The organism is Streptomyces sp. NPDC038280 (assembly GCF_055600045.1).
The window spans coordinates 1-57,671 of record NZ_JBVJYZ010000012.1 but is presented as its reverse complement, the minus strand read 5'-3'; the positions used below and the strand labels follow the sequence as shown (position 1 = coordinate 57,671).

The 57,671-nt window shown below is 70.0% G+C and carries 46 protein-coding genes; 17 read left to right on the top strand and 29 right to left on the bottom strand.

Features of this window, described 5'->3' with window-relative positions; genetic code table 11:
• Positions 1 to 221: 221 nt before the first annotated feature.
• Both ACZ7J0_RS23055 and ACZ7J0_RS23050 read right to left on the bottom strand, forming a co-directional pair.
• Positions 222 to 1,163, bottom strand: a complete 942-nt coding sequence (locus ACZ7J0_RS23055) for a sigma-70 family RNA polymerase sigma factor (protein WP_470890195.1) — start codon at positions 1,161 to 1,163, stop codon at positions 222 to 224.
• 10 nt (positions 1,164 to 1,173) lie between these two features.
• Positions 1,174 to 2,364 (bottom strand): NAD(P)/FAD-dependent oxidoreductase, encoded by a 1,191-nt coding sequence (locus ACZ7J0_RS23050; RefSeq protein ID WP_470890193.1) that lies wholly within the window; start codon positions 2,362 to 2,364, stop codon positions 1,174 to 1,176.
• 388 nt (positions 2,365 to 2,752) lie between these two features.
• On the opposite strand from ACZ7J0_RS23050, the gene ACZ7J0_RS23045 reads away from it, so the two are divergent.
• Positions 2,753 to 3,805 (top strand): aldo/keto reductase, encoded by a 1,053-nt coding sequence (locus ACZ7J0_RS23045; RefSeq protein WP_470890191.1) that lies wholly within the window; start codon positions 2,753 to 2,755, stop codon positions 3,803 to 3,805.
• A 275-nt stretch (positions 3,806 to 4,080) separates the two neighbouring features.
• On the opposite strand, the gene ACZ7J0_RS23040 is transcribed toward ACZ7J0_RS23045, so the two are convergent.
• The gene (locus ACZ7J0_RS23040) at positions 4,081 to 4,734 is read right to left on the bottom strand and encodes a TOPRIM nucleotidyl transferase/hydrolase domain-containing protein (RefSeq protein WP_470890452.1); all 654 of its coding nucleotides are present in this window, start codon (positions 4,732 to 4,734) and stop codon (positions 4,081 to 4,083) included.
• A 216-nt stretch (positions 4,735 to 4,950) separates the two neighbouring features.
• On the bottom strand, positions 4,951 to 5,445 hold the full coding sequence (locus tag ACZ7J0_RS23035) for a hypothetical protein (protein ID WP_470890189.1): 495 nt from the start codon (positions 5,443 to 5,445) through the stop codon (positions 4,951 to 4,953).
• Positions 5,446 to 5,630: 185 nt separating this feature from the next.
• Between ACZ7J0_RS23035 and ACZ7J0_RS23030 the strand changes: the two genes are divergently transcribed.
• The 3 genes from ACZ7J0_RS23030 to ACZ7J0_RS23020 all read left to right on the top strand — a co-directional run bounded on the left by ACZ7J0_RS23030 (position 5,631) and on the right by ACZ7J0_RS23020 (position 11,569).
• Positions 5,631 to 8,018, top strand: a complete 2,388-nt coding sequence (locus ACZ7J0_RS23030) for an LPXTG cell wall anchor domain-containing protein (protein ID WP_470890187.1) — start codon at positions 5,631 to 5,633, stop codon at positions 8,016 to 8,018.
• Positions 8,019 to 9,404: 1,386 nt separating this feature from the next.
• A complete protein-coding gene (locus tag ACZ7J0_RS23025) occupies positions 9,405 to 11,090 on the top strand; it encodes a sigma-70 family RNA polymerase sigma factor (protein ID WP_470890185.1) in 1,686 nt (561 codons plus the stop codon).
• A gap of 176 nt (positions 11,091 to 11,266) precedes the next feature.
• Positions 11,267 to 11,569 carry a putative quinol monooxygenase gene (locus tag ACZ7J0_RS23020; RefSeq protein WP_470890184.1) on the top strand — a complete coding sequence of 101 codons (303 nt, stop codon included), beginning with the start codon at positions 11,267 to 11,269 and terminating at the stop codon, positions 11,567 to 11,569.
• A 195-nt stretch (positions 11,570 to 11,764) separates the two neighbouring features.
• On the opposite strand, the gene ACZ7J0_RS23015 is transcribed toward ACZ7J0_RS23020, so the two are convergent.
• The 3 genes from ACZ7J0_RS23015 to ACZ7J0_RS23005 form a co-directional block, all read right to left on the bottom strand.
• Positions 11,765 to 11,932 carry a DUF2625 family protein gene (locus tag ACZ7J0_RS23015; protein WP_470890183.1) on the bottom strand — a complete coding sequence of 56 codons (168 nt, stop codon included), beginning with the start codon at positions 11,930 to 11,932 and terminating at the stop codon, positions 11,765 to 11,767.
• Positions 11,933 to 12,071: 139 nt separating this feature from the next.
• Positions 12,072 to 12,392, bottom strand: coding sequence for a DMT family transporter (locus ACZ7J0_RS23010; protein ID WP_470890182.1), 321 nt, complete (start codon positions 12,390 to 12,392; stop codon positions 12,072 to 12,074).
• 2 nt (positions 12,393 to 12,394) lie between these two features.
• A complete protein-coding gene (locus ACZ7J0_RS23005) occupies positions 12,395 to 13,063 on the bottom strand; it encodes an FMN-dependent NADH-azoreductase (protein ID WP_470890181.1) in 669 nt (222 codons plus the stop codon).
• Between the two features lie 143 nt (positions 13,064 to 13,206).
• Here ACZ7J0_RS23005 and ACZ7J0_RS23000 point away from each other — a divergent pair, with 143 nt between their 5' ends.
• Positions 13,207 to 13,857, top strand: a complete 651-nt coding sequence (locus tag ACZ7J0_RS23000) for a TetR/AcrR family transcriptional regulator (RefSeq protein WP_470890180.1) — start codon at positions 13,207 to 13,209, stop codon at positions 13,855 to 13,857.
• 131 nt (positions 13,858 to 13,988) lie between these two features.
• Here ACZ7J0_RS23000 and ACZ7J0_RS22995 read toward each other — a convergent pair whose 3' ends face one another.
• From ACZ7J0_RS22995 to ACZ7J0_RS22985, 3 genes are all read right to left on the bottom strand, one after another.
• A complete protein-coding gene (locus tag ACZ7J0_RS22995; protein WP_470890179.1) occupies positions 13,989 to 14,573 on the bottom strand; it encodes a hypothetical protein in 585 nt (194 codons plus the stop codon).
• A 150-nt stretch (positions 14,574 to 14,723) separates the two neighbouring features.
• Positions 14,724 to 15,968 (bottom strand): serine hydrolase domain-containing protein, encoded by a 1,245-nt coding sequence (locus tag ACZ7J0_RS22990; protein WP_470890178.1) that lies wholly within the window; start codon positions 15,966 to 15,968, stop codon positions 14,724 to 14,726.
• A 133-nt stretch (positions 15,969 to 16,101) separates the two neighbouring features.
• On the bottom strand, positions 16,102 to 16,998 hold the full coding sequence (locus tag ACZ7J0_RS22985) for an alpha/beta hydrolase (protein ID WP_470890177.1): 897 nt from the start codon (positions 16,996 to 16,998) through the stop codon (positions 16,102 to 16,104).
• A gap of 108 nt (positions 16,999 to 17,106) precedes the next feature.
• Here ACZ7J0_RS22985 and ACZ7J0_RS22980 point away from each other — a divergent pair, with 108 nt between their 5' ends.
• The 3 genes from ACZ7J0_RS22980 (at position 17,107) to ACZ7J0_RS22970 (ending at position 19,778) form a co-directional block, all read left to right on the top strand.
• Entirely contained in the window at positions 17,107 to 18,141 is a 1,035-nt protein-coding gene (locus ACZ7J0_RS22980) for a PucR family transcriptional regulator (protein ID WP_470890175.1), read from the top strand.
• Between the two features lie 542 nt (positions 18,142 to 18,683).
• Positions 18,684 to 19,289, top strand: a complete 606-nt coding sequence (locus ACZ7J0_RS22975) for a hypothetical protein (protein WP_470890173.1) — start codon at positions 18,684 to 18,686, stop codon at positions 19,287 to 19,289.
• 216 nt (positions 19,290 to 19,505) lie between these two features.
• The gene (locus tag ACZ7J0_RS22970) at positions 19,506 to 19,778 is read left to right on the top strand and encodes a hypothetical protein (protein ID WP_468711675.1); all 273 of its coding nucleotides are present in this window, start codon (positions 19,506 to 19,508) and stop codon (positions 19,776 to 19,778) included.
• Between the two features lie 83 nt (positions 19,779 to 19,861).
• Here the strand turns inward: ACZ7J0_RS22970 and ACZ7J0_RS22965 are convergent, their stop codons facing one another.
• From ACZ7J0_RS22965 to ACZ7J0_RS22955, 3 genes are all read right to left on the bottom strand, one after another.
• Positions 19,862 to 20,446 (bottom strand): hypothetical protein, encoded by a 585-nt coding sequence (locus ACZ7J0_RS22965; protein ID WP_470890171.1) that lies wholly within the window; start codon positions 20,444 to 20,446, stop codon positions 19,862 to 19,864.
• Positions 20,447 to 21,106: 660 nt separating this feature from the next.
• The gene (locus ACZ7J0_RS22960; protein WP_470890169.1) at positions 21,107 to 22,516 is read right to left on the bottom strand and encodes an FAD-dependent oxidoreductase; all 1,410 of its coding nucleotides are present in this window, start codon (positions 22,514 to 22,516) and stop codon (positions 21,107 to 21,109) included.
• A 31-nt stretch (positions 22,517 to 22,547) separates the two neighbouring features.
• Complete coding sequence (locus ACZ7J0_RS22955; RefSeq protein WP_470890167.1) at positions 22,548 to 23,714, bottom strand: polysaccharide pyruvyl transferase family protein; 1,167 nt, start codon at positions 23,712 to 23,714, stop codon at positions 22,548 to 22,550.
• Between the two features lie 705 nt (positions 23,715 to 24,419).
• Here ACZ7J0_RS22955 and ACZ7J0_RS22950 point away from each other — a divergent pair.
• Both ACZ7J0_RS22950 and ACZ7J0_RS22945 read left to right on the top strand, forming a co-directional pair.
• Positions 24,420 to 25,595: an FAD-dependent monooxygenase gene (locus ACZ7J0_RS22950; RefSeq protein WP_470890166.1), complete on the top strand. Its 1,176-nt coding sequence runs from the start codon at positions 24,420 to 24,422 to the stop codon at positions 25,593 to 25,595.
• Positions 25,595 to 27,139 (top strand): hypothetical protein, encoded by a 1,545-nt coding sequence (locus ACZ7J0_RS22945; RefSeq protein ID WP_470890164.1) that lies wholly within the window; start codon positions 25,595 to 25,597, stop codon positions 27,137 to 27,139. Before ACZ7J0_RS22950 ends, ACZ7J0_RS22945 begins: the two co-directional genes overlap by 1 nt.
• A 25-nt stretch (positions 27,140 to 27,164) precedes the next feature.
• Here the strand turns inward: ACZ7J0_RS22945 and ACZ7J0_RS22940 are convergent, their stop codons facing one another.
• From ACZ7J0_RS22940 to ACZ7J0_RS22930, 3 genes are all read right to left on the bottom strand, one after another.
• Positions 27,165 to 27,998 (bottom strand): SDR family NAD(P)-dependent oxidoreductase, encoded by an 834-nt coding sequence (locus tag ACZ7J0_RS22940; protein WP_470890162.1) that lies wholly within the window; start codon positions 27,996 to 27,998, stop codon positions 27,165 to 27,167.
• Between the two features lie 318 nt (positions 27,999 to 28,316).
• Positions 28,317 to 28,862 (bottom strand): DUF6882 domain-containing protein, encoded by a 546-nt coding sequence (locus ACZ7J0_RS22935; RefSeq protein WP_470890160.1) that lies wholly within the window; start codon positions 28,860 to 28,862, stop codon positions 28,317 to 28,319.
• A 110-nt stretch (positions 28,863 to 28,972) separates the two neighbouring features.
• Positions 28,973 to 29,149 carry a hypothetical protein gene (locus tag ACZ7J0_RS22930; protein ID WP_470890158.1) on the bottom strand — a complete coding sequence of 59 codons (177 nt, stop codon included), beginning with the start codon at positions 29,147 to 29,149 and terminating at the stop codon, positions 28,973 to 28,975.
• A 574-nt stretch (positions 29,150 to 29,723) separates the two neighbouring features.
• Between ACZ7J0_RS22930 and helR the strand changes: the two genes are divergently transcribed.
• On the top strand, positions 29,724 to 31,871 hold the full coding sequence (gene helR / locus ACZ7J0_RS22925) for an RNA polymerase recycling motor ATPase HelR (RefSeq protein ID WP_470890156.1): 2,148 nt from the start codon (positions 29,724 to 29,726) through the stop codon (positions 31,869 to 31,871).
• A 185-nt stretch (positions 31,872 to 32,056) separates the two neighbouring features.
• Here helR and ACZ7J0_RS22920 read toward each other — a convergent pair whose 3' ends face one another.
• Entirely contained in the window at positions 32,057 to 32,989 is a 933-nt protein-coding gene (locus ACZ7J0_RS22920) for an anti-sigma factor RsbA family regulatory protein (protein ID WP_470890154.1), read from the bottom strand.
• Positions 32,986 to 33,345 carry an STAS domain-containing protein gene (locus ACZ7J0_RS22915; RefSeq protein WP_470890152.1) on the bottom strand — a complete coding sequence of 120 codons (360 nt, stop codon included), beginning with the start codon at positions 33,343 to 33,345 and terminating at the stop codon, positions 32,986 to 32,988. Before ACZ7J0_RS22915 ends, ACZ7J0_RS22920 begins: the two co-directional genes overlap by 4 nt.
• A gap of 245 nt (positions 33,346 to 33,590) precedes the next feature.
• Between ACZ7J0_RS22915 and ACZ7J0_RS22910 the strand changes: the two genes are divergently transcribed.
• On the top strand, positions 33,591 to 34,280 hold the full coding sequence (locus ACZ7J0_RS22910) for a DUF6882 domain-containing protein (RefSeq protein WP_470890150.1): 690 nt from the start codon (positions 33,591 to 33,593) through the stop codon (positions 34,278 to 34,280).
• Between the two features lie 139 nt (positions 34,281 to 34,419).
• On the opposite strand, the gene ACZ7J0_RS22905 is transcribed toward ACZ7J0_RS22910, so the two are convergent.
• Positions 34,420 to 34,788, bottom strand: coding sequence for a VOC family protein (locus ACZ7J0_RS22905; RefSeq protein ID WP_470890148.1), 369 nt, complete (start codon positions 34,786 to 34,788; stop codon positions 34,420 to 34,422).
• A gap of 224 nt (positions 34,789 to 35,012) precedes the next feature.
• On the opposite strand from ACZ7J0_RS22905, the gene ACZ7J0_RS22900 reads away from it, so the two are divergent.
• Positions 35,013 to 35,672 carry a lysophospholipid acyltransferase family protein gene (locus ACZ7J0_RS22900; RefSeq protein ID WP_470890146.1) on the top strand — a complete coding sequence of 220 codons (660 nt, stop codon included), beginning with the start codon at positions 35,013 to 35,015 and terminating at the stop codon, positions 35,670 to 35,672.
• 178 nt (positions 35,673 to 35,850) lie between these two features.
• A complete protein-coding gene (locus ACZ7J0_RS22895; protein WP_470890144.1) occupies positions 35,851 to 36,054 on the top strand; it encodes a hypothetical protein in 204 nt (67 codons plus the stop codon).
• A gap of 131 nt (positions 36,055 to 36,185) precedes the next feature.
• On the opposite strand, the gene ACZ7J0_RS22890 is transcribed toward ACZ7J0_RS22895, so the two are convergent.
• Complete coding sequence (locus ACZ7J0_RS22890) at positions 36,186 to 37,394, bottom strand: cytochrome P450 (RefSeq protein ID WP_470890142.1); 1,209 nt, start codon at positions 37,392 to 37,394, stop codon at positions 36,186 to 36,188.
• Entirely contained in the window at positions 37,384 to 38,133 is a 750-nt protein-coding gene (locus ACZ7J0_RS22885) for a cyclodityrosine synthase (protein WP_470890140.1), read from the bottom strand. Before ACZ7J0_RS22885 ends, ACZ7J0_RS22890 begins: the two co-directional genes overlap by 11 nt.
• Before the next feature lie 546 nt (positions 38,134 to 38,679).
• On the opposite strand from ACZ7J0_RS22885, the gene ACZ7J0_RS22880 reads away from it, so the two are divergent.
• Entirely contained in the window at positions 38,680 to 41,400 is a 2,721-nt protein-coding gene (locus ACZ7J0_RS22880) for a glycoside hydrolase family 2 protein (protein WP_470890138.1), read from the top strand.
• A 64-nt stretch (positions 41,401 to 41,464) separates the two neighbouring features.
• Here ACZ7J0_RS22880 and ACZ7J0_RS22875 read toward each other — a convergent pair whose 3' ends face one another.
• From ACZ7J0_RS22875 to ACZ7J0_RS22855, 5 genes are all read right to left on the bottom strand, one after another.
• A complete protein-coding gene (locus ACZ7J0_RS22875; protein ID WP_470890136.1) occupies positions 41,465 to 42,697 on the bottom strand; it encodes a serine hydrolase domain-containing protein in 1,233 nt (410 codons plus the stop codon).
• A 148-nt stretch (positions 42,698 to 42,845) separates the two neighbouring features.
• On the bottom strand, positions 42,846 to 44,993 hold the full coding sequence (locus ACZ7J0_RS22870; protein ID WP_470890134.1) for an FG-GAP repeat domain-containing protein: 2,148 nt from the start codon (positions 44,991 to 44,993) through the stop codon (positions 42,846 to 42,848).
• Positions 44,994 to 45,445: 452 nt separating this feature from the next.
• On the bottom strand, positions 45,446 to 46,486 hold the full coding sequence (locus tag ACZ7J0_RS22865; protein ID WP_470890132.1) for a ParB/RepB/Spo0J family partition protein: 1,041 nt from the start codon (positions 46,484 to 46,486) through the stop codon (positions 45,446 to 45,448).
• Between the two features lie 57 nt (positions 46,487 to 46,543).
• On the bottom strand, positions 46,544 to 46,762 hold the full coding sequence (locus ACZ7J0_RS22860; protein WP_470890130.1) for a hypothetical protein: 219 nt from the start codon (positions 46,760 to 46,762) through the stop codon (positions 46,544 to 46,546).
• Between the two features lie 164 nt (positions 46,763 to 46,926).
• On the bottom strand, positions 46,927 to 47,229 hold the full coding sequence (locus ACZ7J0_RS22855; protein ID WP_470890129.1) for a hypothetical protein: 303 nt from the start codon (positions 47,227 to 47,229) through the stop codon (positions 46,927 to 46,929).
• A 623-nt stretch (positions 47,230 to 47,852) separates the two neighbouring features.
• Between ACZ7J0_RS22855 and ACZ7J0_RS22850 the strand changes: the two genes are divergently transcribed.
• Together ACZ7J0_RS22850 and ACZ7J0_RS22845 are read left to right on the top strand one after the other, a co-directional pair.
• Positions 47,853 to 48,851: a helix-turn-helix domain-containing protein gene (locus ACZ7J0_RS22850; RefSeq protein WP_470890127.1), complete on the top strand. Its 999-nt coding sequence runs from the start codon at positions 47,853 to 47,855 to the stop codon at positions 48,849 to 48,851.
• Between the two features lie 416 nt (positions 48,852 to 49,267).
• A complete protein-coding gene (locus ACZ7J0_RS22845; RefSeq protein ID WP_470890125.1) occupies positions 49,268 to 50,305 on the top strand; it encodes a threonine ammonia-lyase in 1,038 nt (345 codons plus the stop codon).
• 103 nt (positions 50,306 to 50,408) lie between these two features.
• On the opposite strand, the gene ACZ7J0_RS22840 is transcribed toward ACZ7J0_RS22845, so the two are convergent.
• The 3 genes from ACZ7J0_RS22840 to ACZ7J0_RS22830 all read right to left on the bottom strand — a co-directional run.
• A complete protein-coding gene (locus tag ACZ7J0_RS22840; protein ID WP_468711639.1) occupies positions 50,409 to 50,621 on the bottom strand; it encodes an MbtH family protein in 213 nt (70 codons plus the stop codon).
• A 360-nt stretch (positions 50,622 to 50,981) separates the two neighbouring features.
• Positions 50,982 to 52,739 carry an ABC transporter ATP-binding protein gene (locus ACZ7J0_RS22835; RefSeq protein ID WP_470890123.1) on the bottom strand — a complete coding sequence of 586 codons (1,758 nt, stop codon included), beginning with the start codon at positions 52,737 to 52,739 and terminating at the stop codon, positions 50,982 to 50,984.
• A 741-nt stretch (positions 52,740 to 53,480) separates the two neighbouring features.
• A partial coding sequence (locus tag ACZ7J0_RS22830) for a non-ribosomal peptide synthetase (protein WP_470890121.1) occupies positions 53,481 to 57,671 on the bottom strand: 4,191 nt, incomplete at its 5' end.

Below are 57,671 nucleotides of genomic sequence, written 5' to 3'. Positions count from 1 at the left end.
GCCGGAACAGCACAGCAGCCACACATAGTGGCGCACAGTATGCCCAGTTGCTACCGAGGGGGCGACGGTTCCGCCTTCGCATACGGATTTGCTACTCAACGGCCGGCCGCCCCGCTGGCTGTCCAGGGAGCCGGCCGTAGCCATCTACGAGAGGTCTGTGACCGCTTCGCGGCCGTCGGGAATTGACCGACGAACGTGGGATTGAGTGTCGGGACGGCCGGTTACCACGATTCGATCAGCGGGACAGCATGCTCCTGCCGCTGCCATTCCTCGGTGAGGCGACCGAGTCGGCCCGGGGCGGCGATACCGCGTACGCCTGCGATCCCGCCGTCACGCATCTCCAGGATCATGACGCCCACGACCCGGTCGTCGAGCGTGGCGAGCATGGCCGGGCAGGTGTTGACCACGACGGCATGGATCGAGGGTGAGCCACCGGCGAGTCTCCGCTTGGCCGGAGACGGTGTGAAGCCGGCCCGCACCGCGCCGGCGATCCGCTCCGGGGTCGAGTACCGGATCAGCTTCCCGGCCATCCCCAGCCCGGCGCCGTCGGAGATGCCGGTCGCGTCGTCGGTCAGCAGCGCCACCAGCCGTTCGGTCCGGCCCGAGGAAGCGGCTTCGACGAACGCCTCGACGATTCGACGCGCGGAGGCTCGGTCGATGTCAGTGCCGTTGCCTGCGGCGGCGATTCGACGCCGGGCTCGGTGGGTGTGTTGCTGACTCCCGGACTCGGTGATGCCGAGAATCTCGGCTATCTCGGCGTGGCTGTACGCAAAGGCCTCGCGCAGCACGTAAACGGCCCGTTCGACCGGCGACAGACGCTCCATGAGCGTCAGCACCGCCAGGGTCACCGATTCGCGCTGCTCGACGGTGTCGGCCGGCCCCAGCATCGGGTCGCCGTCGAGGAGCGGTTCGGGCATCCAGCCGCCGACCGCGCGTTCGCGCCGCGTCTTCGCCGAACGGAGCCGGTCGAGCGCCAGGTTGGTGACGATCTTGGTCAGCCATGCCTCGGGCAGCTCGACGTGCTCCCGGTCGGCGGCCTGCCACCGTAGGAAGGCGTCCTGCACCGTGTCCTCGGCGTCGGCGGCCGAGCCGAGCAGACGGTAAGCGAGCGAGGCCAGCCGCTTCCGGCCGGCCTCGAAACGCGCCACGGCGGCGGTGTCCATGAGCACGGCCCTAACCAGCGACCACGTTGGGCGAGTGGCTTCGGGTGGCGGCCAAGCGGTACTTGTGACCCGGCCTTCCGAAGGTCGGGCGGCTCAGGCTCCAGGCGGCAGTCTCGAGGATCGCCGCCTTGACGCGCGCGGCCGTCCGGCCACGTAGGGCCCACGACTTCGCTCGCGCGTCACCGTCGACCAACTGGAAGAGCCCGTCCTTCCGGCCGAGGCTGATGTGGTTGCCGACATAGGACAGCGAGGCCGTCGAGATCGTGCGCCCAGTCCGGTCCCCGATGATCGCGGCCGTCGCCTGCATGCTGGTGGATCCGGCGGAAGCGCAGGACATCGGCAACGGCCGACCGTTCTCGCCCATGACGAAGGCGCTGTCACCGGCAACGTAGACGTCCGGGTGCGAGACCGACCGCATCTGACGGTCGACCGTGATCTGGCCGTTGGCCACCACCTCGAGTCCGCTGGCGGCGGCGATCGGGTGGACGGCGAAGCCGGCGGCCCACACGGTCGCGTCGGAGGCGAAAGCGGTGCCGTCGGCGGCGATGGCCGCCGCCTCCTCGACGCGCTCGATGGTGGTGTGCGCGTGGATCGTGATACCGAACCGGTCGAAGGCACGCAGCAGGTGACGGCGGGCCTTCGGGCCCAGCCAGCTGCCCAGTTCGCCGCTGGTGGCGAGGCTGACCCGAAGTCCTGGACGGGATTCGGCGATCTCGGTGGCGGCCTCGATCGCGGTCAGGTTGCCGCCGACCACCAGCACCCTGCCGTCCCCGCCCAGGTCATCGAGGCGTGCGCGCAGGCGCAGCGCGGACGGCCGCGCTGCCACGTGGAAGGCGTGCTCGACGACGCCCGGAACGCCGTGGTCGGCGGCGGTGCTGCCGAGCGCGTAGAGGAGAGTGTCGTAGGCGAGCCGGTCGATGCCCTCGCCGTCGGCGACTGTGACAGTCCGGAGCTCGGCGTCGACGTGGGTCACCCGCGCCACTCGTAGCCGGATGCCGGTGCCCGCGAACACCTCCGCCAGCGGCCGGTGGCGGAGGTCCTGTCCGGCGGCGAGCTGATGCAGGCGGAGCCGCTCGACGAAATCGGGTTCGGCGTTGACGACGGTGATCTCGAAGTCGTCGGAGCGGAGTTGACGGGCCAGGTATCCGGCGGAGAAGGCTCCGGCGTATCCGGCCCCGAGGACGACGATGCGGTGCTGCATGGTTCGCTCCTGTCTGGTTCGCGTGCTCCCTGAACGAGACAGCCCCCGTATTCCTGACAGCCTTGACCAGTGACGTGGATCACCCCACGGGTGGCGTCGTTCTCGGCCTGAGTACGTGTGACCGCGTCGGCTGCTCGGTCCGTGTCCGCCCTGCGCACGGACGGCGTCGTCCTCGCCGGGTCGCGCCGAGATCGAGGCCGGGGGTACGACGACATGACGCTCTGGAAGGTGCCTCATATGACGGTGGCGGAGGGCCAGCCGGTGCCGACCTTGGCGCCGCAGCCGGTCTCCGGCGCCCGGCGCCGACGTAGCGGAAGCGGGCGCTCCGGTGATCAGCCCAGGAATGGGGTTGATCTTGAGTGCACTCCAAGTCCTAGAGTGCGGCCCCATGACCACCACGCGATACCGCACGCTCGGCCGAACCGGCATAGAAGTCAGCGCCCACTGCCTCGGGACCATGATGTTCGGAGCCGTCGGCAATCCGGACCACGACGACTGTGTGCGCATCGTGCACGCCGCCCTCGACCGGGGGATCAACTTCGTCGACACCGCTGACATGTACTCCGCCGGGGAATCCGAGGTGATCGTCGGCAAGGCGCTCAAGGGGCGGCGGCGCGAGGATGTCGTGCTCGCCACCAAGGTGCACTTCCCGATGGGCGAGGGCCGCAACCGCCGTGGCAACTCCCGCCGTTGGATCGTGCAGGCGGTCGAAGAGAGTCTGCGCCGGCTCGACACGGACTGGATCGACCTCTACCAGGTGCACCGGCCCGACCCCCACACCGATGTGGAGGAGACCCTCTCCGTCCTGGGCGACCTGGTGCGCGAGGGCAAGATCCGCGCGTTCGGGTGCTCGACCTTCCCGGCTGGGGAGATCATCGAGTCCCACTGGGCGGCCGAGCGCCGCTCCTTGCCCCGCTTTCGGACCGAGCAGCCGCCGTACTCGATCCTGGCCCGCGGCATCGAGGCCGACGTCCTGCCGGTGGCGGAGCGGTACGGGATGGGGGTGCTGACCTGGAGCCCGCTCGCGTCCGGGTTCCTCAGCGGGAAGCACCGCCTGAGCACGCCGGTGGACATGACGACGGGCCGGGCGGCGCTGACCCCGGCACGGTTCGACCCGGCGATCCCGGAGAACGTCGCCAAGCTGGAAGCCGTCGAGCAGCTGGTGGAGCTGGCCGACGGCCTCGGTCGCTCGCTGCCGGAGCTTGCGATCGCCTTTCCGCTCGCCCACCCGGCGGTCAGCTCCGTCATCATCGGCCCGCGCACCATGGAGCAGTTGGAGGGCCTGCTCAAGGGCGCCGACCTCGTGCTCGACGACGCGACGCTGGACCGGATCGACGAGATCGTCCCGCCGGGCCGCAACCTCTACCATCCCGACGGAGCGTGGCGGCCGCAGGCGCTGACCGATGCGCACCGGCGGCGCCGGCCGCACGCGGACCGCTGACCACCGGTCAGGCATGGGGTCCCGCGGGTGGTGCCCGTGCCGGCACGGGCACCACCCAGGCGACCGCGAAAGCCAGCCTCGATCTGCCGTCGGCAGGCGTCGCGCAGGTCGTCCGTGCCCCGAGGTCGCAGGGCCTCCTCGTCCGGCACCAGCGAGCCATTGGACGTCGGAGCCAACGGCTTCGACCGCGTCACACGCAGCCAAAGGGTCCGACCGCGCCACACGCAACCAAGGGGTCCGGCCGTGTCACACGAGGCCACAAGGCTTCGGCCGCGTCAGACGTGCGCGAGGAGACGCTCCAGCGGCCGGGGAACGCGCCCGACGTCCAGATGCGCGACCAGTGCCCGGGCGTAGAGCGCCTTGCGACCGCTGTGCGTACCCATGAAGCGTCGCAGCTGGTGCTCCACGGGCCGTTCCCGCTGTGCCGGCTGGCCCTGGAACGTATGGAAGGGGCGCGTCTCGCCCTGTGCCTCGATCACCTGCTGCACTCCGTCGGCCCCGAGGGCGCGGATCAGCTCGTCCTCCAGGTCGGCGACGCACACATGGAATCCGAGTGTCTCCAGGCCGGCGCGCGTGAGACCGGACGCCAGCCCGACCCGCTCCAGATGACGCCGGAAGTGCCGCTCCTCGCCGATGTCGCACAGACCGGCCACGGGGAGTCCGAGCCCCGGAGGACCGCACACGTCAAGAAATCGGCCGATGCTCGTCGCGCCTCCGAGCGGTACGACCGCCACGCCCTCCGCCTCGAGATCGCGGCCGCAGCGCGTGGCCAGCGCTTCGAGCGCTACCTGATCGCTGCTCCCCTCGACGAGCACGACCATCCGCACACCGCCGGCCAGCTCCCGCGCCACCGCGGCGGCCCTGCCCGCCCCCGCGCCACCGGCCGCCCACGCGACCAGCGCCGGGCCGAATCGACTCAACTCGTCCACGAGACCTCGCTTCCCCACGCCATCCTGGCACGGCCGAAACCCCGTACGCACATACGTTTTCCGGGGGCCGACGACCCGGAACCCGGAAAGGTGCGGCATTCGGTGAAACGGTTCCGGAGCCCGTGCACGCGGACTCGCCCCCCTAGCGGGCGGCGGTGATTCATGCTCCGGTCGCAGGTCCTTCCCGCGTCGATGGCCTGGCCGTCGGCCGGCCCGTCACGCGAACTCGTCCAGCGCGTCACGGAGATGGGAGTCGATCGGCTGATCCAGCTCATCGGTCTCCCAGAACAGTACGTTCAGTGCCCCCAGCGGATAGAACCCGCCGCTGTCCTCGCTCTTTCCGGGGCCGGTCAGGTGGGGAGTGTCGGTGACGGCGCGAATGCCCTCGAACAGGGTCGGCACCGGAGCGCCCTTGCCCGGTGCCCACGGGGCGAAGCCCCACACGGCGCCGCGGTGACGCCGCAGCACCTCGCCCAGGTACCACGTGGCGCCCTGCACGAAGTCACTGCGCTTGTCCGCGAGGATCGCCGCATCGTCCGCGTACCGCTCGCGCAGGAGGCCTTCGAGTTCGTCCAGGGACGCTTCACTGAAATTCCACACTCCGTCCCGGCCTGTGGCGCGGGTCCACTCCTCGAAGGCGACGGCGCGTTCGTCCAGCCACGCCGAAAGCTGCTCCGCCGCCTGTCGGACGTCCCCTTTTGGTTCGCTCATGACCCCCACTGTAGGGAAGCGGGGTGACGGTCGCGTCATGTGAAGACGCGCCCGACACGGCCATATCCCCTGCGGCGGGGCACAGTTGAGCCCCTAAGGTGGCTGGCGGTGCTCATGTCACGGGGGCAACGTGCACCGACCCCACATCCCTCAACTGCCCCCACAACGAGGGAAAGACACATATCGTGAGGCAAGCGATTTCACCACCCAGGCGCCGCCACCGACTCGTGGCGCGGCTGGCAGTCGCGCTCACCGCCGCTGGTGCGGTCACGCTGACCGGCCTTCCCGGGTTACCGATCACAGGCGCGTCCGCGGAGATCATCGGCGGCAAGCGGTGCGACAAGAAGTGGCTGGGCAAGGAGATCAACACGCCGCCCGGCCAGATACCGGGCAGCGGGAACTTCTCCGAGCTTCCCGCCGGTCTGGAGACCGACTACAGCTTCGACAACCCGTCCGCCGCGTTCGACGACCTGAAGGAACCCACGCGGGCCCAGCTCGACAAGGCCGGGGACACCGAGGACGACATCAAGAAGTGGGGCAACGCGTACAAGAAGTCCGGTAACCCCGCGGACCGGGCGATGGAGATCTACGCACGCTACAACAAGCAGCTCAACGGCCCACGCGGCATGCAGAAGTTCGACGACTGGTTCAAGGTTCGCCTGGTCGGCAACGAGGTCAACAACGCCAAGGGCCGCCGGTTCGAAGCGAAGGTCGTCAAGGACTTCAACCTCGTCGGACCGGACTGGCTGTGCCAGGTCAAGGTGCGCGTCAAGGACCCCAGCGATCCCACGGGCAAGAAGTGGATCGTCCGCGACTTCGACGCGTACAACAAGAACAGCAAGGAGTTCGCCGAGTTCAAGTCGAGCGGCGAGCACCGCTCGGACCAGTACCGCGCCGAACGCGCGATCCTGAAGGACCCCAAGTACAAGGACCATCGGCTCACCTACGTCACCGGCCAGAAGACCGAAGACGGCACCAAGAACGCCATGAGCGACCTGGACGACGAGCTGAAGAAGGACCGGGGCACCAACCGCACTCAGGTCCGCGTCCGCGAGCACCGCTCCACCGGCCGGGCGAACATCGGCAAGCCGAACATCTACACCAAGTACGACCCGGTCATGAACCCCGACCCGCTCAAGGGCGGCCGGGGATCGATGAACTCCGCGGCGAACAACTCCGGCCCCACCCCGAACGACGCACGCCGGCTACAGGAAGCTGCCCGCAGCAGCGGCACCCGCGGGGCGTTCCCCGGCGGCCGCGGCCCCGGCGGCGTGGACTTCTCCTCTCTCGAACTCCGCTACGTCGGCAACCCGCAGCCCGGCAAGGGCATCGATTACTCGTTCAAGGCCGACTACGTCAAGAACCCGGATGCCCATCCGTCCTACGGCGGCAAGGCCAAGCTGCAGCTCGCGTCGGACGCGTTCTTCACGTGGCTCGCGCTGACGCCGGAGAAGTTCTGGGTCAACCTCAACCCGGACCAGCCCGACAAGATCATGGACTCGTCGTTCGCGAAGACGGACGCCGGGCGCGTGCTCCTGGAGGCTGATCTCCAGCTCAAGCACGACTTCTTCAAGGCCATGGATCCCAAGACCGACGTCGGTAAGCGGGCCTGGGACAGCCTGGCCAAGCGCAACGGATGGCCGTGCCTGCACTCCGGCCGGAACTGGATCGAACCGGCCCCGGCGAAGGTGCGCGAGCAGGATGGTGGCATCTACATCCTCGACGCACCGCTGAAGTTGCTGACCGCTCCCATGGACATCTCCACCCCCGGCCCCGGGGAGGGTGAGGCCTGCAAGCTCACCAAGGCGGAGATCGAGCACAACGAACGTGTCCTGAAGACCACGGTCGTCCCCGTGGTGCAGAAGTGGATCAACGAGGCACCCGAGTACGCGGATCTGCGCCGCGTCTACACCTCCCGCGTGGCTGCCGAGTGGGTCCGGCAGAAGGACCAGCAGTCGCCCACCGACTTCCGCAAGATCATCAACAGCAACGATGTGAAGCGGTGGCCCCTGCGCGCCCCGAACGAGGACTGGACGAAGTACGGCGTCTACAACAAGTACGTCAAGATCTTCAAGGAAGGCGAGTTCAAGTACGAACTCCGCAAGGGCCAGGAAGTCTGGGTCATCTCCGTCGGCGGCGTCGACTTCTCCAAGTCCCCGAAGCGGAACATCACCAAGACGCGGTTCGACATCGAGCACCCCCAGCTCGACAAGACCACCCAGCGGTCCGTGACCGACGAAGCCGCCTACCGGGACACCAGCACCACCTACCTCGGAGGCAACGGCGCCGGCAAGCTCGACCAGGGCCCCGGGCCCAACCCTGATCCGACGGACCCGGGCGACCCCGACCCGACGGACGAGCCCACGGACAAGCCGACTCCCACTCCCACGCAGAGCAATGGAGGAAGCGGCGGCCCGACCGGTAAGCCCCAGGACCCGGAGGGCGATCTCGCCGACACCGGATCCGACACCCCCGTCGGGCTCTTCGCCGGAATCGCCGCGGCCCTGGCAGCCGCTGGTGCGGCGCTCGTCTGGTGGCGCCGCAAGAGGGAGGCAGCCACCGGCCGGGCGTAGCCTGCCGCCGTCACGAACTGGGTCGGCCCCCACACCTGCCTGCGGGCAGGTGTGGGGGCCGGCGCATGGATGAGCGACGCGGCATCCGCTCTGTCAGGTCCCGTCAGCGCCCCGGGCTCCAGCAGGCCACGAAGCAGGCATCCGCACGAGTCACCGAAGTTGCGTGCGCCACGTTTCGGCTGCTGGTTGAACACCCACTCACCCGGTCCCGTTGACCTCGGTAACCGGTGACCGAACTACAGACCGGTGAGTGAGCGAGGTTGACGCATGTCAAGGATCCTTCCGAAGGGCACCGAGCGCGTGCTTCCGGCCGGTGGCTGTCGCCCAGCCGGATGGGCGTGCCCGGCTTCCTCCCAGCGACTCGCACGCTGAGGGGTCGAGCCCATGGATTACTGCGTTCCCTGCCGCCGTCCCCTCAATGACACCGTGACGTGTCCCGAGTGCGGCGCCTACGAGCCCCACGCGGGCCTCCCGAGTGACGGGAGCGGAGGTGCTCCGACGCTCGAACCGGCGGTGCTGGATGTTCTCTTCGGCGAAGGGGCGGGCCTCTCGGGGTCCCCCGAGCCCACCGTGTCCTCCACATCCCCAGCGGATGCGCCCGCACCCCGGCACGGCTCTCCCCAGCTGAGGAAGTACGGCACCTGGACTCTTGGGGCTGCCACCTTCGCCGTGCTCGGAGGTCTGGCCTCCGCGTTGCTGTTGCCCCAGCACTCCGCCGCATCCCCCGGATCGGCGCCACGCGCGATGGAGGTCCCCGACGAGCCCCACGGCAACGGCAGCGCTTCGCCGCGGACCTCGCGATCACCGGAGCATCCCGCCACGCACCCGGCGGGAACCGGTGTGCGGGACCGGGGCAGCACCGGTGCCCGAAATCCTCGTACGACGGCTCCTGACCGGGATGACCGGGATGACCGGGATACCGAAGGTGCCAGGGATGCCAGGGAATCGAAACCTCCCCGAGGACCCGCTGCCACCAGTTCGCCGCCGCCCGTGAAAGCGAGGCCGACGCCCCAGCCACCCAGTGGCCGCCCCAGCCACTCGGCCTCCCCGTCGCCGACGACCCCGCCCCCAAGCCCTTCCGGCAGTGCCGGCGCTACGCCTACGAGCAGTCCACCACCGAGCGCCACGGGCGGGTTGTGAGGGGCAGCCGAACCGGCCGCGCAGCCGTCTTGGGCGGCCCGGGCCCGGGCAGGCTGCCGGGCGGCCGGCGGCCGCTCACCCGCCTCTGACCCGGCCTCCGATCCCCGCCTCTCATCCCGTCTCCGAACCCCCCCGCCGAAGATTCACCGCAGTATTTTTAGAATTTCTTGTTATCGGACGGAGGGCCTGCGGTCTCCCAAGTGTTGGGCATCGACAAGGACAGGGACAGGCAGGGTGGATCGGAACATGGGGATACAGAGCGGTACGGAATTGGTCAGAGCGGCGCAGGACGGCGATCTGCGGGCGCAGGACCAGCTCATCGCCGCCTACCTGCCCCTGGTCTACAACATCGTGGGCCGGGCGTTGAACGGCCATCACGACGTCGACGACGTCGTGCAGGAGACGATGCTGCGGGCGCTCGACGGGCTGGCCGGTCTGCGCTCACCGGACAGCTTCCGGTCCTGGCTGGTGGCCATCGCCATGAACGGAATCCGCAGCCATTGGCACACACAGCAGGCCGGCATCCACACCGGCGTCCTCGACGAGGCCCGTGACCTCGCTCAGCCCGGCGCCGACTTCGTCGACCTGGCCGTGGTCCGGCTGAATCTGTCCGGCCAGCGGCGAGAGACCGCGGAGGCGACTCGCTGGATGGAACCGGACGACAGCGCTCTGCTGTCCCTCTGGTGGCTGGAGTGTGCCGGCGAACTGACCCGGCACGAAGTGGCGGCCGCCCTGGAGCTGTCCACCCAGCACACCGCGGTCCGGGTACAGCGGATGAAGGCGCAACTGGAGGCCGCCCGGGTCGTCGTACGGGCCCTCTCGGCGAACCCGCTGTGCCCCACTCTCCGCTCCGAGACCGGCGGATGGGACGGCCGCCCCTCCGCGCTGTGGCGCAAGCGAATAGCCAGGCACGCCCGCGGCTGCGCGCACTGCGCGGGCCTGTGGAGCGGCCTCGTACCGGCCGAGGGCCTGCTCGCCGGACTGATGCTGGTGCCTCCGGCCGCGCTGCTGCTCGCAGGCGTCCGTGAGGCCGCCGGCCTCGGGCTCACCGCCGCGTCCGGCCCGCTCGCCTCCTCTCGATACGAGTCCCACACATCGCTCGAGTCCCACACGTCGTACGAGCCCGCCATGTCGTACGAGCCCGCGACGCCCCACGGCCCCCGGCACTCCGCCGACTCCGCCGTGCCGGGGCCCAGAAGCGCCCGCCGCCAACAGCAGCGACGCGGACGACGCCGGGCCGTCGTCGCCGCGGGCATCGCGGTGGTGGCGGTCACGGGCGGCTCCTTCTACCTGATCACGGGTCCCGAGGAAGAGGTGGTCGCCGTCGACTCCGTACGTGCCGCGGCTCCCGGGGCCGCCCTGCCCACCCGCACGGACCCGGCCACCGCGACGCCGTCGTCCTCCCCTTCGCCGTCCGCGTCGCCGAGTCCCAGCAAGAGCCCCACCCCCAGCGTGAGCCGCTCCGCCACACCCAAGCCGACGAAGACGGCCACCACGCGCACCTCACCCCGTCCCCGGCCGAAGCCCACGAGCACGACGGACGGCTCCGGTTCGTCCTCCACTGCCCAGCAGGTGGTCAGCTTGGTCAACTCCGAGCGTGCCAAGGCAGGTTGCGGCGCTCTGACCGAGAACTCCAAGCTCAACCAGGCCGCTCAAGGGCATTCCGACGACATGGCCGCGCGGGACTTCTTCGACCACACCAATCCCGACGGCGAGGACCCGGGCAAGCGCATCACAGCCGCCAACTACCCTTGGTCGACGTACGGCGAGAACATCGCGATGGGCCAGCGCACCGCGGCCCAGGTGATGGACTCCTGGATGAACAGCCCCGGCCACCGGGCGAACATTCTCAACTGCTCCTTCAAGGAAATCGGCATCGGCATCCACTCCGGCGGCGGTCCCTATTGGACGCAGGTCTTCGGCGCACGCTGAGGGCCGGCCGAGCGGCGCCCAGGTGAACGGTGTCGAAGCACAGCCCGGGTCGGGACGGCGACAGGTGTGGCTCGACGAACGGAACCGAGCCGTCTCTCGCCCGTCGCCGACCCCGCCCCTGTCCTCCTGGTGAGATGCCCCGACCCGCGAACAACGCGCCGCGTAGGGTCCCCTGCATGTCGCAGCCGATCCAGCTCATCATCCTCATCAGCACCCTGCCCGGCCGGGGTGCGGAACAGATCAGCGCCTTCGAAGACCTCGCACCCCTCGTGCGCGCGGAGGACGGATGCCTCCAGTACGACCTCCACCAGGTCGCTGACGACCCCGACCGCTTCATCCTGATCGAGCGGTGGGCCTCGGAAGAAGCGCTCGCCGCCCACGACGCCGCCCGTCACATGACCGCCGCCGACGCGGCGAACAAGGCCTTCCGCGCGCAGCCCGCCGAGGTCATCCGCCTCGTCGCCGATCCCGTCGCCTGACCCGCCCGGCCGCTTGTGCCCGCCACCGCCAGGAGGCGGGCGCGGGGTCATGTGCAGGGACCAAGACGGAGGAAGCGGGGGACCTGAGCTGCCGCCCGGCCCGCGTGGAAATGCCAACGATGGAGGCGGCACGGTCAGGTCACCGGCTCTTTGCCGTCCCGCAGCATCTCGGCGAACGCTCGCGAGGCGGCCAGGTCACCGACGTTCGGCCGCTGCTTGTTGAGGCATCTGCAAAAGATATCGACGCCCTTCGTCGATGTCAGCGGGCAACACCTGAACCGGCACGGAAGTCGCCCTCAACATCTCCTGAAGCCCCGGCCACGCCGGATCGTCCGCATGGACCAACACGTCGATCTCTCTCACCCGGGGATGGTCGCACCCTTCCTCACTCCTCATCACGCGGGGTGGACCCCGAGGCACAGGGCGCGGAGGACTACTGGATGGGCGCGCCCACCTCCCCCTGCCCGTGCGTCCTGCTGCCGCCCGGGCAGGAGGCGGACCGTCAGCCGGACGTGCCGAGGTGCACGGTGACCAGGCCTGCAGTGATCAGGGCGAGTCCGGTCAGGGTGGCGGCGGAAAGGGACTCCTGGCGCAGCAGGAGCCCCGCCAGGACGGCCCCGATGGTGCCGATCCCCGTGAAGACGGCGTACGCGGGGCCGACCGGGAGGCCCTGGAGGGCGCGCGAGAGCAGGAAGACCGCGCCGATCATGAGTGCGAAACAGAGAGCCGTCTGCGGGAAGCGAGTGAAGCCCTCGGTCGGTTTGATGGACTGGGACCAGGCGACCTCGACGGCGCCCGCCAACAACAGCCAAACCCACGGCACGGTCAGTTGCCCCTCGGAATGGTGTGGCCCGAGAGTTCCTTCCCGAGGCCGGCGGCGCTGCGCAGAGCGTCGGCGGCGGAGTCCCGGTGCTGCGGGAGGAAGCCGGCCAGGCCCGGGTCGACGAGGGAGTTGACCAGTTCGGTACTGATGATCCGCCCGTCGTCCACCGCGTAGTGGCCACGGAAGAAGTCGAGCAGGTAGCGGCCCTGGTGGTCGAACGGCTCGCGCGGCATGCCGGGCCCGTAGGCTCCGCCACGAGCCGAGACGACGACGAACTTCCGTGGGGCGAGAACCATCTTGGGGAACGTGACCTGGTCGATCCAGGCCTTGAGGGCGGCGGGGACCCCGAAGTTGTACATCGGTGCGCCGATCAGTACGACGTCGGCGGCGACCAGTTCGTCCAGCAGGGGGCGCAGGACCGTCCAGGCTTCCCGCTGGCGGTCGGTGCGGACGGCCTCGGCGTAGCGGCCGATGTCGGTGATCCCCTCGCGCAGGAGGTTGTCGCAGATCTCGGTCCAGCCCTCACGGATCGGCGGCGGCGGATCGGCCGCCAGGTCGCGGTGGGTGATGTCGCCGCCGCCCTCGCGCCAGGCCTGTACGAAGGCCGCGCCGAGGCGGCGCGAGAAGGAGTCGGAGCGGGCGCTGCTGTCCAGATGCAGGAGCCGGGACATGGGGATCCCCCTGATGAGAAGTGAGTACGGCAGGACGAATGGACCGTCGATGACCGCCTAAGTGGACATGGCGTCCACTTACTGACGCTCCGCACCCTACGAGTAAGTGGACGTCGTGTCCACTTACTCGTAGGGTTGCTCCCGTGACAGACCTGCCGCCGCCCCCACCACTGCCCCTGGCGTCCGAGCCGCCGCGCGAGCGCGCCGACGCCGCACGCAACCGGGCACGCGTGCTCGCGGCCGCCGAACGCCTCTTCGCCGAGGGCGACCCCACTGCCGTGACCATGGATCACATCGCCAAGGCCGCAGGTATCGGCCGGGGGACCCTCTACCGGCGCTATCCCGACCGCGCGTCCATCGCCCGCGCCCTGCTCGACGAGCACGAGCGCGGCCTTCAGGCGAAGTTGCTGCGCGGCGCCCCGCCCCTGGGCCCTGGCGACCCCTCGGAGCCGCAGCCCGCCCCGGCCGCCCGGCTGGCCGCCTTCTACCTCGCGATGGCGGAGCTCCTGGAGAACCACATCCATCTGGTCCTCGGGGCCGAAACCGGCGACGCCCGCTACCGCACCGGCGCCTACGGCTTCTGGCGACTGCACGTCGCCCATCTCGCCCGCCAGGCCGGCCTGTCCGACCCCGACACCGCGGCCGATCACCTCCTCGCCCCGCTCGCGCCCGACCTCTTCCGCCACCAGCGCGAGAGCGGCACGACCCTCGAACGCATCACCGCCGCCCTGATCAGCCTCGCCCACAACGCCCTTGGCGACGCGCAACGGCCCGATGGCCCGGGGGCGCGGTAATCCGGCGGCGGACCGGCGGGCGGCTCACCGTGCGGCGCGCCTGCCTGGATCTCCACCTGGTTCCGTACACGCCGGGCGTACCAGGTCCCCTTCACGTACGAGACCCGCCTGCGAGGGCCCCGGCCGGGGAGTCAGGGGCGAACGGCGCGGACGTGGCCGGCCGAGAGATGGAGCTCGTAGGGCAGGCAGCAGTCGGAGCAGAGGGTCGCGACGAGGGTTCCGCAGGCGCACAACTGGTTCATTCCGCCGTACGGGGTCGCTCCGCAGCACGCGGCGGATTCATGCCGCAGCTCCAGGCCGCGGGCGTCGCCCGGGTTGACGACGATGTTGCCTCGCGGGCCCTGCGACACCAACGGCCGCCCGTGCACGCTCTTGGTCCCGAGGCGCGGCATCACCGGTCCGGGCGCCTCGGCGACGACCAAGGGCGCGCCGTACGGCTCCGTCTCGATCGCATAGCGGCCCGACGGCACAGTCGCGGGGGAGGGACCCGGCTCATCGGCGTCCCACCACGCGTAGTACGGAGGCTCGGGAACGGCGGGCAGGCGTGTGAGCGGCCCCGTCAACGGGACGCCACACGTCGCGCACACGAACACCAGCGCTTCGGCTTCTGTTGCCGCGTCGGGGAAGACAGCCGGAGCGCACGCGGGCAGGTCTGCCCGCGTGCGCTCCGGCTTGCCGCCACTCTGGTCCTGGCCCTGGTCCAGCTGATCGCGCATGTGTTGACCGGATGCGACCCGCCGCAGACTCGGCGGCCGCTCTGACGGGCACCACACGACAACCGTCCGAGCCGAGACCAGTTGACGTCAGGACCGAGACCCATTGACGTCAGCACCGTGACCCGTTGACCCCGCCGACGCCGGGCCGTTTCAGGGGGTGAACCCCGGGACCTGCGAGGCGTTCTCGGCCCGGGCGGCGCTTCCGTCACCACACATCGCTTCCCGGTGCAGCCTCGACAGCGCGTCGTCGATGGGGTGGCGCTGCTGCGGCTTCCCCGAGGAGTCCGGCTTCTTCCACCTCTGGAGGTTGACCGCGACGGACATCTGGCGCTTGCCGTCCGCCCGGGTCAGGGAGATCGTTCCGGCCCCCCAGACCGTGCCGTCGTGACCCCAGAAGGTGCCGCACCCCTGGATGGCGACCTTGTGCAGACCGAGGCCGTACTGGATCGTCGATCCGTCCAGGGCGATGACCGGGATCGTGCGCTGCATCTGCTCCAGTGACGCCCGGTTGACGATCTTGCCGTCGAGCAGCTTGCCGTAGAAGCGGTTGAGATCGTCCATGGTCGACACCAGAGCGGCCCCCGTCCCCGTCCAGGACATGTTGTAGACGCTGTAGTCGCGCGGCGGGTCGAGCAGGCCGTAGGCCGCCTCGTACATCCGCGAGTGGGGTCCCTTGATGCGCGGCCCGGTCGGAAACCCGGTGTGCCGGAGTCCGGCACGCTCGATGACGTTCCGGGTGATGTACTCCTCGGCCGGGGTACCGGTCACGTGCTCCAGGAGCTGGCCGAGGATCAGGTAATTGGTGTTGGAGTACACCCCTGTGGGGCCTCCCGGCTCGCCGGTGGGAGGCGCGTTGAGCCCCAACTCGATCAGCTCGGCCGGGCGGAACTGCCGGAACCGGTTGTCGTCCAGGCTCTCGGGCGAGGGCGTCTGGAGGGACGGGAACGCATAGGGGATGTAATCGGGGATGCCGCTCGTGTTGTTGAGCAGCATCCGAATCGTGATCTTCCTGCCGCGCTCCCCCGGCACCAACTGCGGGAGATAGCCGCCGATCGGGGCGTCGAGCTGGATCCGGCCCCGCTCGACCTGCTGCATGACCGCGGCGGCGGTGAAGGTCTTGGTGATGCTGCCGACGCGCTGCCGCATGTAGGGCGTGACGGGACGGCCGGTCCGGACATCGGCGACCCCGGAGGCACCGCGCCATGTCCGGCCGGCGTCGCGCACCTCGGCGTACACCCCCGGAATCCCGGCGCGGTGGACGCCGTCCAAGGCGGACTCGAGCTCCGCGGGATCGAAGCGCGTGGACGGGCTCGTGCTGCCGGCCGGTACGGCCCCAGCCTCGTTGGGCGCGGGAACCGCGGCCACCGTGCCCGCGCATACGCTCAGCGCGGCCACGCTTCCACACAACGCCATTCGGATCTTCACGTCGTCAGTCCTTTCGTGATCAATGAGTGCAACGGGACTCTTCTCGTCCCTTTTTGACAGCCCCTTGGGCATCCGCGCGGACATCTGTCGGGACGTCCACGGGTCAGTCGGCCAGAGCGCGGCGCAGGGCGGCGCCGAGTTCGGCGTTCTGTCGCTGCGAGACCTCGGCGTGGAGGATCGCCTGGGAGCCGTGGAAGGTGCCGGGCCACTGGTGGAGCTCGACCGTGACGCCCGCCTGCATCAGCCGCAGCGCGTACTCGATGCCTTCGTCGCGGTTGGGACAGAACTCCGCGGTGGCGATGTAGGCCGGTGGCAGGCCGGAGAGGTCGGTGGCCCGCGAGGGGGCGGCATACGGTGTGGCGGGCTGGGAGCCCAGGTAGTGCCGCCACGATGCGGCGATCTTGTCGTGATCGAACCAGGGGACCTCGGTCAAGTTCCGCGCCGACCACGTCTCCTGCCGGTCGTCGAGCCCGGGCTGGTTGAGCAGTTGGAAGCGGATCGGCGGCCCCTGCTGGTCACGCGCCCGCAAGGACACCGCGGCCGCCAGGTTCGCACCCGCGCTGTGGCCTCCGATCGCGATCCGTGCCGGGTCGATGCCGAGTTCGGTCGCGTGCTCGGCCGCCCAGGTCAGTACGGCGTAGGCGTCGTCCAGGGCGGCCGGGAACCGGTGTTCCGGGGAGCGGCGGTAGCCCACCGAGATCACCACCGCGTCGGAGCCGTCGGCGATCCGGGTGGCCCACGGGTGCTCGGTGTCCAGGTCGCCGAAGACGAACCCGCCGCCGTGCAGCCAGACGATGGCGCCCTGCGCCTGGTGCGGGCGGTAGATCCGCACCGCCACGTCGGGATCGGCCGGTACCGTGCGGTCCTCGACCGCCATGTGCGAGGTGTCCGGTGCCGGCCTCGAACCGGCCAGCGCGGCAAAGGTCTTGCGCGTGGTCACCGGGTCGGTCAGGTCGTTCTCGGGGAGGAAGGGCACGAAGGCTTCGAGTTCGGGGTCCATGACGACGATCCTCACGCCCGCCACCCATGAGGGTCATCCGCCAACCGTCGCGCATACGCTCCCGATCACGCGCCGATCGGCGCGCCCCTGCCCTTCTATCCTTCTGTCATGGAAGCACTGGCCGTACGGCTGTCGGGACTGGATTCATACGTAGAAGGCGCGATCAGGGTTGTCACGTTCTACGACACGCTGATGCGCCGACGGGTCGATCTCCCGGCGCTCACCCGGGCCTCGGCCGGCCTGGCCGAGTGCGTGGCCGGGATCCGGCTCGCCGGCACGGGGCGGGCGATCCGCTTCTCGCCCGACGGCACGGAAGCGTCCACCCCGTCGGCCCCCGCGTCCACCACCGTGCCGATCACCCTCGACGAGGAGGAGATCGGCTGGGTCTGGCTGGAACGGCCCGGTCCGACCGGCCCGCTCGACGAAGTGGTGCTGGAGCGGCTGGCCATCGCCGCCGCGGCGGTCGTCGAGAGGTACGGCCCGGCCCACACCACCATGGCCGATCCCGCCCTCGTCGAGCTGGCGATCAGCGCCGACAGCGACGAGGCGGGCCGAGCTCGGGCGCTGAGGCTCCTGGGCTTCGCCGCCGACCTGCCCGTCCACGTCGTCACCGTACGCTCGCAGCTCCCGCTCGATCAGATCGGCGGCCTGATCTGCCCCGCCCGCCCGGTGAAGGCGGCGCCGCTTGCCGACGTCGGCGTCATCCTGGCCACCACCGTGGACCCGACACGGTTCCCGGCAGGCATCCGCGCGGGCATCGGTAGAGCCGACAGCCCCGCCCGATCCTGGCGGGAGGCCCGCACCGCCCTCCGCTTCACCACCCCGCGTGAACCGGTCGTCCGCTACGCCGACTTGGGCGCGCTGGCGCTCTTGGCGGAGATACCGACGGACACCGCGCGGGGCAACGCCGACGTGGCCGCCATCGCCAAAATCGCCGGGAACCCAGAAGACTTGGAGACCCTGGACATGTACTGCGCCACCGGCTCTCTCCGCCGGGCCGCCGACCTCCTCCACCTGCACCACAGCAGCGTCGCCCGTCGGCTCGACCAGATCGCAAAGAACCTGGGCGTCGACCTCACCGGACCGATCGGACTGACACGGGTCAGGCTCGCCCTCGTCGCATGGCGGCTACTCGACGACTGAGGAAGCTCCACATCGCCACTGGGACGGGGGCCAGCGGACTCAGCGTGCCCCAGAGCGACTCGGCGGGCCTCAGACAGGGCTCAAGGGGATCCACCGCTTCGGCGGGACCCGTCCCGGAGGCCGCGAGGGCATCACCATCGATGAGCGCCGCCCGGGCCCGTTCCTCACCCAGTCGATTCACCTTCGACCCGCGGCGGCCGGAGGCGTCCCGGGCCGTGCGCAGGTGTAGGGCAATCGGCGCAATGAACCCGGCAGGGCCCTTCCTCGCGTGGTGGCATGAGGGTGACTCCCCCGCTCGGGCGACGTGACGCGCACGGCCGCGTCCCGAAAGACCACTCGCCCTTTCTTGGAGGGACGCATGCCGCCACGCGATCCCTTGGTGGGCCGCACAGCCGTGGTGACGGGCGCCGCGCGGGGGCTGGACGAGCCGGCTGCTCCATTCGCACCAACCACGATGGCCGCCGGCGGCGTGATCGGGAACGGTGAGGAACAGCCGGCCGCTTCGCCGGCGCTTTCTCCCGTCCGCGCAAGGAGCCGATCTGATGTCCGAACGCAACACGATGCTGCGCAGCCTGCACGATGTGGGGCTGGCGACCTGGTTCGGTGGCTCCCTGATGGGTGCTGTCGGGCTGAACGGCGCGGCCCGCGACGAGGGTGGCACCTGGGCGACCAGCATGCGGATCGCCAGTTCGGGCTGGGCGAAGTGGACACCCGTCAACGCCGCTGCGATCGCGGTGCATCTGTTCGGCTCCGGCGGCATGCTCGCCGCGAACGCCCCGCGCGTCGCCTCCCAGCAGGGCGTCGGCGTTTCCACGCTGGCCAAGACGGTCCTCACCGGCGCCGCCCTCGCGGCCACTGCCTACAGCCGCGTACTGGGCAAGAAGATCGAGCTCGCCGCATCCTCCGACCCCAAGGACGCCGAGAAGGCAGCCAAGCACCCCATCGACACGGACAGGGCACAGCGGCAGCTGGCGTGCATGCAGTGGACCGTCCCCGCACTGACCGGGGGCCTGCTGATCCTCAACGCCCTCCATGGCGAACAGCAGCGCCCTGGCGAGCAGGCCCACGGCATGTGGCAACGGGCCCGCTCCCTCGCCCCCCACATGCCCTCCGGACCGGACTGGCACTTCCCGCACTTCACCCACTGACCCACCTGAGGTCCGGCTGACGGCTGCCACGCACACACGTTTCCCTGGCCGTGGCGGGGAGTCGGCGCGGCTCGTACGAACCGCTCGAACGCTGCTCAGGGCCCCCGTGAGTGGATGCCCGCCGCCGCCCGGCACGTACCACGGTCTCCGGATGCGCGTGCCTGCCGACCGGGTGATCCTGGTGGAGATCCGCCCCCTCACACCCAAGGGATAGCCATGATCAAGAAGCTCCACGAGATGGGCATGCGAAGCGAACACGCCTACATGGCAGCCTTCGCCTCCATCGGCCTCTCCATCGCCACCTGGGCCACGTCCCTCAGTGCGGAACCAGGGACCGGGCTCGCCCGCGCCGACCGGTGGGGCATCTTCGTGGGCGAATGGGCGCCCACCTTCTTCGGCCTTGGCCTCGCCCTCTCCCACTACGAGCAGTCGGAGGGCACCCTCCTCGCCAGCGTCAGTGACATCCGCGAAGAACGAGCAGCGATGTAGGCATGTAGGCATGTAGGCATGTAGGGGCAGAACGGCGCGCTGATCCACGCATTCCTGCGTGGATCAGCGGATCCGTCAGCCGGTCACCTGACGTGTACAGCCGTGATGGTGAAGCGTTCGACGGCGGCGACGTGACCGCCCGTGGAGGCGACGATCGTGAGCACCGGGTCGCGGGCTCCGGAGAAGGAGACCTTCGCGTTCCAGTGCTGGTCGTTGCCTCCTGCGGGAATGCAGCAGGGGGAGGTGCCCAACGGCGCCTCGGACGAGGGTTGGCGTACTTCGACACGGATGCTCTCGTCCACGCCGGAGATCCTCCCGCCGGTCGTCAGAGGGGAACGCACGAGCGACCCGTACGCGGGCGTGGTCAGGGAGAACGTCGTGTCGTCGGTGCCCACGACCTCCCACGGGGCATCCGGGCCGGAGCCGAACCGCACGAGGTGGATCACCGCCGCGGTGCCGCTCTCGGGCCCCGTCGGTGCGACGCCGACGCGAGCGTGCCGACCACTGATCGTGCGCGAGGAAACCCTGTCGATCTCCTTGAATCCCAGGTAGTCACGGGTGAAGGCCAGCGCGGTCTGACCGGGGTCGCGGTGCCAGGGCTGGTGGCCGCCGGACTGGTACGCACGCTCCCACGCCTGAGCCTGGGCGAGCGTGGCGAACGGCCACACCGCCTGAAGACTCCAGGAGCCGAGAGGCGGTGTGCCTTTCTGGGTCGGCGTGAGCGTGGTCGGAACGTTCGCGGCCGGAGGTGTGGCCGACGGCGGTGTCGAGGGTGTGGGCGTCGTGCGCGAGGGCGCGGAGGCCCCAGGCGTGACGAGCGTCGATCCCGATGAGCTCGGGGACCCGCCGGAGCCACTGCACCCAGTGAGCGACAGGCCCAGCGCGGTCGCTGCGGCGAACAGCCGGAGCGGGAGCGAGATGTTCATAGGTGCTTTGTGCCCCAAGAGAGGTGGAACCGACCGTCCACCGGCCTGTCCCAAGCGGCTGCGGTTGTATGCGGAGCGGTCGTGGGACGGCCTCGACGGCCTCGACGTCGTCCCCTTCGGCTGTAGGGCTTCAGCTTGGCCATGAGCAAGCACGATGGCAATGGAGCCGGTCACTCGTTTGTGTGGCTCATCCGGCCGCCCAAGGGCGTCGACGGGGCGCTTGACCCACTGCGGGCCGGTGCAGCCATGTGCGGGGCCGTGCAGCCGGGAATCAGCCTGAGCCGTGTTGAGATGCTGCGCTCCGACGCCGGCAGCCACCCGAGCCCCATCGTCACCCGAGCCTCACCTTCACCCGAGCTCAGAACCGTCGCGGCCGCGCCCCTGGCGGCACTCGGGCGGGCATTACAAGAGGCTCGCGCCCTGTGAGCGGAGCTCTCGCTGGACCTCACCCGCCGGGATGTCCTGGGGTCGCTTGCCCCGGGCCGCCGCGAGGGCCGCACAGACGCCCGCCGCCTGGCCGGTGGCCATCGCGATCGGCATGACGCGGTACGAGGAGTGGGCCACATGGTCGCCCGAGATGCAGCGACCCGCGACCAGGATCCGGTCGACATCACGGGGGAAGAGGCAGCGCAGGGGAATGTCGTAGGACTGGCCACGCGGGAGCCGTTTGAGCGTGGTGCCGCGCCCGCTGGGGTTGTGGATGTCCACCGGGTAGGCGCCACGGGCGATGGCGTCACCGAACGTACGGGCAGTCAGTACGTCCTCGCCCGTCAGCTGGTACTCACCCACGATCCGACGTGTTTCGCGGACGCCGACCTGCACGCCGCTCTGGACGACGTACGAGTCGGAGAAGCCCGGGACGCGGTCGCGCAGGAATCGGGCGATCTGCGCCATTTGGCGGTGAGCGATGAATTCGGCGCGGGTGAGGTCCCAGACGCTGCTGCCGAGAACTTCGGTCACACGAGTGGAATTGACCGCGATCTCGCCGGTGTTCGGGGTGGCGAAGAAGAGCATGTCCTCGCGCGGCAGGTCGAGTTCGCCGGCGTCGGTGGCGGCGCGGACGAGGTCCCACAGGCCGTGCACGCCTTTCCACTGATCGGGGTTGGCACGGGCGTACGCGGCGAATTCCTCGTGGTCGAAGCGGACCATGCGGAACATGAGCGTCATGGGCTGGGTCCAGCCGTCCTCCGGCCGGCCGATCTCGTACGCGGCGCCCGCCGCTGCGGCGATGTCGCCGTCCCCGGTGCAGTCGACGATGACGTCCGCGTCGATGACGAGCGGGCCCGACTTCGTCTCGAACACCGCCCGTGCGCGGTCCGGCAGGGAGACGACACCCGAGGCGAAGGCGTGCAGCAGCGTGCGCACCTCGTGGGTCTCCAACAGCTCGTACACCACCAGCTTGAACAGCTCGGCGTCAAAGGGCACCGTGTATCCCGTTTCGAGCGAGGGACGGATCGCCGCTCCCGCGCGCACCAACTGGTCGAGCAGCACCCAGAGCACGCCGCCGACGACCGGCTCGCCCTCGCCGTGATCGGGCGGCAGGAGGCGGGCGGAATCGCCGGGGACGGCCTGCTTCACCTCGTTGTGGAAACTCATCAGCGGCATGACCAGCGCCGCGGTGGCGTTGCCTCCGAGGAATCCGTACCGCTCGACGAGCACCACCTCGGCGCCCGCGTTCGCGGCGCCGAGGGCGGCACCGATGCCGGCCGGCCCACCGCCGATCACCAGAACCTGCGTGGAGCCCGCGTGCAGCGCCTGGCGCGGGGGCAGCTCGACACTCCGGGGGACGCGGGGCGGAATCAGGTAGGACACGGTTCCTCCCTCGGGAGCCAGTCTCGTGGAGTCAGCCGACCGCGGCGGCCGGCGCGGTGCTGTGGACGAGGGGACGGGGAGCGGTTTGGTCCAGATAGGCGAGGAGTCGGTCGGACGTCTGGGCAGCCCTCACCTTCATCGCCGCCGTGCGAGCGTTCATGTGGATCACACGGGCGGGCCGCTCGTCCCACAGCCGGTCCACCTCCGCAAGGAGGGGGCCCGCGGCCTCCCTGACGACACCTCGCAGGGCGGGAGCCCCGATCTGCTGGGCGAAGTCGAAGACCTTGCCCGCGTAGGGCAAGGGCAGCAGAGGGATGCCCGCGAGCGCGGCGAAGATCAGGAAGTGCAGCCTCATGCCGATGGCCAGGTCCAGCTGCTTGACGATGTCGAGCACCTGCTGCGGGCGGTAGCTGCCGTGGAGCACCCGGCAGCGCTGGGCCTCGGCCATGTGGGACACCACCGCGTGCGCGTGCCGGATGTCGTCGCGCTCCATCGGGACGAAGACGACATGCGCGTCCAGCCGGTGGACGAGGAAGTCCCCCACGCTGGCGAGAAGCTGGTGGTATCCGTCTTCATCGAGGTGCTCGGCCGCACGGCCGGGCTCCCGCACGCTCATCCCCACCAGTCGCACACCTGGAGGAACGGCCTCGGCCCGCAGGAGCTCACCGCCGCCGTCACCGGGCTCCAGCAGCAGTGCCGGGTCGGCGGTGACCGTGACAGGCCTGTCCAGCCCGGCCTCCTCCAGGACCAGCTTCGACTCCTCGTCGCGGACCGTCACCTCCGCGGCGTCGCAGAGCGTCGCGCGGATCCAGGCGCAGTCCGCTTCGTCGGTGAGCGGACCGGCGCCGAGGGCATAGGTGAAGACGGGAACACCATGGTCCTGGGCGGTCCGGACCAGTCGCAGGTAGCGGCGCGCCTCGGTGTTGTAGAGAATTCCGCCGCCTCCGAGCACGAGCACACTCAGCCGCTGCAGGTGCTCGGAGATCCGCTCCCTGCACACGCCTTCCCAGGCGACCACCTCGACGTCCGGATGCATGCTGCGGCTGTACTGGGGATCCCGGGAGAAGACCACGAGGTGAACGTCCGGACGCCCGGCCCGGATGCGGTCCAGCATGGCGGTGAGGATCGCCTCGTCACCCACGTTCCGCCCACCGTAGGACCCCAGCACCCCTACGGTCACGCTGCTTCGATTGCCCATGATCAGCCCCTCGCGAGGTCCAGGAAATACGATCCCGATGGCTTGTGCGCGGCGGCGGGGCAACCGTACGGCTCAGGCCATAACGGGGTGCCGGCCTGCACCGAGCCGATGGGGCTGCCCGAGTCCCTTCCGTACTGCGCCGTTCCAGTGCTCCTACACCAGTTCACCCCATGGCGGCGTTTACGCATCTCGTGGCGGGTGAGCGGGCGCGAGAGGTCCTTGCGAGCCGCGCCCTGGGGCCAGGATCCGGGGTGGCGCGGCAGGGCCGTCCGAGCCGCGTCGAGGGGGATCGGCGCCAGGTTGCGCGCCGGGAGATCATCTGCGAGGGCCGGTTTCCGTTTCAACCAGCGGCGGGTTCAACCGGCGGCGGGCGCTCGCCGCCCGAGCTCCGCCACGCGGGTGCTTCGGTGCTGGCTCACGGGTCAGATGGCCGCAGCGGACGCATGGGTAACCGATCACCGCGCTCATGCTGCCGCACCGCGGGATGGAGGCCGCCTGCCTGACGAACCCCCGTGAACCTGCGCGCCACCATTCCCGGCCTGCGGGCCCGGCCGGTACGCCCCCTCCGCGCGTTGACAGGCGTCTGTCGACATGTTGCTATGAGGCGCTGCTCAGCAGGACCTGCGCCGCGTCGCATGCCGCGCGGGCACCGGATCGACGGCCATTTCACCGGGGGCGGGGCCCCCGAACCCAGAGCGAGGACCCATGCCGCAGCGCGCCGCGACCATCGTCGGCGGCGGGATCGGCGGTCTCGCGGCGGCCGTCGCCCTGCACCGCCGGGGCTGGCACGTCGAGGTGCTGGAACGGGCCCCGGAGTTCACCGAGGTCGGTGCCGGCATTTCCCTGTGGCCGAACGCGCTGCACGCGCTCGAGGCGCTCGGTCTGGCCGGCGCCGTCCGGGCGCTCGGCGCCGTCGAGGCGGCAGGTGGGGTACGCGACCGCAAGGGCCGCTGGCTGTCCCGTACGGACAACGCGGAGCTGGCCCGCCGCTTCGGCCATCCCCTGGTGGTCCTGCACCGCGCGGATCTGTTGCGGGCGCTCACCGAGGCGCTGCCCGCTGACAGCCTGCGGCCGGGCAGCGAGGTCTCCGAGGTTCGCGATGACGGCCGCGGACTGGTCGTCGATCACCGTGCGGGCGAGTCCCGGCCCGACCTCGTGGTCGGCGCCGACGGGCTGCGCAGTGCGGTCCGCCGCGCCCTGTGGCCCGACGCGGCCGACCCACGGTACGCCGGCTACACGGCCTGGCGCATGGTCACAGAGCCCCTCGCCGAGCCGCCCTCCGAGGGCGCGGCGACCTGGGGCCGCGGGGAGAGGTTCGGCTACACGGCGCTGCCGGGCGGCCGGATGTACTGCTTCGCGACCGCGTCGTTGCCGGCGGGAGAGGTCTCCGGCTCGTCCGAGTACGCCGAACTGCTGCGCCGGTTCGGGTCCTGGCCCGATCCCATCCCCGCCCTGCTGGCCGCGGTCCCCGCGGACGCCGTGCTCCGACACGACCTGTACGACCTGCCGCCGCTGCCCTCGTTCGTCCGCGGGCGGGTCGCGCTGCTGGGCGACTCGGCCCATGCCATGACCCCCAATCTGGGCCAGGGCGCGTGCCAGGCACTGGAGGACGCGGTCACCCTCGCCCACTGCCTCGACGGCACCCCGGACGTGGCCGCCGCGCTCCGCTCGTACGACCTGCTGCGCCGCCCGAGGACCCAGGCCGTCACGCGCCGCTCCGCGCGGCTCGGCGCACTCGGCCAGCTGTCGTGGCCGCCGGCGGTGCTGCTGCGCGACGCGGCCGCGCGGCTGACGCCGACGCGGGCCACCTTGCGTTCCATGACGCCGGTGCTGGGCTGGACAGCGCCCGGCGACCGGGTGACCGAGAGCGAGAGCCACTGATGCCGGACTGGACGTACCACCCGCTGCGCGGCGCGGCCGCTGCCGTCCTCGGTCGGCGCCGCTCGCAGCGAACCGCGCTGCGGCTGCTGGCCTCGATCGGCTCCCGTCGCGCCGGTGCGCGTTTCATCGCCCGGGGTTTCGGCCACCGCCATCCTCCGGAGCGGCTCGCCGGCGAGATCGCCGGCGTGCCCGTGACCGTCCGCCTCGGCATATCCGTCCCGCCCTCGCTCGCCCGTGAAGCGGTACGCGCGATGCCTCCGCTCGGGGTCGGTGTCGTCGAGGTGGCGCCCGTCTCGGCGGTCGACGCGGAGACCGTACGGGAGGCCGCTGCCGGCCGCTCGATCCCGCTGGTCGTCCGCGCCTGCGACCCGGAGACCGAGGTCGCCCTCACGCCCCATGTCGACGGATTCACCACCGGCGACGACCCGCACGTGGTCCGTGTGTCCGACCCGTCGGTCACCGCCGCGGCCTCCGCGCTCGACGAGCCGGGCGCCGTGGTACTCGCCCGGCCCGCGGTGCTCGTCGAGGCCGGCCCCGGCTGGTTCGCACGGGTCACCGAAGCGGCCACGCCCACCGCGCCCGCTCCGACACTGAGGGACGTCGGTCCCGATCCCCGCCGCTGGCCCGCCTGGTGGTGGGCGCTGCTCGTCGGGCTCGGTATGACCGGCGCCGGACTCGGCGCCGCGGCGATCACGCTCGGGCCTGTACTGCTCTGGTACGACCGCGACTACCTCGGCATGACGCTGCACGAACTGCACGCCGCCAACCACCACCTCGTGCACTTCCTCCAGCACGACCGCATCACCATGGCCGGCACGATGGTGGCGATCGGCGCTCTCTACACCGGCCTGGCCGTGGGCGGGATCAGGCGCGGCTGGCCCTGGGCCCGCGAGGTGTATCTGTTCTCGGGGGCGATCGGCTTCCCCACCTTGTTCTACTTCCTGGCCACCGGCTTCGTGGAACCCCTGCACACGGCCACCACCGTCGTACTGTTCCCCATGTTCGTGGCGGCGGTCCGCCGGCCCCCGCACGTGCCGCGGTGGCGCCTGGCGCCCGAGGGGCCGGAGCCGGAGCGCCGACGGGCGCTGGTCGGCCAGCTGCTGCTGATCGTCACGGGAGCGGGACTGTTCGTCGGCGGAGCGGTGATCTCCGTGGTCGGTCTGACCGGTGTCTTCGTGCCGACCGACCTGGTCTTCCTGGGTACCAGCCCCCACATGCTGGACATGGTGAATCCCCGGCTTGTCCCGTTCGTCGCCCATGACCGCGCCGGGTTCGGCGGCGCCCTCATGGCCGCCGCGGTGGCCATCGTTCTGATCAGCGCGTGGGGCTGGCGGCGGGGCGAGGCCTGGGTGTTCTGGACGCTGGCCGCGGCGGCGAGCGCCGGCTTCCTGCCGGCTGTCATGGTGCACGGCGCGATCCACTACACGGACTTCATCCACCTCGCGCCGGTCTACTTCGGCATCGCCGTGACCGGCACCGGCCTGCTGCTCGCGCGTCCGTACCTCTGCGCCAAGCCGTTGGTGCGGCCGGTCGCCGGTCCGTAGTCCTCCGGAGTCGTCGGAACCTCCGTCACGGCATGCCGGGCAGTCCCTCCTTGAGGAGTTGGTGGGTCAGCTTCATCAGGCGTTCCCGGGCCCGGCTGTCGTACGCCTGGTCGTGGGCGCGCACATCGGTGAACTGGTCGAAATAGCGGCCCGTGGTGGCTTCGAGGTCCGGGTCGGTGAGGAGCCGCACGGTGGGCCGTACTCCCTCGTCGACTCCTGTGACCGGAGTCAGGCCGTACTCGCGCACCCCGTCGGTGTCCATCAGGTGGGCCGGGTGGAGGGTGTTCACCGTGACGCCGGTCCCCTGGAGTTCGGCTGCCAGCTCGAAGGTCGCCATGATCATCGCGAGTTTGCTTCGGCAGTAGGCCCGCAGGCCCTCGTAGTCACGCTCCAGCATGACGTTGTCGAAGTCGATGGCCTCCTGTCCGATCGAGGCGACGTTGACGACGCGGGCGGGCGCGGAGGCGGTGAGCAGCGGCAGCAGGCCGCGGGTGAGGGCGTAGGGCGCGAGGTGGTTCACGGCGAACCGCAACTCGTGCCCCTGTCGGCTCAGTTCGCGCCGGAGCGGCTCAGCGCCGCCGCCCGCGACGGCGTTGTTGACGAGCGCGTCGAGCCGGGGCTCGGCCGCACGGATCCGTGCGGCCATCGCGTGCACCTGGTCGAGATCGGCCAGGTCGGCGAGGTAGGTGCGAACGGTGGCGCCCGAGGAGGCCGCCGTCACCTCGGCCGCCACGGCATCCAGCCGGGTGCGGTCGCGCCCGTGCAGCAGGACGGTATGGCCCCGTACGGCGAGGTCGAGTGCGATGCCGCGGCCAAGACCCTGGGTTGCGCCGGTGATCAAGATCGTACGTCGGTTCATGCCGACCAGCCTGGTCGTACGGGGCGGTGGAACGGAAGTGTGTGCTGCACCTGGTGTCAACACCACCAGGCAAGGCCTCGCGCGCCTCCGAGGGCCACACCCCTGCGCTGTGCCGGGGCTGTGAGCCTGGCGCGTTCCGCCCAGCCCCGGGCGACCCGTTCGTGGCCGGGAGCCGGGACCACTGCGGGCTCGGTTGCCGTCGCGGCGGACGGCACGGGTCGCGGCGTCGTCGCGGCGCTGAGCTCCTTGCGGGCGGTGCGGCAGTGGTCGAAGGTCCAGATGCTCCAGCGGCGCAGGGTGCGGTCGGGCGGACATGTCCTAGCCGAGGTCGATCTTGAACGTTGAGGTGCTCCCGTCCTCGGCGGTCAGCGTGACCGGTCCGAAGGTGATGATCACGCTCGACGTGCTGCCGGGCCCTCGATAGAAGCCGGTCGCCTTGGTGATCCTGACTGCCAGAGCCGCGAGAGTGGCTGCCTTCCGCTCGTCGGCCGTGACCTTCGGCTCTGCGAGAGCGACATGGCCGTTGGCCTCGGCCCAGTCGCGAACAGCTCGGGCATCGCGACTCATTTCGGGCAGGATGCTCTCGTTGGCCCACGCCCACAGCCACGATTCCGACGAGGCGCTGTAGCTGCCGAGGATCTGCGCCGGCGCGGTGGCAGTCTTGTCGGGGAACGTCCAGGTGATGTCCCCGGTCCGCTGGTCGAGGCCCCACCGGTCCGCCGAACCGAGCCCCCAGGACATGTGCGCGCGGCCCAGCTGGTCGATCATGTCTTCGCCCTGCAGGAGCAAGGTGCTCAGCCCTGCCTGGTCATGGCCCCGCGACGCGGCACCTGCCAGTTCGTCGGCTCGCTCGAACGATTTCATTCGGCGAAGTCTGCCAGGGCCGCCACGGGGCCGGGGCACTGACCTAGGCGTTCGGCTGCAGCGTCCGGCTCCCGCGGGCTCGCCGGCTGTTCACTGGTTCGGTGACGCCGTCACGCGTGGCAGCTCAGCCGGACCAAGATCGTGTCGCCGGGCAGTGAGGCGAGGTATGCCTCGCTGCCCGGCCGTACCGCGGGCCCTGGACGTTCGTGGGGGCACAGGCTCGGGTCGCACGAGGCGTGCACGGCGTTGCTGCCACCCTCCAGCCACCAGCCGTCAAGGGTCAGCACGTCCGTGTCCGGCGGGTACGGGCTGGTGAGCTCGCGAATGTAGGCGGCGCGGTCGCCGTCGTAGTCGATGACGGGATGTTCCGCGGGGTTTGGGAAAAGCAGACTGCCGTAGCCAAGGCTGTGGGGTGGTCCAGGTAGGCCTGGATGAGCGGCTGGGCCTTGTAGGCGGCGGACATGTCGTCGCCCCAGCGGTCGTCCGGGAACGCGTGGGGCTCGGTCCACCAGCGGCCCACGAACTTCGCCAGCGGTACGGCCGGAGGATGCGCGGCGGTCAGCTGGTGCCACAGGTCCCAGGAGGCTGCGAATACCCACTCCTTGCCACCTTCAACTTATAGCGCACTGGGGGGCTTGCGGCAAGGCCCTGGTCGTGGGGCAGAATCGCGGGCCGAGCTCAGAACCTGCAGAAACAGACGGGGGATTCACAAAGTGCATGGGTTGTTGTCGGTTCACGGGTCGTGCGGTGACGTCCAGTTGGTGGTGGCACACCGACTACGGACGCCGGCACTCGCCGCGGAGATTCGGGCGTGCGCACAGTCGGCCGTCGCGGCAGCGACCTCGGACCGGAGCTGATGACATGAACCCTCTGATCACCAGCGCGTTCAATCTTCCCGACCACCTCTCCGCCAAGGCCGACCCGGCGCTGATCGACAGCGACGAGCGGCACTTCGCGGCCATCTCGGAAACCCTCGAGCAGCAAATCGCGGAACTGTCCGACCGCCTCGAGACCGAGCGCAAGGCGCCCGGCGGCGTCGGCCGCGAGGCGATGGACCGGGACGCCGAGATCCACCGCCTGACCGGTCGCCTGCGCACCCTGCGTCGCTTCGGTCTTGACCTGTGCCTGGGCCACGTCGTCCCCACGGACGACCCCGAGCCCGTGTACATCGGACGCCTCGGCCTCACCGACAGCGCGGGGCGTCGGCTGATGCTCGACTGGCGCTCCCCCGCGGCCGAGCCGTTCTTCGCGGCGACCCACGCCAACCCGATGGGTCTGGCGAGCCGCCGCAGGTACCGCTGGACCCGCGGCCTGATCAGCGACTACTGGGACGAGGTGTTCACCGCCGAGGGGCTCGATGGGCATGCCGCGCTCGACGACCAGTCCGCGTTCATCGCCAGCCTGGGCAGCAACCGGTCGGCTCGGATGCGCGACGTGCTCGCCACCATCCAGGCCGACCAGGACGCCATCATCCGGGCGGGATCGCACGGCGCTCTCGTCGTCGACGGCGGTCCGGGTACGGGCAAGACCGTCGTCGCTCTGCACCGCGCCGCCCACCTCCTCTACTCCGAGCCCCGCCTCGGTCACCGTCGGGGCGGCGTACTCTTCGTCGGTCCGCACCAGCCCTACCTGGCCTACGTCGCCGATGTCCTGCCCAGCCTCGGCGAGGAGGGCGTGCAGACCTGCACCGTGCGCGACCTCGTCACCGAAGGAGCCGGAGCGGTGATCGAGAACGACCCGGGCGTGGCCCTTCTGAAGTCGTCCGCGGACCTGGTGAAGGCGATCGAACCGGCCGTCGGCATCTACGAGGAGCCGCCCACCGAGGGGATGACGGTCTCGAGCCACTGGTCCGACATCTGGCTCGGCCCCGATGACTGGGCGGCAGCGTTCGAAGCCGTGGAACCAGGCACTCCGCACAACGAGGCGCGCGACCAGATCCTGGAGCAACTGCTCACCATCCTGATGGACAAGGACGACAGTGACGCGCCGCCCGCCCTGCTCCGAAGGTCGCTGCTGCAGGACCGAGACCTGATCAGGACCCTCAACCGCGCCTGGCCGATGCTCGAAGCGAGTGAACTCGTCGGAGATCTGTGGTCGGTACCCGCCTACTTGCGCACGTGTGCTCCCTGGCTCGGCCCCGACGAAGTTCGCATGCTTCAACGCCAGGACGCCCAGGCCTGGACGGTCTCCGACCTGCCGCTCCTGGACGCGGCACGGCAGCGGCTCGGCGACCCGGAGGCGTCCGTACGCAGGCGTCGGCACGAGGCCGCGGTCGCCGCCGAACGTGCGCGCAGGGCCGATGTCATCGACGGCCTGCTGGAGGCCGACGACGACGGTGAGGGCGCGGTGACGATGCTGCGCGGACGGGACCTGCAGGACACCCTGATCGACGAGAGCGCCCTGCCCGGCACCGAACCGGACGCTCTCGCCGGCCCGTTCGCACACATCATCGTGGACGAGGCCCAGGAACTGTCCGACGCCGAATGGCAGATGCTACTGCTCCGCTGTCCCTCCCGGAGCTTCACCATTGTCGGTGACCGCGCCCAGGCCAGGCAGGGGTTCACGGAGTCGTGGGAGGAACGGCTCGAGCGGGTCGGGCTCGACCGGATCACCGTGAACTCCCTCAGCATCAACTACCGCACACCGGAAGAGGTCATGGCGGAAGCCGAGCCGGCCATCCGCGCCGCACTCCCGGACGCCAACGTGCCGACCTCCATCCGCAGCAGCGGCATCCCCGTCGTCCACGGGTCTGTCGCCGAGCGGGACTCGATCCTCGACACCTGGCTCGCCACCCATGCCGACGGAATCGCGTGCGTCATCGGCGATCCGACCTTCCGGGCGACATCCCGCGTCCGCTCGCTCACGCCTGGACTGTCGAAGGGGCTCGAGTTCGATCTGGTCGTCCTCATCGACCCGGAGACGTTCGGCACGGGCATCGAGGGAGCCGTCGACCGCTATGTCGCGATGACCCGCGCGACGCAGCAACTCGTCATCCTCACGAGTTCCTGACGCCGGACGGCTCTCGCCTCACCCGCACCGGCCGACCCGGTGCGGGTGAGTGGCCGGCTGCGACGTGTCCGGCCACCGGCCTGCTCGTACGCGGGGCTCCATCCGGCTGACGCAGCCGCCGCCTGGCAGCAGTACCGATGAGGCACCAGGCCTTCGCCACCGGCCATCGGGAGTCGCCTGCGCGATCAGCGGGTCAGGTAGAAGCGGATGGTGGTGCCTTCTTCGCCGGTGCGGAGGCGTACGAGGTCGGCGATGTGGTTCACGAGCAGCAGTCCACGGCCGCCGGGGCGGGTGTGGGCCGGCGGGCGGCGCCCTGCCAGTGGATCGGTCATCCGCCCTGTGTCGTGCACCTCGCAGACGATCTGCTCGCCTTCGGCCCAGAGCCGTAGGGTTCCCGTCCCCGGGCCGTGGACGACGCTGTTGGTGGTCAGCTCCGCCACCGCCAGGGCGAGATCCTCCAAGGCCAACCCCGCCAGGCCCAGCTTCTGCGCCCCTTGAACGGCGAAGTGCCGGACGTCGGGCAGCGTCTCGGCGGTGAAGGACCGCGCGTCGGCACCCGGCGGGTGGGACAGGGGCTCGTTGTACCGGGCGATGACCTGCTCCGGGCTGTAGGTGGCGGACGCCACCTCGCCTCTTCCGTCGATGAGCACGGGGTGCGTGGCAAACGCGTCGGCGAGGACCTGCTCCCCGAGGCGCGAGGCGTCATAGGGGCACAGGATGGTCACGTCCCGGCCGGTGAAGGCCAGGTTGATCAGCGCCTCGTGCTGCACGCATGCCGGGTACTCGGTCTCGCTGCGACCCTGCCAGATCGGCTCACCGATGATCCGTACCCTGCCCGCGGCAGCATGGGCGTCGGCGAACTTGCGCAGCACACCGGGGATGATGCGGCCCGGATTACGGCCGGCCCGCGTCATGTCCACGAGATGAACCTCGGAGGCACGCGCGCCCAGCCCCTCACGGATCAGATTCAGCCGGTCCGGTGGGGCGGCGACAGCCGCCGGCTCGCCGGCGTCGAGCCCTTCGAGGACGAAGGGCACTGTTCCGTTCACGTACTGCTCGTCGTCCCGGTAGAACAAGGCGGGGTGGACGAACGGCTCAGGAGGGTGGCTCGTCTTCATCGCTGAGCCACCTCGATCGTGGGAAGTCCGGGCCAAAAGATCTCGAGAATGCGGGGAAGTTGCGGCGGAGGCTGGTGCACCACCACCCGTGTGTCGTCCGCGATCCGCTGCGCGACAACGGCCAGATCGGTGACGCCTGCCACATCAACGAAGGTCACCTGTGACATGTCCAGATGCAGCGTGGCGGTCCGGCTCTGTGCGAGTTGCTCCAGCGCCTCCTGCCATGTTGTCTGCGTGCTCATGCTGATCTCCCCGATTGCACGCAGCCCCGCGGGCAGCGGTTTGATCTCCAGCGAGGCCTCCACGCGTGGCTGCACGGCGGCAGGCCCGCTCGTGCCGTGCTGCGGGTCATCCATGCCCTCGCCCCACCCCGCAGGCCAGGCAGCCTGCTTGCCTATCTCGTAGTGGTCATCTTTACCGTCTAGTCGGTCGAACCCGACCAGTGTTTCATGCTAGCCGGGTGCGCCCGGGGGATACGTTCCCAGGGACGAACTCACCAGGCAAATGGCCCTGCCGCACGGACGGGCAGTCCCGCGGTGGGTTGACGTCGCCGGCGGCACCTCCTCGGCGTGCGATCGCAGAGGTCACATAGGGTCAGGGCATGGTGAATGCATTCAGCGACGCGTTCCTCCTGGAGGCCGAACGGCATGCCGCCTGGGGCGCGGCTCAACTCGAGGCCCTGACCGCGTTCCTGCCCGAGGGGCCATGGACCGCCGACCTGCCGTCCTGTCTCTATCGGCAGGGGGAGCTCGAGCTGCGCGTAGCCGTGCTGGGTACGTACGACATGGACGAGCGGTCCTGGATGTGGGGCTGGGCGAACCCGGGTCTGCGAGGCACCGAGGTGGTCGCGCTGACCGGCGCGGTCGAGCGGTACGGCCGGGCACACGGCATCGCCGAACTGACCGAGGAGGTCCTGGACCTGTCCCGCTTCGACGACCCTCGGCGCGCGGCGGAAATGCTGGCCTTCACCGGCATGGGGGTGGCCGAGGCGCCGGGGTACATCGGCGTCCCCGCGGGACCGGCCACGCAGGTCTACTTCCTTCCCGACGACCCACGGGTTCCGTGCGCGGGCCCGGATCCGGTCACGCTGCCGCGGACGCTGCTCACCGGCGCGGGGCTGATCGGGTACTCGGCCCGGCACGTCGTCGGCGGGTACTTCGACCACCACGGTGTGCCCCACCATGTCGAGGGCGATCGGATCGTGGCCGATCTGCACGGCGACAACGCGGTCGAGGTCACCTTCAACGCCGTCGGCCGGATCGCAGGTGTAGGGGTCAAGGTTCTGCCCTGAGGGCAGGGCGCTGACTCTCAGGAGAGGGCGCTGACCAAGGCCTCCCCTGTCGCGGCACCAGCCGCCGATGACCCAGTACCCCCCGGCGAGTTCACACCCAGAAGGCCGAAGCCTCCTGAGCTCCCTTGTGTCCTGGCGATCAGCGTCCGACGAGGCAGAAGGGGTGCCCGGCCGGATCGGTGAGGACCCGCCATCTGTCCTCCTGAGGCTGGTGATCCGGCTTGCCCGCGCCCAGCTCCAGCAGCCGGGCCTCGGCCTCGTCCAGATCCTCGACGTCGAAGCAGAAGTGAAGCTGCTGGGGAACGACTTGGCCCGGCCAGCTCGGAGCCCGGTAGTCGTCGACCCGTTGAAAGCCGATGAGGAGTCCGTCCTCACGGCTGAGGCCGGCGAAGTCGGCGTTCGACTTGGGGTGGGGTTCGAGGCCAGTGGCCTGCTGATAGAACGCCGCCAGAGCCTGCGGATCAGGGCAGTCGAGCGTGATCGCGCTCAACTTCATCTGCAGGGACATGGCACCTCCGGGCCGATCGGTGGGCGTTCGCGACGCATACCCTAGACGCGGCCGGCCCGGCCTGAGACTTGCGCGCCGCATGCGCAAGAACTGGGCGATCCCGATCACTGACTGAGCACGTGGGCACGGCTCCCCTGGGAGAGATGAGTACGCGCACTCAGGCCCGCCTGCATCTCCCGGCGCGACGATGAAGATCACGTCGCCGTCCAGAAGGCAGGAGTCCCGTGCTCAGTCGCATCGCCGCCGCCCTCATCCCCTCGCTCGGCCGATTGACGACATCCACCGATCTCGCCGCCGCCCCGGCCCCCGGCATCCTCGTCGCCAACCACACGTCGCTGGCAGATCCCGGTGTCGTGCTGGCCGCCCTGCGCCGCATGGACATCGAACCAGTCATCCTCGCCACCGCCGGACTGTGGCGCATCCCCGTCCTGCGGTTCCTGCTCGACCGCGACGGCCACGTCCCCGTCTTCCGCCGCTCCGCCCACGCGGCCGACGCGCTGGGCAAGGCCGCAGCGGCGCTCGACGCCGGCCGGCACGTTCTCATCTACGGCGAGGGAGGACTTCCACGCCGCACAGACGCCGCCGAAGCCGCCCCCGATCCCTTCCGCAGTGGCCCCGCGCGCCTCGCCCTCGCCTCTGGCGCCTCCATCATCCCGATCGGCCAGGCCGGGGCTCGCCGGGTCACCTCAGGCAGCCCGACCAAGCAGGTCGCGGGACTGCTCACGGCCCCCGTGCGGCGCCCCCGCCTGCACGTCCACGTCGGCGCTCCCCTTCAACTGCCCACCGACATCGGGCAGGCGAGCGCCGCCGCCCACCGAGCCGTCACCGCTGCCTGGCGCGTCGCGGCTGTGCGCCTGGGCGAGCCGGCAGCCCTCGCCGCGTGAGCCGTCCCGCTCCTCGTCGGCGCCCCGGAGGGATCTCACGACGACATGGGGCCGTCCGGGTGGGGAGTTCGCCTCCCGTCACGCGCGAGAGCAGTTCGGCCGCAAGCCTCCTTGTTCTGCCCGCTCCCGCGTGGCACCGTCGCATGTCCTTGATCCGCAACGCAGGAGACACCACACCATGCCCGAGGACTTGGCCGCAGACGTCATCCGGAAGCTGGAAGAGATCGTGACGACCAACCGCCTGCCTGAACACACCGTCGAACTGCTCCGTGTGTCTCTCAGTCAGGCCCAGGCAGCCAAAGCGGCGGGCCACGATCAAGAAGCGATCGTCATCGCCGACCAGGCACTGCAGACGGCACGGAACGCTTCCGGGGACCAGTAGTCCTGTATGTCGTCCAATGGACCTGGACGGATCGGCCGTGCACGGCCGCGGCGGGGGCGCCCCGCGCCCCCGCCGCCCGCCCAGCCGCAGTTGCCCGCCGCCCCACAGGGAGGCGGCGGGCATCCCGCGCGCTACCACATGACGGGCAGCCTCTCGGGCATCCGCTTCATGAACCGGGTGCGCCAGACGAGTTGTTCGACCGGGACGGCGAGCTGGATGTCCGGCATCCGGTCGAGCAGGGCCTCCAGGGCGATCTCCGCGTGCTTCTTGCCCAGCGCGGTGGCGGGGCAGTAATGCCGACCGCCACCGAAGGACAGATGGGCGGTGTTGTTCTCGCGGGTGAGGTCGACCCGGTGCGGGTCGGCGAAGACGTCGGGGTCGAAGTTGGCCCCCTCGACCAGGACGAGGACGAGCTCTCCCTTCTTCACCTCCACATCCCCGAGCATGACGTCCTCGAGGGCGAGGCGCGGCAGGCCGTCACCGATCGACAGGTTGATGCGCAGCAGTTCGTCGACCGCGGCCGGGATCTTGGTGCGGTCGGCCAGCAGCTCCTCCCTCAGTTCGGGGTGCTGGAGGAGGGAGACGACGGCCATGGTCAGGAACCCGGAGGTCGAGATGACCCCGGCGCCGAACATGGTCACGCCGACCGTCGCGAGCATCTCGTCGGTGAGGTGGGCGTACTCCGGGTCCTCGCGCAGGGCCGCGAGCTCGGCCATCAGACCCGTCGTGGCCGGGTCGTCCAGGCGCTCCACCATGTAGGCGATGTCGCGGTCCCAGTTGAGCTTGGCGCCGGTGATGGGGCAGGCGGAGTTCATGAACGCGATGTCCAGGCTCCGCATCAGGCGCGGGGCGTCGGCCTGCGGGATGCCGAGGATGTGGCAGTGCATGCCGGACGAGTACGGGTCGGCGAACTCTCCGCGCAGGTCCGCGGGCGCGCCCTCGGCGATCAGGCCGTCGATCAGCGCGGCGGCGTGCGACTCCAGCCAGGGGATGAGGCCGGGCGCCTTGGGGTTCATGGCCTTCAGCACCGCCTTGCGCAGGCCGGCTCCGGTTATGTTGCCCATGTTGTTGACGACCTCCGGGGGGATCGTCAGGGCGTACTGCCGGGGCACACCCGGCGCCGAGGTGTCCTTCAGGCTGAACCGGGGGTCCTCCAGTACCTGCTTGCACAGGGCGTGGGACGACACCAGCCAGGCCGGGTCACCGGCGATGGTGCGCACACGCTTGACCGGTTCCTTGCGCAACTGCTCCAGCTCGTCGGGGAGTCGGTCGCCCCGCCAGGAGAAGGGGAAGTCGAGCAGCTCCTCGGCGGCCGGTTCGAGCAGCGACTCAACGGACATGGGTGTCTCCTTCTGCGGGGGTGACGATGGCATGGCCCTGGTTGCGGGAGGCGCGCAGCCCCGATCCGCGGGAGTAGAGCAGTTCGGCCATCGGCAAGAGCTGGTGGTAGCAGTTGAGCGAGGACGGCACGCCGAGGATGGCGGGGGTGTCCAGGAACAACGGCGCTTCGGCACAGACGTACTCCAGGCACACCTCGCGCTGGCGCGCGGTGGCCGGCCTCCCGTCCAGAACCTTGGACGAGAGGAAGGCGTCGACGAGCGCCTCGCAGGTCGCACGGAAGTCCGCGTCCACATCCAGTCGGCGTTGGAGGTGGTCGTGGATCTCGCGGTACGCCGGGTTGGTCTCGAACGCCGACATGGGATGGGCCCGCAGCCGCTTGCCCTCGGGGTCGACTTCCTGAACGGCGTTGAGCACCTTGGCCCTTACGCCCCGCAGGTTCTTCACGGCCTTGCGCCGTGCGTCGTCGGGGGCGTAGCCGGAGGCCTCGTACATCTCGGCCACGTGCAGGTCGGTATAGACGAAGTCGACGCGGTCGAAGTACTCCAGGCCCCAACGGGCCAGATCGAGGACGCGCTGGGCGGAGAAGTAGCTGTTGCCGGGTGAGACGCCGATCACGGCATGCGCTCCTTCGGCGCAGATCACCTGGCAGTGGGCGGTGTAGGGCTGGACTTGGAAGATCCCTGTCGCCGTTGCCGGCGGAGTCAGGGGCTGGATCTGGAAGACGGTCTCAGCGGTCAACTGGAAAGCGTCCTTTGCGCCGCTAGTCCCGACGGAGCCTCGTGCTCCGGGTGTGGCGACGACGCCGTGAAGTTAGCTTCCGACCACGGAGAGTGTCAACGCAGGTCCATTTCCGAAGGTTTAGCGTCACTTGGAATTAACCATTCCGCCAACAAAGATGCCTTTGGCCGACCCCTCGGCCTGGAGTCGACTGGGCCGTCGATCAGCTCGCGCGGGACATCGCAGCCGGTTGAATCAAGCCATTCGACAGCGACGCGGACAGTCCAGCGCTTTGGACTCCACCCGGGGCCAAAGGCTGTATAACTCACGGACTGTCGCCGTCGCGTCCGAGCTCGACCGTGGCAGACTCGGCTCCGTTCCAGACGATATGTTCGCTTAACTCCCGCTCGCCAAGCCGTCTGGGAGCACCCCGCACAGAGGAGCGGGCGGGATGCCGCCCGCCCATGAGCAGCCCAACAAAGCGACCGGCTCCACCCGGCCGCGCGGATCATCCGTGGCTGAATCTGCACCACGCCGAATCCCGACTCCGGCCCCGCGGAGGCCCCCGTGTTCCACCGCCGCGCGCTACGCGGAAGAACCGCCGTCCTGGCCGTCGTCGGCCTGATCCTCACCCTCGCCGTGGGTACTTCCGGTGCGGCCCCGGCTGTCCAGGCGGATCCAGCGCCGCCGGCGGCGACCAGGATTGCCGCGGTCCCGGGCAGCACGACGGCGTTGTCCGCGTACGCCATTCAGTCGACGGCGAAGGTCACGGACCCGGCTGCCACCGTTTCCAGTCCCGGCTACGCGGTGGCGGGCTGGTATCCGGCCGGCTCCCGCTCCACCGTCCTCGCGGCACTGCTCGCTGCCGGCGTGTACCCCGACCCCTTCTACTCCACCAACCAGAAACAGATCCCGGCCACGGACTTCACCGTCCCCTGGTGGTACCGGTCCGATTTCGTCGTCACCGATACGACCGCTCGTACCTACCTGGACTTCAGCGGGGTCATCTCCGCCGCCGACGTCTTCGTCAACGGCAGCAGCGTCGCCACCGCGAGCACGGTCGCCGGCGCGTACACCCGGCACGAGCTCGATGTCACCGATCTGGTCAAGACCGGTACTAATACGGTCGCCTTCCGGATCCAGCCCAACAATCCCCGTAAGCAGCTCACGATGGGCTGGCTCGACTGGCTGCAGCCGCCACCGGACGAGAACATGGGCATCGTCCGTGACGTACTGGTGCGCCGCGGCGGGCCGGTCGCCCTGCGCGACGCCCATGTGGTGACCGCCCTGGCCATGCCGTCCATGTCCTCGGCGGACCTGACCGTCAAGGCTCAGGTGCGCAACGACTCCCCGGCGGCCGTCACCGCGACGGTGTCCGGCACGGCGGGCCCGGCCGCCCTCAGCCGGAGCGTCACGCTCGCACCCCACGAAACCAAGACCGTGACCTTCTCCCCCGCCGACCACCCCGCCCTGCGGCTGAGTTCGCCCCGCGTATGGTGGCCGGCCGCGATGGGCGAGCAGCCGCTGTACGGTCTCGACCTGACCGCGACGGTGAACGGCACGCCTTCCGACACCGCACACGGTTCCTTCGGTGTCCGTGACGTGCAGGCACCGCTGAACACCGACGGCGCACGGCAGTACCGGATCAACGGCCGCCCGCTACTGATCAAGGGCGGCGGCTGGTCCCCCGACGAGTTCCTGCGCTGGGACCGCACCTACGTCGAGGACCGGTTGAAGTACGCCCTTGACCTGGGTCTCAACACCCTGCGCCTCGAAGGGCACATCGAGCCCGACGAGTTCTTCGACCTGGCGGACCATTACGGGATCCTGACCCTGCCCGGCTGGGAGTGCTGCGACAAGTGGGAGGGAGAGGTCAACGGCTCCGAGGCCGGAGAGAGGTGGGGCGCAGCCGACTATCCGGTGGCCAAGGCGTCGATGGCCGCCGAAGCAGCTCGGCTTCGCCACCATCCCAGCGTGATCTCCTTCCTGATCGGCAGTGACTTCGCACCGAACAAGGTGATCGAACAGGGGTACGTCGACGCGCTGCGGGCCGCCGACTGGACGGCCCCGGTGGTCCCGGCGGCGTCCGATGCCTCGGCCCCGATCACCGGAAGCTCGGGGATGAAGATGACCGGACCGTACGACTGGGTTCCGCCCGGCTACTGGTACGACAAGCGGGAGGGTGGCGCCGCCGGCTTCAACTCCGAGACCAGCGCGGGTCCGGACGTCCCGACCCTCGACACACTGCGCAGCATGATGTCCCCGGCCGAGCTGGAGACGCTGTGGAAGGACCCGTCCGCCACCCAGTACCACCGCTCCCCCTACTCCCCCTTCGCGACGCTCAAGCTCTACAACGCCGCACTCGCCGGTCGATACGGCCCCCCGACCGGCCTCGAGGACTACGTACGCAAGGCCCAGCTCGCCCAGTACGAGAACGTGCGCGCGCAGTTCGAGGCGTACGCCCGGCACGCCAAGGACCCCACCAAACCCTCGACCGGCGTCGTCTACTGGATGTTCAACAGTGGCTGGACCTCACTGCACTGGCAGTTGCTGGACCGGTATCTCGATCAGGGCGGGGCCTACTTCGGCGCGAAGAAGGCGAACGAACCCCTGCACATTCAGTACGCCTATGACGACCGCTCGTTGGCAGTGGTCAACCACCGGACGTCGGCGGCTGCGGGACTGACAGCGCGGGTGACGCTCTTCGACACCGACGGCACCCCGAGGTACGACCAGACCGTGACCGGCCTGAGCGTCGCGGGCGACGGCGCGAGCGGCACCGCGCTGACCGTCCCCGCGTCGGTGGCCGGCCTGTCCACCACCTATCTGGCCCGGCTCCTCCTCACCGACGCCACCGGCCGGGAGGTGAGCCGCAACGTCTACTGGCTCTCCACCAAGCCGGACGTGCTCGACTACGCGAACACGGACTGGTACTACACCCCGACCACCGCCTACGCCGACCTGCGGGGGCTGAACGCCATGGGGCAGGCGACCGTCACCTCGACGGCCTCGACCACGGCGGACGGCGCGGGTACGTCCACGACGACGGTGACCGTACGCAACGCGAGCGCGGGAAACACCCCGGCTCTGTTCACCGACGTGCACCTGGTGGGCGCGCAGGGCGCTCCCGTACTGCCGGTCCGGTGGAGCGACAACCAGATCAGCCTCTGGCCGGGCGAGTCGGCGACGCTGACGGCGACGTACAGGACCGGTGATCTGCGCGGCTCGGCGCCACGGCTGCGCATCTCGGGGTGGAACACGCCGACGGTGACGGCCCCGGCCGGCTGAGCTGCCCGGGCTGGGCCGGGGCCGTTCGGGGGCGGCTCACCGCTACGGCCGAGCGGACGAGCCGTCAGTCGCGCTTCGGCGCCAGGGGCTCGTGGCCCGGGTACACGTGGTCGGGGCTCACGATGTTGGTGACCGCCTGGCCGAGGAACGCACTGGGTTCCTTGCCGTCGTGCAGCACGTCGGTGTTGAGGAGGATGACCATGGTCGCCTGTGCCTCGGGCAGGTAGACGGTCAGGCTCTCGTACCCGGGGATCGAGCCGTTGTGGCCGATCCAGCCCTGGATGTTGAAGATGCCCAGGCCGTAGCCGGCACCCGGGATGCCTGTCGGGAGGGTCTTCAGGCGCTCGGCCTGGGTCGCGGGCTTCAGCAGCGTGCCGGTGGCGAGGACGCGGGCCCAGCTGCGCAGGTCCTGCAGGTCGGAGATCATCGCTCCCGCGGCCCAGCCCCAGGACGGATTCAAGTCGGTCGCGTCCACGGTCTTGCCCGAGGCCGACTGGTCGGTGTAGCCGTGCGCGTGCGGCTCGGGGAACTCCGCCCCGGTCGGGAAGACCGTGTGCCGCAGACCGGCCGGCCGCAGGACCTGCTGTTCGACGACCTCGTGGAACGGCCGGCCGGTGACCTTCTCGATCACCAGACCGAGCAGGATCAGGTTGGTGTTGGAGTAGTCGAACCGCGTGCCCGGCGCGAACTGCACGGGATGCTTGAAGGAGTAGCCGAGCAACTGCTGGGGTGTGTACGTGCTGTTGGGCTCCGTGTCGAGCCTCTTGTTGAAGGCGTCGTCATCGGCGTAGTTGAAGAGCCCGCTGCGCATGTCCGCCAGTTGGCGCAGGGTGATGCGGTCTCCGTTCGGAACACCGCTGACGTACGTGCCTATCGTGTCGTCCAGACGGAGCTTTCCCTGGTCGACCAGCCGCAGGAGTGCGGTCACGGTGAACGTCTTGGTCTCACTGCCGATGCGCATGTTGAGATCGGTCCTCATGGGCGCGCCGGACTGCTTGTCGGCCACCCCGAAGGCCTTCACGTAACTTCCCTTGCCGGGGGCCCACAGCCCCACGATCACACCCGGCACCCGCGTCTCGCGCATGGTCTGACGCACGGCCTCGTCCAGTTTCGCCGCGATGGCAGGGGTGAGTTGCTGGAACTCCGCGTCACTGTCCGGGGAGGGGGCGGTTGTGGTGACGGGCTGCGTTGAGGCGGGCGCCCCGTACACGGAGCCCGCGACGGCCGGGGTGATGAGCACAACTGCTGCGGTAGCGGCGACGCAGGCGCGGCGCAATTGCTTGCGGGTCGGCCTCACGGTGCCTCCTGTCGTACAGGGACCAAGGCGACATCATCAGGCTAAGACCGCGGCACACCGGTCGCGAGGCGAGCCGTTCCGGTCGCGCCCGCCCCCGGCTTGCCTCCAGGCTGTGGGGCCATGAAGGCAAGACCGGAGGGCTCTGCGCCTATCGGAGGCTGGTGAAGGCCTTCCAGCCCGTTCCGATCTTGGCTCCGGAACCGATTGTGCCCTTGCCGGTGCCGTAGTACCGGTACAGGTCACCGGCGCTCGTACGGGCGAGGACGTCGTCGTTTCCGTCCCGGTTCAGGTCGCCGACGCCGACGACGTCGGTCATGGAGGTCCAGCCGGTACCGGTCTTGGCGCCGGAACCGATCGTGGCCTTGCCGGTGCCGTAGTACCGGTACAGGTCACCGGCGCTCGTACGGGCGAGAAGGTCGGCGTTCTTGTCGTTGTTGAGGTCGCCGACGCCGACGACGGTGAGGTTCTTCCAGCCAGTGCCGATGCGGCCCGTTCGCGTGAGGGTGCCGTTCTTGGTGCCGGCGTAGAGGTAGAGGTCGCCGGTGGCGGTCTGGCGGGCGACGAGGTCGGGCCGTCCGTCGGCGTTGAAGTCGCCGGAGTAGGTGAGGACGTCGAGGCCGGTCCAGCCGGTGCCGATGCTGGTGTGGGGGCTGCTGGGGGTGACGACCTGGCCGCGTGGGGGCGTGTAGCGGTGGAGTTCGCCGGACGCGGTGCGCACGAGGGTGTCGTTGGCGCCGTCGCCGTCGAGGTCGCCGAAGGGGACGAGGGTGGAGGTGCTGGGCCAAGTACCGCCGTCCGTAGGGGCGGAGACGGTGCCCTGGGCCGTACCCCGGTAGACGGTGAGCGCGCCCGTGCCGGTCTGCGCGTAGAGGTCGGGAAGGCCGTCCGCGCCGACGTAGTCACGGCGCCCGGCCGCGGTCGACGGCTGGGAGGTGCCCGGCGTCGTGGCGGCCGCCCACACTTGGTGGATCTCCTTTCCCTTGTCCGTCGTCCCGGTCGTGCGGTTCCAGACGACGACGGCCCGGCCGTCCGCACCGGTCGCGCTGACGGTCGCGCCCTTGACCGCGTCGGCCTCGATCCGGCCGACGGTCACGGGTGGGGCCCAGGTGCCGTCCGTGCGCGCGGCGGCCGTCAGGTCCCCACCGCCCGTGGTCCACAGGGCGGTGACCGTACCGTCGGGGCCGACGCTCGGGGACCAGACGTCGTCCACCCCCGTTTCGGCGAGCGTCCGGACCGACGACCAGCCACCGGTCGACGAGCGGGTCGCCGTGCGCAATCCGAACGAGTCCTTCCACACGGCCGTCACCTCGCCGCTGGGGCCGAGCTGAGGCGCTGCGGACGAGTACGGGAGGCCCTCGGAAGGGGCCGACTCGGCGGCGCCCCACGACGCGTTCACCGCGGGACGGGAGGCGAAGCGGCGGGAGTAGTTGCCCTCCGACCAGCTCAACAGGGTGGCGCCGGAGGCGGACGACTGCAGGTCGAGGTCGCCGGCGAGAGAGGACGTGGTCCCCTCGACGGCCCTGGGCGCCTGCCACTGTGTCGCTCCGGCGGGCAGGGTGGCGACCCGCAACGCCGGCCCGCTGCTGTCGAAGTCGTCCTTCCAGGCGACCGTCACCGTGCCGTCGGCGCCGACGGTCGCGGCCGGCGAGAAGGCAAGGACGTCGGTGAGCTTGACGGGCTCGGACCAGGCGGCGCCGGGCGCGGGGCGCTCGGAGACGTACAGCCCGCGGCCCGCGTCCCCCCGCGTGTTGTCGCCGAAGCTGGTCCACGCCGCGACGAGGCGTCCGCCGGGGCCGCCGGCGAGGGCCAGCCATGCCGGGTGGGAGACGTTCGAGACCTGCGCCGGGTCCGTCCACGTCTTCGCCCCGGCCGACAGGGTGGACGAGCTGTACGTGTACCCGCGCGAGTCGTCCCAGTGCAGCCAGGCCACCGTCGCCGAACCGTCCGTACCGGCGGTCAGCGTGGCGGTGTACACCTCACCCATCGTCACCGCCACCCGGACCGGCGCGCTCCAACCGGTGCTCTTGGCCGGTCGGGTGGCGGCCCAGAGCTCCTGGTTGCCCGCCCCAGCGTCCCGGCTCCACACGGTGACGGCGGTGCCGTCCGAGGTGATCCTCAGGCCGTGCACGGAGCTGTGCGTGCCGAACGCGGTGAGCGCCGCCGGCGCACCCCACGCCTGCGATACCGCGGCGCCTGCGGGCGCCGCCGTCACAAGAGCCATGGAGACACCCGCGCCGGCGACAGCCAGCGTCAGGGTGGGCACCAGTGCCGCGCCGATGATCCTGGTCCTACGCATCGAACATTCTCCCCAAACCAGTGGTCGAGGCATGGCGAGAAGACGGCCCGCTCGATGCGCGCGCCGTCGTGCGACGTGTGAAGTCCCCGACCCCCCGGTCTGCTTCCCCCATGCACAAACAAACGTTGATGAGCCTAACAGCAGTCCCGGGGGCCACTCGAGGCCATTTGTTTGCCGGAGCCGCACTCTCACCAGTGAGAACGCCGAGTTCGTGCACCCGGCCGCTGCGCCCGCCAACGGTGCGCGGCGACAGACTTCTCCCGTCGAGACGGCCTGGAAGCACCGATCCGGAGGGGGTGGCTCAGCCTCTCGAAACGCGGCTCGATCGATCCGCTCGGCACTGCCCGGCCCGCACCGAGTGCGGCGGCCAGGGCGGCGATGGGCTCCCGGTCGGCCGGGGGGACGGTGATGCGCCGTGTCATCACGCCGGCCACGGGTGCACAGCTCGGCCGTCAGGCGCTCTCGGCCGTGAGGTGGTCCTTCAGGTCGTGCGCGAACAGCTCCCAGACCTGAGCGTAGCCGTGGACCAGCTCCGACATCTGGACCTTGCAATGAGCGGGAACGCTCTCGACGAAGCGCTGCCGGTCCCGGGCCACCAGGGCGGCGGCATCGAGCATGCGCAGGATGTGGCGGCCCATCTCGTTGAGCCGCATGGACGGGTCGCGGCGCAGTGCGTCGAAGACGGAGCCGAGTTCGGCGGGCGACTTGATGCTGGTGGGCCGCTGTTGGGGCGGGCGAGGGGCGGACGGGTACGCGGGACGCTGGTCGGGCGCGTGTCCGCGCTGACGCGCCGGTACGGGGTCTTCACCGCGCGTCATCCTGCTGCGGACGTCCGCGACGGTGGCCGGTGAAATGCCGGCCTGGCGGGCGATGGCACGCAGTGAGGCGGTGGGGTCCTCCTTGATGAGGCGACTCGCGAGCTCCCGACCATGAGTGGAGTCCACCGGCCTGGAACGGCCGTCGAGCCCGATCCTGCGGTCACCGTGCAGGGATGTGCCGACCGTGTTCTGGCGTACTTCCGAGACCTTGCGGGCGGACAGCCCGGCCACGGCGGCCACGGCCCGGTCGGACCACTCGGGGTGGGAGGCGAAGATGCGCTCGGCGGCGGCGATGCGGTCCTCCTGGGACAGCGGGCGGCCGTGGGAGACATTGAGGGCGACCGCGAGCAGGTCGGCGTCCGTCGTGTCCCCGTCGAAGTAACGGACCATGATGCACGTCTGGCCGTTGACCTGGGCGGCCCTGAAGCGGTGGACTCCATCGACGACCCTCATGGTGGGGCGGTGGACGAGGATCGGCGGAAGCTCCGACTCGATCCCGGCGAGTGTCCGGGTGTACTCGATGTCCACGCCGCCCGTGCGGGGCGAGGAGACGATGTGCAGTTCGTCGAGTGGGACGAGCTCCACCGGTGCGTCGCGAAGGCTCTGGTCACGCAGCGTCAGCACGTAGTCCGAACTGCTGTGCGTGTGGGGTTTCTCAAGCGGTTCGGCGGTCACAGGCAAGACTCCTGGTCGGCGCGTGAGGAACGGGCTGGGACGGAAGAAGTCCTCCTGTCATTTGCCGTTACCCTTACCGGCCAGAACCGGGGGCGGGACCTGCCACCCCGAGTCGTCCCTGGGGTCGTCGTCACCCTCACCGGCGGTCACGGTCAGCTGCGCTCTCTGCACACCCGCGCCGACGGTGACGGCGGCGGAGTCGGCGGCCCACGCGGGCTGCGCTCCCAGGAGGCACATGCCGGCGGCGACACTGCCGAGAAGGAATTGACGAATCATCACTTGCCTCTTCTTGAGCGGACTTGCTGCGACGCACATGAGTGTTTCGCGCATCCCATGGGTAGCAGAAGAGCCTTCAGGACGGGCAAAGCGGCCTTGGCATAATCAGTCCACCCTCCCCCTCGGAGGCGCCGCTCTCGCCCTTTCCGCGGGGGCGGTGAGGGTCAGTCGTCGAGGTCCGGACGCAGCAGAGGGACAGCCGCCGACAGCAACTGCCACTGCGCGAGCGGCGAATGGGTCAGGACGGCGCGCCCCCATGCCCGCGCCGCTGCCGCTTCCGCCGCCGCCAGGGTGGCCGCGTGGACGTAGACGCCGACGACCGGGAGGGGCTGGGCGGTGGGGTGCAGGCTGACGTGTTCGATGCAGTTCGTATCAGCGGCGGAGCCCTCAGTCAGGAGGGCCGGGATGCACACGGGCAACAGGTCGCCTTCGGGATGCGGGAGGAGGCGAAGATGGACGAGATACACAGCTCAACCTTCCCCGGGGGAAGTAGGCATCGCGCACGAGGAGTTCGTGACGCGATCACGATCGGTGGTTCGTGAGGCGTCGCCGGCAGAAGGGACTGCGGGCCAGAGAGGCAAGGGCGTCGTGGAAGTCGGTGCGGTGTTCCCATCGGGTGGACGGATCTGACGAGGTGGCGCAGGGCGCAGACCGCTCCACCAGGTGGCGCGGCTGCCAACGCCCCTGTCCTCGAGGCGCCTTTGGAATGGTGACGGACAGGGGTCGGGCGCTTACGGAAATCATGACGCTTCAGGCGGACGTTCGGGTCAACGTGGTCGTCCTTGTCGCCGGGTTGGGCTTCGGAACGACAATGGTGCCCGCAGCGTTTCGGTTCCATGAGGTGAACACGGTGCAGCTGGTCGGTGACGCCCGGGTGCTGCCACCACACCTGGCGTACCGCGGTTGCGGAACTACGCGGCTCCTCACGACGTTCGTCGAGGCAGCGGCGGGATGCCGCGGAGAAAAAGTTGATGTTCCGTACTCGGCCCTCGGTTAGGGTTGGCGGGAACTGGCCCGAACGCGTGTACGCAACCGGGAGGTGCTCGGTTGCGTCCACCCTGTCTGGATAGCTCAACGGAGATGGGACTCGATGCTGATCAATCTCGGGCTTGATGCCGTCGCCGAGACCGTCTACCGGGGGATGCTGGCCCACCCTGGCGATTGCTTCGCCGAACTGGCCGACCGGCTGGGCATATCGGGGGCCGAGCTGCGGGCAGCGCTGGACAAGCTCAGCGAGCTCGCTCTCGTCCGGGCCTCCTCGGATGACCCCAGCCATGTGCACGCGGTCAGCCCGCACCTCGGCATGGAGATGCTTCTCGCCCGCCAGCAGGCCGAGCTGGCGGCCCAGCAGCAGCGGGTCGAGGCGAGTCGCGCAGAGGCCGCGCGCCTCATCTCCGAGTTCGCGCACGAACAGTCCTCCCAGTCCAATGCGTCGGTCCGTTACCTCGAGGGCGTGGATTCAATTCGTGACTATCTCGCCTCCCTGAACGACCAAGTCGAGGAAGAATTCATCACTTTCGCCCCCGGAGGCGCTCAGACAGCGGCCAACATGCGGGCTTCACGGCCGCTCAACCTCCGGTTACTGGAGCGCGGAATCAGCATGCGCACGATATACCTTGACAGCATTCGACCGGACCCAGCCAGTCTTGAGCACGCAAAATGGCTCACATCCCACGGTGCGCATGTCCGGACGGCGCCGTCGCTTCCGAACCGTATGATCATTTGCGACCGGCGGGTGGCCATCGTCGCCACCGACAGCGACCACACGGACGTGGGCGCCGTCGTCTCCACCTCGCCGGGAATCGTCTCCTCCTTGTGCGCCCTGTTCGAGAGCGAGTGGCGCAACGCCAAGCCGCTGGGCCGGCCCCGCCCACAACAGCCCGGCGAGCTGACGCCGCAGCAGGTGACGGCGCTGGATCTGCTGGCGCAGGGCGCCACGGACGAGTCGATCGCCAAGAAGCTCGGCGTCTCTCCCCGGACGGCCAGACGCATCGCGACCGGACTCCTCACGCACCTCAACGCGCGCAGCCGCTTCCAGGCCGGGGTCCACGCCGTACAGCAGGGCCACTTGCCGACAACTCCGGAATAAAGACGATTCAGGGCGAACACCCTTCCTGCGGTGGTTTGTTGTCACAGCTCCCGCGATGCGCTCCCGCCACGACTTCCGGCCCCGGACGCACTTTTTGGCCGAGATCCGACGGGTGGACCTCTATCCCACCACCCCTTGCCCCGCTTGGTCACCACCGGGCGCTCCTCGCCCCGGAAAACATGCCGTCCCCTAAAAGGTTCCCTGCATTACTTCCCCAAAGCATGGACACGTGCGTGTTCCTGAATGGTGCAGGTAGTTTGAGGAACTGACGCGGGTTCCTGGCCCGTTCAATTTCACCGGCAGCGACATCCGGATTCGCCGACCGCACCGTGCCGTCTTCTTTCAACCGGCTGCCGGCCTGCCTGCCCGGTGAATTTCCGTAATGACCCGTGAAGGATTTTCGGAAGGGGACACCCATGCCCGACCACAGGAGCGGAATCGCCGTCGGCACCACCCTGCCGGGGCTCGGCCGCGCCGATATCGATCGCGCCGAGCTGCGGCTTGCCGGAAGGGTCCTGCGCACTCCCGTCATACGCTCCGACCAGCTGGACGGGCTGTGCGGCGCGCGCCTGTGGCTGAAGGCAGAGAACCTCCAGCTCGGTGGCTCGTTCAAAGTGCGCGGGGCGCTCCTCGCCGTCGAGGAGCTGGCCGCCGCTGGAAGCCGCGGGGTGGTCGCCCAGAGCACCGGCAACCACGCGATCGCGGTAGCGCTGGCGGCCCGTGCGCACGGCCTGCCCACCCTGATCGTGCTTCCGTCCGACGCACCGCCCGGCAAGGTCCGCAGAATCAAAGAGGCCCGCGCCCAGGTCGTGTTCGCCGGGACGACTCTCGCCGAGCGCGTGGCCGCCGTCGAGAACCTACGAGAGGCGCACGGGTACGACGTCGTCGACCCGTACGAGAACCCGCACGTGGTCGCAGGCCAGGGCACCGCCACCGCTGAGCTGCTCGCCCAGGCCTCCGCCGAGGGCGTGCGCCTCGACAGCGTCGTCATACCGATCGGCGGGGGCAGCGCGCTCGCGGGCGCCTGCCTGGCCGCCGCCGGTCACGGAGCCGCTGTGGTCGGTGCGGAACCCGAGGCCGTGCCCGCCTACACCGCGGCCCTGCGCGCGGGCGAGCCAGTGACGGTCGGTGCGCGCCACACCATCGCCGACGGGCTGCGCCCCGACCGGATCGGCGCCCTTCCCTTCTCCGTCGCGGCGCTCGACGCGGCCCGCGTGCTGACCGTTACGGAGGAAGCCATCGCCGACGCGCTGCGGGCCGCGCTGCTGCAGGCCCGGCTGCTCGTCGAGCCGGCGGCCGCGACCGCGCTGGCCGGGGCCCTGGAGTTTGCCGCAGGACCCGGGCGGGGGACCGACATCGGCGTCCTGCTCTCCGGCGGCAACGTCGAACCCAGCCTGGTGACGGCCCTGCTCGCCCAGGCGTGCGACAACGCCCCACAGAGATCCGCACGTTGACGGCTGCACCTCTCGACGCAGTACCTCCGACGCACAAGACACCTCGGCCCGAAGCACGGTTCACACCGTCTTCGGACCGAGGTGTCTGTCCCCAACCGCCGGACTACTTCCCTGCCATGGCCTCTATGAGGCTCTTGGGACGCATGTCGGTCCAGGACTTCTCGATGTAGGCGAGGCAGTCCTCGCGGCTCGCCTCGCCGTACACCGAGGTCCAGCCCGCGGGCACTTCGACGAAGATGGGCCAGAGGGAGTGCTGTCCCTCGTCGTTGACCAGGACCAGGTAGTTGGCATTGGGGTCATCGAACGGATTCGTCACGACGTCGTCCTCTCTCAGGTGATGACTCTGATCACGTCGGCGACCACACCGATGGCCGGGTGCGGAGATTCCACACGTACGCGATCCACAATTCCCGTCCCGCGGAGCCCGCGGGTTTTGCGGCTATCCACTATGACCCGCACCCGCTCGGACCAACAACAGTCGACGGGGTGTGTGCCAAGACGGCTCAATCACGTGCGGGAGCGTTGTGTTCAACCGTTGCCGCGCATCAGTTGAACACCATCGCGAAGTGATGGAGTCGTCGCGCCGTTCCTCGTGTCCGCCCGCACTCGGTGGTCCCTCGGGTGGTCGATGCACCAGTCGTCCGCGGACGACTGGTGCATCGACGGGGGAACCGGCTCAGGCGGTACGGGGTACAGGGGCGCCGTCCTTGGTGTCCTTCACCTCCTCGGAGAACTGCGTGTGGTACAGGGAGGCGTACATACCGCCCGCGGCCAGCAGCTCCTCGTGGGTGCCGCGTTCGCGGATGCGGCCCGCATCGACGACCAGGATCTGGTCGGCCTCCCGGATGGTGGACAGCCGGTGCGCGATCACCAGCGAGGTCCGACCGGCCAGTGCGCTCTTGAGGGCCCGCTGGATCGACGCCTCGGACTCCGAGTCCAGATGCGCGGTGGCCTCGTCGAGCACCACGACCGGGGGTGATTTGAGCAGGAGCCGGACCAGGGCGATCCGCTGCTTCTCACCGCCGGAGAGGCGGTGGCCGCGCTCCCCGACGACGGTGTCCAGGCCGTTCGGGAGTGCGGCGACCACGTCCCAGATCAGCGCCGCCCTGCACGCCTCCATGAGGTCCACCTCGGTGGCCTCGGGGCGTGCGTACAGGAGGTTGGCGCGGATCGTGTCGTGGAACATGTGCGTATCCTGGCTGACCACACCGACCGTGTCGCTCAGGGACTGCAGCGTCACGTCCCGCACGTCGTGCCCGCCGACGCGGACGGACCCGGAGGTCGCCTCGTAGAGCCGGGGCACGAGCTGGGTGATCGTGGTCTTGCCGGCGCCGGACGGGCCTACGAGTGCCGTCAACTTCCCGGCGGGAGCGGTGAAGCTGAGCTCCTTGAGGATCCAGGCGCTGTTCCCCGGGTCCTTCTCGCGCAGGGCGATCGGTTCCAGGGAGGCGAGGGACACCTCGTCCGCGGTCGGGTAGCGGAACGAGACGTGGTCGAACTCGACCGCTGGCGCCGTGACTTCAGCCTGCTTGACGGCGCTCGCCAGGCTCGCGGGCAGTTCAAGCGCATCGGTCTTCTCGTCGACCAGCGGCTTCAGGTCCAGGACCTCGAAGATCCGGTCGAAGCTGACGAGAACCGTGAGCACCTGGATCTGCAGGCCGGAGAGCTGGTTGATCGGCCCGTACATCCGGAACAGCAGCGTCACCATGGCGACGAGCGTGCCGATCTGCAGCGCGCCGTCGATGACCAGATTCCCGCCGACGCCGTACACGACCGCAGTCGTCAGCGAGGTGAGCACGGTGACGATGATGAAGAACATCCGTCCTTGCACCACGTTCTGCGCCGTGATGTCCCGGACCCGGCCCGCCTTCTCCTCGAAGAGGGCTGACTCGGCGGCCGGGCGCCCGTACAGCTTGGCGAGCTCGGCGCCCGAGACGTTGAAGCGCTCGCTCATCATCGAGCCCATCTCGCCGTCGAGGTTCATCCGCTCGCGGGTGATCCGTTGCAGCTTGCGCCCGATGATCCGGGCCGGGAAGAGGAAGAGCGGAACCATCACCAGGGCGATGAGAGTGATCTCCCACGACAGGTAGATCATCGTGCTGACGACGATGACCAGGGTCAGCAGCGCCGAGACCGCCTGGGTCAGCAGCGAGGTGATGGCCTGCCGAGTCCCCGCGATGTCCGTGTTGAGCCTGCTGACCAGTGCTCCGGTCTGCACCCGTGAGAAGAAGGCGAGCGGTTGGCGCTGCACATGTTCGAACACCTCGGTCCGCAGGTCGTAGACCAGCCCCTCACCGATCTTGCCCGAGCAGCGGGCTTCGACATACAGCACGATGGATTCCAGCAGGGCGAGCAGGACGATGCCCAACGCCAGGGCAAGGACGACGTCGAGCTTCTTCGGCACGATGCCGTCGTCGATCATAAACTTGAGCATCAGGGGACTGGCCGCGGTGATCGCACCGCACGCCAGGCTCGCGAATACCAGGACTCCCAGCGCTTTCCGATATCTCAAGGCGTACGGGAGTATGCGCCGGAGCGTACCCGGCTTGATTTTCTGACGGATCTTCGCACCGTCTTCGAAATTCTTACGAGAGGTGATGTTGGGGCCGCCTATGAGGGCCATAAATACTCCTCGCCTGTGGGTGCAACAGACCTTTCAGGCCGATTGGTCTGCGGCCGGGCGCATGACCGCCGGACCATGGGGCGGTTTCGTCGATGTCGGTCGGTGCCGGTCGTAGGCCTCGCCGCCACCGGCCGCTCCCTTCCGGCCGGGCAGGTAGGGGACGCTCCCCACGGGTCGGCAGCCGTAAGGGCCGCCGGAGCAAGGAATTCCCTCGTCGAGGTCAGCCGCCCGGATGCGGGTGGTGAAGTGCTTTGCCATCAGCCGTTGCCCTCCGGGACGTCCGTCTGTGCCACGCTCCGGTTCCCGTGCTCCGGCTCGGAGCGGGAAAGAGTGGCAGAGGCAGACACGACGGACACGGCGATCCTGCGCTTTCTCTTTCCGCGTTCTGTTTCCGCGTTCTGTTTCCGGTTTCGGATTTCCCTTTCGGTACGCGCTTCGCAGGCGCGAGGAGAGGCAGGGCGCGAGAGGGACGGGGCTCGTCGGATCGCTTCTCGCCCGGGGGCCCGCCGTCCGGAGCGCACTCCGGCCGGCGGGCCCCCGACTGTCGCGCTGTCAGCCCCTCAGGCCCAGCCAGGCCGAGACCGCGGACCAGACCTCGGCCAGCGTGTCCGGCTTGGCCATCTCGTAGTGGGTGCACGGAACACCCGACTCGGTGATCTCACCCGTGATGTACGGCTTCCAGAGCTCGGCGGTGGCGTCGTCCGCCGCCCTGCTCTCCTGCGCGACGATCAACAGGGCGTTCCCGTCGAAGCGGCCGAACTCGTGGGCGACACGGATCGTCCGGTGGTTCTGGAGGATCCGGGCGAAGGTCCGGTACTCCTCGTCGGTCGCCGCGCCGAGGGCGTTGCCCGCCTCACGGCGCACCACCTCGATCAGCCGGTCGACCTTGGCCTCCAGGTCGACCTCTGTCTCGTCGGCGTCGTCCACCGATCCGTCCGCGCGCTCGGTCCACGGGTACTGGTCGAGGATGACCAGCGCCGCCACCTCCTCGCCGGCCGCCTGGAGCTGCACGGCGACCTCGTGCGCGACTGCCCCGCCGTAGGACCAGCCCAGGAGGTGGTAGGGACCGCTCGGCTGGACGGAGCGAAGCTGCTCGACGTAGTCCGCCGCCATCTCCGTCACGGAACGGGCGAGTTCGGACGTCCCGTCAAGGCCGCGGGACTGGAGTCCGTACAGCGGGATGTCCGCCGGGACGTAGCGGGCCATCGGCATGTAGCACCAGCTCAGACCGCCCGCGGGGTGGATGAGGAAGAACGGCGGCCGACTGCCCTGCTCCCGGATCGGCAGCAGCACGTCCAGCGCGTCCCGAATGGACGACAGGCTCATCCGTTTCATCAGCTCGGCGACGCACGGCGCGGCGAAGAGGTCGCGGACCGCGATCGACACCCCCCGCTCGCGCAGCTTCTCCACGAGCCGCACCGCGAGCAGCGAGTGGCCGCCCAGGGCGAAGAAGTCGTCGTCCACGCCGACCGACTCCACGCCGAGGACTTCGGCGAAGGCAGCGCACATGTTCTCCTCGAAGGAGGTGACCGCCCAGTTGGCGTCCTCCTCCACCACCGCGCCGTCCGGGACGGGCAGGGCCTTGCGGTCCAGCTTCCCGTTCGGCATCAGCGGCAGCCTGTCGATCACGACTACGGCCGACGGCACCATGTAGCCGGGCAGCCGGTCCTGGGCGAGACCCCGGGCCTCCTGACCGATCCGGTCGGCGAGGGCCGCCCGTGTCTCCTCGGTCCACTCCTCCTCTCCCTGCGGGGCGATGCCCCGGTTCGGCACCAGGTAGGCCACCAGGCGCTGGTCGCCGGGGTTGTCCTCCCGCACGAGGGCCACGGACTGCGCGACCTGGGGGTGCGCGGACAGTGCCGCTTCGATCTCGCCCAGTTCGACGCGGAAGCCGCGGATCTTGACCTGGTCGTCGGAGCGCCCGACGTACTGCAGGTCCCCATCAACGGTCCACCGCACCACGTCGCCCGTACGGTAGATCCGCTCGCCGGAGCCGCCGAACGGGCTGGCCACGAAGCGGCCGGCGGTGAGGTCCGGGCGGCCCAGGTAGCCGCGCGCCACGCTCATGCCGCCGATGTACAGCTCGCCTGCGACACCCGGCGGAACCGGGCCGAGCGCAGCGTCGAGCACGTACACCTGGGTGTTGCCGATCGGGCCGCCGATCGACGTCGCGTCGGCGCCCTCTCCCGCCAGCTCCTTGGCGGTCGACCAGACGGTGGTCTCAGTCGGACCGTACAGGTTGGTCAGGGTGGGTGTCCTGGCCAGGATGACGCGGGCCAGGTCGCTCGGGAGCGCCTCCGCGCCGATCATGGCGCGAACCTTCGTCCAGTCGACCGGGTCGTCCGCGTCCGCGATCAGGCCGCGCCACAGGCTCGGCGTCGCGTGGACGACGGTGGCGCCGGTGGTACGGATCAGGGAACGCAGCGCCCACGGGTCGAGGACCTGTTCCTGCGAGGCGAGCACCATCCGCGCCCCGTTCAGCAGCGGAAGGTAGAACTCGAAGCCCGCCATGTCACAGCCGTGGGTGCTGACCGCGAGCAGCCGGTCGTCCGCGTCCAGCGCGAACCGGTCCTGCATCGAGGTCAGGAAGTTCACGATCGCGCGGTGTTCAACGAGCACTCCCTTGGGGCGACCCGTCGATCCGGACGTGTAGATCACCCACATGGGGTGCTCGGGCAGCAGAGCCGCCGTGCGCTCCCCGTCGGTCAGCGGACCGTCCGCGAGGGCGGTCAGCCGCTCGGCGACGTCGGCGCTGTCGAGCAGGATCACCGGCACCTGCGGACGGTGATCCGGCTCCGCCGGACGGGCGTGCACATCCTGGCTGGTGAGCACGGCGACCGCGCCCGAGTCGGCGATGACGTACGCGATCCGGTCGGCCGGGTAGGCAGGGTCGATCGGCAGGTACGCGGCACCGGCCTTGATCACTCCGAGGAGGGCCACCACCAGGTCCACCGTACGTTCGAAGACCGCCGCGACGACGGACTCGGGGCCGATGCCCTGCCCGGCGAGGTACCGGGCCAGGCGGTTGGCCCGCGCGTCCAGTTCGGCGTAGGTCAGCTCCTCGTCGCCATGGACCAGGGCGATCGCGTCGGGTGTCCGGGCGGCCTGCGCCTCGAAGCGCTCAACGACCGTCGTGTGCGGGACGTCGGCCTCGGTGGCGTTCCACTCGGTGAGCATCCGCAGCCGCTCGTCCTCACCGAGGACGTCCACCTCGCTGACCCGCAGCCCCGGGGAGGCGGCGAGCGCCGTGAGCACCCGGGTGAGTCGCTCGGCGATCCGCTCCACCGACTCCGGGTCGAACAGGTCCGCAGCGGCGACCACCGAGCCGCGCATACCCGCCGGCGCTCCCTCGGCATCGTGCAGCTCGGCGACGCTGACGTCCAGGTCGAACTTCGCGACCGCCTCGGACGGGCCGCCGCTCCCGGACGGGGCCGCCGGGGCCCCGCGCCGAGCGGCGACGCCGTCCAGGTCGAGCACCGCCTGCTCGTTGTTCTGCAGGAGCAGCATGACCTGGAACAGAGGGTGGCGGGCCATCGAGCGGGCCGGGGCCAGCTCCTCCACCAGCCGCTCGAACGGTACGTCCGGGTGCGCGAACGCCCCGAGCCCCGCCTCTCGCACCCGCTCCAGGACCTCGTGGAAGGTCGGGTCCTCGGAGAGGTCGGTGCGCAGGACGAACGTGTTGACGAAGTACCCGATCAGGTCGTCGAGGGCCTCGTCGGTGCGGCCCGCGATGGCCGAGCCGATCGGGATGTCGGTGCCCGCGCCGATCCGGGAGAGCAGGACGGCCAAGGCGCCGTGCAGCACCATGAACATCGTCACGCCCTCGGTCCGCGCAAGCTCCGCGAGCCGCGCGTGCACGTCGGCCGGAATGTCCAGCGGGATCCGGTGGCCCCGGTGGGAGGCGATCGCCGGACGCGTCCGGTCGAAGGGCAGCTCCAGCTCCTCCGGGACGCCTTCCAACGCCGCCCGCCAGTACGCGACCTGTTGGGAGATCAGGCTCTGCGGGTCCTGGCTGTCCCCGAGCACCTCACGCTGCCACAGCGCGTAGTCCGCGTACTGCACCGGCAGCGGCTCCCACTCCGGCGCCCGGCCCTCGCCGCGGGCCTCGTACGCCACGGACACGTCCCGGGCCAGGGGCGCCCACGACCAGCCGTCACCGGCGATGTGGTGGACCACGACCACGAGGACGTGCTCCTCGGGCCCGGCCCTGAACAGCCATGCTCTAATGGGGACTTCGACCGCCAGGTCGAAGGTGTACGCCTTCGCCGCGGCGACCGCGCCGGCCAGGGCGGCCGGCTCGGCGTCGACGACGGTCAGCTCCCAGTCCAGCTCGTCGATGCCGACGATCCGCTGGTACGGCTCCCCGTCCGCGACGCCGAAGACCGTGCGCAAGACCTCGTGCCGCGCGAGCAGGTCACGGAAGGCCGCGCCCATCGCGTCGGCGTCCACCGCACCGGCGAGCCGGGCCGCTACGGGGATGTTGTAGGTGGAGCTCGGCCCGTCCATCTGGTTGATGAACCAGAGCCGCCTCTGTCCGTACGAGAGCGGGATCCGCTCCGGGCGTTCCCTGGCGGTCAACGCCGTACGTGCCGCACGGGCACCGGCAAGACGGTCCGCCAGGCCCGCCACCGTCGGCGCCTCGAACAGCTCCCGGATCTCGACCTCGACGCCCAGAACCGCACGAATACGGCTGACCAGGCGCACCGCGAGCAGCGAGTGGCCGCCCAGATCGAAGAAGTCGTC

Bases quoted from the DNA above. Each gene is read 5' to 3' on its own strand.
- ACZ7J0_RS23055 (WP_470890195.1), bottom strand. From the start codon at position 1,163: ATGGACACCGCCGCCGTGGCGCGTTTCGAGGCCGGCCGGAAGCGGCTG.
- ACZ7J0_RS23050 (WP_470890193.1), bottom strand. From the start codon at position 2,364: ATGCAGCACCGCATCGTCGTCCTCGGGGCCGGATACGCCGGAGCCTTC.
- ACZ7J0_RS23045 (WP_470890191.1), top strand. From the start codon at position 2,753: ATGACCACCACGCGATACCGCACGCTCGGCCGAACCGGCATAGAAGTC.
- ACZ7J0_RS23035 (WP_470890189.1), bottom strand. From the start codon at position 5,445: ATGAGCGAACCAAAAGGGGACGTCCGACAGGCGGCGGAGCAGCTTTCG.
- ACZ7J0_RS23025 (WP_470890185.1), top strand. From the start codon at position 9,405: ATGGGGATACAGAGCGGTACGGAATTGGTCAGAGCGGCGCAGGACGGC.
- ACZ7J0_RS23020 (WP_470890184.1), top strand. From the start codon at position 11,267: ATGTCGCAGCCGATCCAGCTCATCATCCTCATCAGCACCCTGCCCGGC.
- ACZ7J0_RS23005 (WP_470890181.1), bottom strand. From the start codon at position 13,063: ATGTCCCGGCTCCTGCATCTGGACAGCAGCGCCCGCTCCGACTCCTTC.
- ACZ7J0_RS22995 (WP_470890179.1), bottom strand. From the start codon at position 14,573: ATGCGCGATCAGCTGGACCAGGGCCAGGACCAGAGTGGCGGCAAGCCG.
- ACZ7J0_RS22985 (WP_470890177.1), bottom strand. From the start codon at position 16,998: ATGGACCCCGAACTCGAAGCCTTCGTGCCCTTCCTCCCCGAGAACGAC.
- ACZ7J0_RS22980 (WP_470890175.1), top strand. From the start codon at position 17,107: ATGGAAGCACTGGCCGTACGGCTGTCGGGACTGGATTCATACGTAGAA.
- ACZ7J0_RS22975 (WP_470890173.1), top strand. From the start codon at position 18,684: ATGTCCGAACGCAACACGATGCTGCGCAGCCTGCACGATGTGGGGCTG.
- ACZ7J0_RS22970 (WP_468711675.1), top strand. From the start codon at position 19,506: ATGATCAAGAAGCTCCACGAGATGGGCATGCGAAGCGAACACGCCTAC.
- ACZ7J0_RS22955 (WP_470890167.1), bottom strand. From the start codon at position 23,714: ATGGGCAATCGAAGCAGCGTGACCGTAGGGGTGCTGGGGTCCTACGGT.
- ACZ7J0_RS22950 (WP_470890166.1), top strand. From the start codon at position 24,420: ATGCCGCAGCGCGCCGCGACCATCGTCGGCGGCGGGATCGGCGGTCTC.
- ACZ7J0_RS22945 (WP_470890164.1), top strand. From the start codon at position 25,595: ATGCCGGACTGGACGTACCACCCGCTGCGCGGCGCGGCCGCTGCCGTC.
- ACZ7J0_RS22940 (WP_470890162.1), bottom strand. From the start codon at position 27,998: ATGAACCGACGTACGATCTTGATCACCGGCGCAACCCAGGGTCTTGGC.
- ACZ7J0_RS22935 (WP_470890160.1), bottom strand. From the start codon at position 28,862: ATGAAATCGTTCGAGCGAGCCGACGAACTGGCAGGTGCCGCGTCGCGG.
- helR (WP_470890156.1), top strand. From the start codon at position 29,724: ATGAACCCTCTGATCACCAGCGCGTTCAATCTTCCCGACCACCTCTCC.
- ACZ7J0_RS22920 (WP_470890154.1), bottom strand. From the start codon at position 32,989: ATGAAGACGAGCCACCCTCCTGAGCCGTTCGTCCACCCCGCCTTGTTC.
- ACZ7J0_RS22915 (WP_470890152.1), bottom strand. From the start codon at position 33,345: ATGGATGACCCGCAGCACGGCACGAGCGGGCCTGCCGCCGTGCAGCCA.
- ACZ7J0_RS22910 (WP_470890150.1), top strand. From the start codon at position 33,591: ATGGTGAATGCATTCAGCGACGCGTTCCTCCTGGAGGCCGAACGGCAT.
- ACZ7J0_RS22905 (WP_470890148.1), bottom strand. From the start codon at position 34,788: ATGTCCCTGCAGATGAAGTTGAGCGCGATCACGCTCGACTGCCCTGAT.
- ACZ7J0_RS22895 (WP_470890144.1), top strand. From the start codon at position 35,851: ATGCCCGAGGACTTGGCCGCAGACGTCATCCGGAAGCTGGAAGAGATC.
- ACZ7J0_RS22890 (WP_470890142.1), bottom strand. From the start codon at position 37,394: ATGTCCGTTGAGTCGCTGCTCGAACCGGCCGCCGAGGAGCTGCTCGAC.
- ACZ7J0_RS22870 (WP_470890134.1), bottom strand. From the start codon at position 44,993: ATGCGTAGGACCAGGATCATCGGCGCGGCACTGGTGCCCACCCTGACG.
- ACZ7J0_RS22860 (WP_470890130.1), bottom strand. From the start codon at position 46,762: ATGATTCGTCAATTCCTTCTCGGCAGTGTCGCCGCCGGCATGTGCCTC.
- ACZ7J0_RS22850 (WP_470890127.1), top strand. From the start codon at position 47,853: ATGCTGATCAATCTCGGGCTTGATGCCGTCGCCGAGACCGTCTACCGG.
- ACZ7J0_RS22845 (WP_470890125.1), top strand. From the start codon at position 49,268: ATGCCCGACCACAGGAGCGGAATCGCCGTCGGCACCACCCTGCCGGGG.
- ACZ7J0_RS22835 (WP_470890123.1), bottom strand. From the start codon at position 52,739: ATGCTCAAGTTTATGATCGACGACGGCATCGTGCCGAAGAAGCTCGAC.